Here is a 54,594-nt window from a genome sequence, read left to right on the forward strand (position 1 = left end):
ACACCCCCCCCAATCACGTCTTTTATTCTGTGGGGTGGGCTGGTTTTTTTTTATAATCCCACGGGGCGGGCCCCCAACACGCGGGCGCCCCACACGCCGTTCGAAGGCGCGGCACTGCTTGTGGAACGTCTTGGCGAAGGATGGCTTGCAGATGCGCTTTATGAGCGTCTCCGGGTCGCCGTGCAGGACGAGGCCGGAGGTGAACTGGATGGAGTCGCGCGCCACCGAAAGCAGCGCCAGCGGATTGGCCACGCCGTGGATCTGCCGCGGGATTCCCGTGATGTGGATGCGATCAGCCGGCGGCAGCACGGCGCGGACCGCCGCCCAGACGGCGTCGGCACCCGGCCTGGTCCACGCTCTCGCATCCGCCAGAAGCGGCACCGAATAGTCGCACACGCGACAGCTCAGCCACTCGATCACATGATGGCCGAAGGCCCGGCGCCGCATCAGAGGCAGCAGCAGGATCGGCGCGCTCGTAGCAGCGTCGCTCACCTCGACGATAAGCAGGTCCGCGTCTTTGGGCATCAGCCGCGCGGCGATTCCATCGACCCAGGCATAGTGCTGATGGGCGGTGCAGACACCATTCGCCTGAAATTGCAGCCAGAGCGGCTTGACGGCCTCAAAGCTGGTGTGCAGCCGCGCCGTATAGCACGTGCCGGCACCGGCGCAGGCGGCAATCGGGGAAACCGGCCCATCGTCCGTCATCGCAACCACTTGCATTGTCCGGCTTGCCACGTGCTTTTCCTGTCATTCCGGTCCCCCACGCAAGCGCCGCAAACCCCGCATCAGTCCCTGGATCGTCTTGAGCAGCCGAGGTTTGGAGCGCACGAACACCTCGATATGGTTGCGGACCTCGAGGGCGGTGGTCACGGCATTGCCCCGCACCGTAATCCCGTGGCAAAGTTCGCGCAGGCTCGAACCCGTGGCGCCCATATGCTCCTTGTAGCTCTGGTTGCCCACCGACAGGTCGAAATAGTCGAAACCCTTCTCGCGCGCCCAGCCCATCAACTTGCCCATGATCAGAAGTCCCGGTGACACGTTGGGCACCGCGCCCTGATCGATTGATATCAGAAGAGCATGAACGGTGACTTGATGGATCAGTAGGTATTGGACCGCGATCAGAGCCTCACCGACGCGCAGCCCGAAGAGCCGCACCGATCCATCCGACAGCCCCTCGAGGGCGGCGTTTCGATAGAAGTCGACAGCCGCCCCCTGCGTCAGCAGGTCGAAACGGCCCAATTCGCGAAAGCGGCTGAGCCGCATGCGGACCAGGCTGCCGAAAATGAGTTCCACCAGGGCCGGTGTGTTGGCCTCGACCAGTTCCACGCCGCCGAGCCGTTCGAGCCGGCGCCAATCCTTGTTAAAGGCCTTGACGAACGAAGGCCTGCATAGGCGCTTGAGGACGGTTTCCGGGTCGCCGTCGATAGCGAGGCCGAAGCTGGTATGAAGGGAATCGCGCGTAGCCGCGAGCAAGGCCAGCGGGTTGGCGACGCCGCTGATCCTTTGCGGAATTCCCGTGATGTGGATGCGGTCCACCGGCGGCAGCACGGAACGCACCGCCGCCCACGCGGCCTGTGCGGATTGCCTCGTCCACGGGCTCGCATCGGCCAGAAGCGGTGCCGAATAGTCGCAAACGCCGCAGCTCAGCCATTCGATCACCCGATGGCCGGGAGCCGATCGCCGCATCAGCGGCACCAGCATCCGGGGCGCGCCGGTCGCGGCGTCGTTCACCTCCACGATGAGCACGTCCGGGCCTTTCGGCATCAGTCGTGCGACGATTCCCTCGGCCCACGCATAGTGCTGGTGGGCGGTGCACACGCCGTCCGCCTGGTAGCGCAGCCAGAGCGGCCTGGCCGCTTCCAGGCTGGTGTGCAATCGCGCCGTGTAGGCATCGTTGGCGACGATGGTTACGGGACTGGATGCCTGCCCTTCGGACAAGCCGGTCGCCGCAGCACTTTGCACTGCCTGGCCTGCCATATCTTCTCCTATCGTTTTGCCGTTGCGAACGGGACTGCCCGCCGCCACGAGCCCAATCGGCTGTAGCGCGCCTCATCCGGATGCTCGAGATTCCATATGCGGTGATGCGCGAAATACCATGATGCCGCGAGCACGAAGGTCTCGGAGACGGCTGAACCCACCAGCGCCCACGGCGGAGACGCAATCGCCAGCAGGATCGCGATCAGCACCAGCCCGACGACCGCACCGCCCGTCGTGGTGAACGCGACGATCCGGAAATCGCCGAGTATCTCAAGCACGATGCGGGGCATGATGTAGAGCATGATCGGGACAAAATTCGCGATCACGAAAAATCCGATGAAGCCGACCGAGGCATCCTGGAGGGCCTGGGATTTTATTGTCGGCAGCACGAACATGATCGCGCACCCATAGACCAGGCCGCCGAGCCCCATGACGAGCGCCCAGATCTTTGCCTGCGCCCAAACACGGCCTGTTTCGTGGTTCCGTATCAGCCTGGCAAGATCCGGCTGCGTCATGTTTACGATAGCAAGGCTGATGATGCGCAGCGGCGCAAACAGCACCAGAACCGCCGCCAGCGGTGCGTAGGCGGCCGGCCCGGCAATGCCCGCGACCAGCAGCGCCAGACATTGACCCTGGATGTTGGTTGTGGTCGCGCTGAATGCCGACCAGCGCAGCTGGTGCCAGAGCCTGATATAACGTCGCCGCGTCGGCATACGGAAGCTGACGCGAAGTGTGCGCCGAGCCAGCCGAACCAGGACGAAAATGCCGAACACATTTGCCGCGGCAAGTGCGTAGAACACGATCTGCAGCGGGTCTTGGGCCAGCCAGATCGTCAGCCCGGTCAAGACGGTGCCAACGATCGTAAAAGCGACATCGCTGATGGAAACGACCACCTGCTGGCGACGCGCGAAGAAAGCCGTGCGCATATGGCTTCGCAGCGACCAGGCGCCGACGAAGCAACCGGCGGCAATCCCGCTTGGATCGCCAAGCAGATGCATCAAGATCGCCGTGCCGACGGCCATCAGCAACGCCACGATCAGCGCCGCCGTTCCGAAGGCGACATCATGGGCATCGACGCCGGCACTGTTGGTGCTTTTGCTCATCCATATGCTGGCGGGAACGGCGGTGAGCGACCTGATGTAGGACAAGCCGACGCCACCCATCACCATGGCGATGGCGAAGAGGCCGTAGCCTTGCGCCGACAGCATGTGCAACAGCGCGATGTTGAGGGCAAAATGAAAGCCGCTCTGCATCGCCTCGCCGCCGATCATCAGCACCAAGCGTCGAACCAGATGGCTCGGGAACGCAAACCTCACGGCCGTGTCTCCGCTTCGCGGGCGGCCCGCGCCCTGCCCGGGCGCGCCATGGTCATCTTCAGCTTGTCGGCGGCGATCTCCGCGATCGCGGCGGCCGCGACCGGCTCGGAGAAGATTGCCTCGTAGCGCGCGCGCCCGGCAGCGACAAAACCGCGCCAGGCCTTGGGCCGCAGGATAATCTCCTGCAATTTCGCGGCAAGAGCTGCCGCGTCGCCGGGCGGAACATGCCAGCCGGTCTCGCCGTCGCTGACCACTTCCACCAGCCCGCCAATCGCCGACACCAGCGGCGGGCGGCCATAGGCCATCGCCTCGATGGCGACGCGCCCGAGCGATTCCGGACGCCGCGACGGCACAGTGACGATATCGGCCCAGCGGTAGTGCTCCGAAGGGTCAGACACGAAGGGCAAGACGCTGACGCGCCCGGAGAGACCCATGGTCTCGACCAGTTCGGCCAAAGCGCGCTCACGCTCGGTGCTTTCGAAGGCGCCGCCGACCAGCCGCACCTCGATCCTCGCCTGCAGCTCCGGCGGCATCGAGGCGATCGCCTCCAGCAGGACCTCCTGCCCCTTGATCCGGTTGATGCGGCCGAGCAGCAGCACCCGCAACGGACGCTTGCCGTCATAGGTCGTCGGTTCGACAGTCGCCGGCCCGGCAACGCCGTTGTAGACGACATGCGTGCGCGCGGCCTTGGGATCGCCGAACGCGGCGCGCGTCGCGCGCGAGTTGAAGATGAGATCCGCATGGCTCCAGTGCATCAGGCCAACGAGTATCCTGCGCATGGCGCCTTCGGGAATCTCGTGGATGTGCAGGACGGCCTTGTGGGGAAGAAGGCGCGCGGCCAGCGCATAGTCGGCCACGATCGAGGTGTTGACGTAAACGAGGTCGCAATCCCTGAGACGCCGCCACGCCCTGAAAACGGCAACCGGCAATCGCGCTATCTCGACCGTTGCAAGGCGCGCGATGGCCTGGCGCCTCAGCACCCAGAGCGGTTCGAAGACAATCCGGCTGGCATGGGCTTCCAAAATCTGCACGATAGGTCCGCCGCGCGGCAGAACCACCTCGATGTCGGCCGACGGAAACGCGGCGCGCAACGCAGCAACGCTCTCCGCGAAGCTGCGGTCGGAACCATAGAGTTCATAGCCCTGATGAACGCAGGCAATCCGCATCTTTGTATCCCGCCAGGTGCTACAACCATCGCGCTGGGCGATAATGTGCAGCGGCATTGCCGCAAGAATCATGCCGGATTCAGTAGGCCGACTACCGGCCGCACGACCTTGGCACTGCTTCGTTTCGATACAGCTACGCACAGAAGGGTTGACCGAGAATGAAACAACCACCGGGTTCAACACCGTTTTTTTACAACCCCGCGCGATGATCGCTGCCAAGAACGCTGAAACAGGGAGATGGCACGGAAGTTGCCACTTGCTTCCCCTGAATTCAGCAATCACTAATATATCCGAGATCACGTGAAAGTTCCGCCGCCCATGAAACCAGAGACGCCTGCCATTCTGATCCTGGGGACCCGCGGCATACCCGCGGCCCATGGCGGCTTTGAAACCTTTGCCGAAAGACTGGCGCTGTTTCTTGTCGGGCGAGGCTGGAAGGTCGCCGTCTATTGCCAGGATGAGGTCGAGCGGATCGACCGGCGGGTGCGCAGCGAAACCTGGCGCGGCATCGAGCTCATTCACATCCAGGTTGCCTCCAAAGGGCCGCGTGCGACACTGGAATTCGACTGGCAATGCGTCCGCGACGCCGCCAGGCGACCGGGCGTCTGCCTGGTGCTCGGCTACAACGGCGCGGTCTTCCTGACCTGGCTCAGGCTGAAGCGGCGCAAGATCTTCACCAACATGGACGGCATCGAGTGGCGTCGCCCCAAATGGGGTTTCGCGGCGCGCACCTGGTTCTGGCTCAACGAATGGATCGGCGCCTGGGCCTCGCATCGGCTGGTCGCCGATCATCCCGCAATCGCAGATCACCTGGCGACGCGCCGGCCACGCAGCGCCATCGCCACCATCGCCTATGGCGCCGATCCGGTGACATCGGCACCGGAGGCGCCGATCCGGGCGCTCGGCCTCGAGCCCGGGCGCTATCTGGTCTCGATCGCGCGCATCGAACCCGACAACAACATCCTGACGATCGTCGAAGCCTTTTGCTCCGCCAAGCGCGACATGAAGCTGGTGGTGCTGGGAACGCTGTCCGACGACATCCCGTATCATGCCGCCATCCGCAAGGCGGCGAACGGCTCGGTGGTCCTGCCGGGCGCCATTTACGACCAGGCAACGGTGAAGGCGTTGCGCTTCCACGCACGCGCCTATCTGCATGGCCACACGGTGGGCGGCACCAACCCGTCGCTGGTCGAAGCGCTGGCGGCCGGCAACATGGTGATTGCGCACGACAATCCCTACAACAGGTGGACCGCCGGTGCGGCGGCGATCTACTTCACCGACAAGGACAGTTGCGCCGAGCGGATGCGGCAGGCGCTGGACGATGACGAACTTGTCCGCAACTGCGGCAATGCGGCGAGGGCGCGCGCCCGCGAAGCCTTCCGCTGGGACGATGTCCTGACTGCCTATGAAAATGAAGCCTATCGGCTTCTCGGTGTCAGCCCCGCCGAAGCCCTCGCGACCAATCGCGCATCAGCCGGCACCGCATGACAGGTTGGTCGCGCCGGCGGGTGCTGCGGACGGCGCTGTCCACGGCGGCGGCCCTTGGCCCTCTCTCGATCGCACCGATCGCCCGCGCCACCGAACCGCGGTTTCGGCGCGGCGTCAACGCCTGGCCGTGGTTCTCGCTGACGCGCGAATTTCCCGCACCCCGTACCGACTATGACTGGCCTCCTTTCCAGTCGCAACGCCCGGTGCCGACCCCAAACGATCTTGGTCGGCTACGCCAGACCGGGCTCGATTTCATCCGTCTGCCCGTCGATCCCGGTCCTTTCCTGGCCGCCGACGCCAAGACGCGCGGTCAGTTGCTGGACATGGTGGACGCGGCCGTCACCGTCACGCTCGACAGCGATCTCGGTATCATCGTCAACGTCCAGGCCAATGGCGCCACCCATTACTGGAACCCCGACCGCATGATCTCCAGCACCGCCGCGCCCGCCTTCGATCTCTATCGCGGGCTGGTCGGCGAGCTTGCAGGCAGGTTGGAGCGGTTCCAGCCCGGCAGGATAGCGCTGGAACCGGTCAACGAGCCGGCGCAGGCCTGCGCATCAAATGTCTGGTCGCAAATCCAGCTTGCACTTCTGACAGCGGCAAGGGCGTCGGCCGCAACCCTGCCGCTGGTCGTCACCGGAGGCTGCGGCTCGATGGTGAGCGGATTGACCGCGCTCGATCCGGAGCCGCTCTCGCCGTTCGAGCCGATCCTGTTCAGCTTCCACTTCTACGAGCCCTACCTGTTCAGCCATCAGGGCGCGCCGTGGATGCGCGAGCCCGTCTACCGGTCGCTCAACAATGTGCCGTGGCCGGCATCCGCCGGCTCGTTGGAACAGACGCTGGCGTCGGTCAGGGCGCGCATGGCGCAGGACACCGAAACCCCTGAAGACGCCAAGCAGGCCGCTTATGCCGAAACCGAGCGCGTGCTGAAAGTCTATTTCGACGCCCGGCCCGACCGCTGGTTTGTCGACAAGTATCTTGGCGAGGTTCGCGCCTGGGCCGACGTCCACGGCCTTGCGCCGGAACGCATCGTCATGGGCGAGTTCGGCGCGCTGCGCACCGACGCGCGCTATGTCGCCGCGCCCAATCCGGATCGGGCGCGCTACATCGCCGATGTCAGGCGGAGCGCCGAGGCGTTTGGCTTCCCCTGGGCGTTCTGGGATCTCTTCGACGGCATGGGCATGATGGACGACACCACGCGGGCGCTGGACCCTGATATCATCGCTGCGCTTGGCCTGGCCATGCCTGCGGACTGACCGGTCTCAACACCGCCCGCGCCGGCCGGTACAGCACCAGGGCCATCACCACGAACTTGGTCAGCAGCGTCGTCTTCGACGCGACGCTTTCGGAGGTGTTGATCAGGATGATCCAGCTCAGCATCGGCAGCCAGATGCCGGAATGGCAGCGGCGCGCCACCTCAAACAAGAACAGCACGAAGCCGAATGTCAGCAAAAGGGTGAAGAAGGCGCCCTGATAGACGATCGTGCGGATGATCGGGTTCTCGATGCCCTGTTCGAGACCGTTGATACGGCGCAGGCTGTCGATCAGATCGACATCCGGCCCCACGATCAGATCGCGCACCTCCAGGTACTTGAAGAGCTCGAACATCTCGACGCGGGCATTGGCGCTGCCGCTGTCCGACACGAAGCGCTCCAGCAGTGCGTCGAAGAAGCCGTAGGATGCCGCCACGGCGATGACGACCGGCAGCAGCGCGGCAAGCATGAAGCCGAGCGCCGCGCCCAGCAGGTTGACCCGTCCCCGGCGCAATTTGGTGATGCCCTGAGAAAGCAGGTAGCAGCCGCCGAGCACGATCGTCGTCACCATCGCGGAGCGACCGCCGAAGGCGACGAGTGCCGCCAATTGCAGGCCGATCAACCCAATGCGCACAGGCGTCGACAGGGATCTGGCGCCAGAGAACAGCGCGAGCACATAGATCGCTGTCACCATGGCATTGGCAAGCGGATGCCCCTGCAACGCGCTTGAGCGCAGATCGGTGGTAAACGCCACGCCGTCGAGGCGATAGGGGAAAATCAACGTCTTGGTGGCGAACTCGAAAAGGGCAAGCAACGCATTCGCAGTCATGACCACGTGAACTACGGTCTGCAGCCCGGCGAATGTTCGTTCGTCGTCCTCGCTGAGCATCAGCACCAGAAGTGCCGCGGCCACGAACGTATCGATCATGCCGGCCATGCCGGGACGCTGCCTGGCGATGACGACGAACAGGAGCACGATCGAGATGGCGGCCATCAGCGCGCTGGCCGGCCGCCTGTCGGCGACATGGACGATATAGCCGACCGGATTGCCGAAGGTGCAGGAGCGCCAGGCAAGCAAGAGCACGATGAGATAGGTGGACGGGTGGATCTTGGTCGCCGGGTTGCCGAACAGGCCGTCGTAATTGTAGCCCACCAGCCACAGCATGCCGCCCGAGACGCTAAACAGAATCGCCACCGCCGCGACCAATCCGTGGCGCGTCAGCGCATCGACCGACGTGCCGGCGCGTCGCGCGGCGGCACCATGGTTCGAAGCGCTTCCGCTCCAACTGGTAGCCCAAGGGGTGGCCATGTCAGGCCGCCTCGTCGACCAGCAAGGCGGCTGTTGGCAACCGCCCCATGACGGAAACAGCTTGCGACGTCGCGGTAACGTCGCGTATCGGCGTGGCGTTCAGCGTGGCGACGAGCACAATCTCGTCGACCATGGCAACCAGCGGCGAGGCATTGAGATTGTCAGCCAGCGCGCCGCCATCGATGACGACGAGTTCGAAGCTCCGGCTGGCGTGGGCCAGCATTTGCTGCGCGTAGTAGATGCCATGCGCTTCTTGGAAGACCGCCTTTGAGCGGCCCGTACCGAGCACCGCAACGTTGCTGCCGGCCGCGTAGTGGCTGACGGCCTCGAACGCATACTCGCCGCGCAGCACGTCGAGGATTCCCGGCTGGGCGTCCTTCTGGCCACCACCGCTGGCATTGGCATCGATGAAAAGGACACGGCTGCCCCTGGATGCTGCTGTATTGGCCAGCAAGCGTGCCACCCGGCTGCGCTGCGCGCCCTCGCCCGGCGACGATGTCACCAGGATGGATGGCACCAGCGGCCAATCCGGCGGACGCTGGCCCGAACTGAACATGCGCCTCAGCGCAAGGCCGACGACGGCATCGGTCTTCTGGCTGGAGGCGGCGGCCGCACTCCCGCCGAACGGCCACCAGCGGCGGACAGTGCCTGACTTTGCCGGCACCACGCCCAGCACCGGCGCCTCGATGGCCGACTGCATCTGGGCGCTGGAAAGCACCGTCGGCGAGGAATATTCGGCGATCAGCGCCAGACCGGTGCCGAGCCCCAGGCCGCCGAAGATCGCGCCGAACAACAGTAACGAAAACGGCGGCCAGCTCTTCTTCAGGGCCGGCATGGCGTTGGAGATGATGCGCGCATTGGTGCTGTCGACATTGATCTGCTCGCGCGTCTCCTGGGCACGCTGGAGATAGTTCGCGTAGACGGAGCGCACCGCCTCGAGATCGCGCTGCAGTTCGCGCAGCCGCACGGAGGCCTGGTCGGTGTCGAGCGACTTGCTCTTCATACCGGCGACCTTGGCTTCCAGCGCCTGCTGGTTGGCGAGCGCCCGCTCGTAGTCGGTCTCGGTGGCGGTGGCGATGCGGCCGAGCTCGCGTGCGATGAGCTGGCGCGTGTCGCGCAGCTGCTGCTGGGCCGCGATCAGCGACGGATGACGCGGCCCCAGTTCCGTGCCGAGCTGCGAGACCTGGTCAACGAGCGTCGCCTCCTGTGCCCGCAGGCTTGAAATCACCGCGGAGCGCATCGCTTCCGAGGTTGCATCCGCCGTGCCGCTCTTGCGGCGCATCTGGTCGACCTGCGCCTTCAGCGCCGCCGTGCGGCTCTGCGCCGCCGAAAGCTGCGTGTTGATCTCGGTCAGCTCTTGGTCGCTGACCAGATTGCCTGCCGCCATCACCATATTGTTGGCCGACTTGTAGGCCTCGACGGCGTTTTCGGCTTGCTGGACGCGTTTGCGCTGCTCGTCCAGCCGCGCGGTGATGGATTCGGAAGCGTCCTTGGCCATCTTCGCGCGCGCACTCGCCTGGTCGACCAGATAGGCCTGCGCGATGGCGTTGGCCAGAAGGGCGGCCTTGTCGGCGCTCTTGGCGGTGACGATGACGTCGAGGACCAGGACCTTGTCGGCCCGCTTCACCGCCAGGCGTCGGCGCAGCGCGTCGAGCGTCTGCCCCGACCTGTCGCCTTCGGCCGATCCCGAACCGAGCAGGCGCGACAGCAAGCCCTGCCCGTTGAATTCGGGATCCTGCGTCAGGTTTGTCGCCGCGATCGCCCGCATAAGCACGCCTGTCGACTGGACCACGCTGACCTGGCTCTCGACCTGCGTGATGCCGCCGTCGGGTGAGATACGGCTCGGATTGACGTCGTTGGTGACCACCTGAAGGTCTTGCGGATCGATGAGGATTTCCGCCGCCGAGCTGTAGAGCGCGGGCGTGAAAAGACCGTAGAGCAAGGTGACCAGCGTCAGCAGCGCGACGGTGCCGAAGATCCAGAACCGGCGGCGCACCAGGATGCGCTTCAGATCGCCCAGTTCGACAGTCGAAGCCGCGTATGATCCCGCATCCGGAGAGTGTTGCTGAGCAACCATTGGCAGGGATGATTGCATGGCTGCCTCCGACAATATTCCATATGCCGGCAAGATCAGATTGCGGCACTAACCTAGCTATTCCTCCAACTGTTAAAAGATTGTTAATTATGTTGAGAGGTCATGTGAATTTTGGCACGCGGTTTGCTTAAAAATATACATACCGAGGTGCTGGGTGCGCGGCGAGCGGAGACGTATGCGGATGGGGCTACAATTTGACCGGATCGGCCTAGTCGGCAGGGGCCGGATACCGCCTTTTCGGGTCTCCAACATGCGGATAAGCCTGCGCCTGGACGGCGACTGCGTCCGCGCCTTTCATGTCGCGCTGCTGGAACGCCTCGCAGCACTTGATGATGTCGAGCTGTCCGTCGACGCTAGGTCCGCGGGCAGCGGCATCCCGCGCAGCGCCGCGGCCCTGTTTCAACTCGAAACGGCGATACACGGCCTGTCCCATGATGGGCTGGCGAAGCGTGTGCCGCTTTCAGCACTCGCTCCCTACCGGACGCAATCGCCCGCTTCGCCCGACCTGGTGGTCGACCTCTGCGGCGATGTCGAGCTGGAAGGCACGCGGGTTTGGCGCGTCAGCTATGATGGCGCCAGCGGCGAAGCGGCCTTGCTGGCCTTGATCCTCGCCGGCCGCATACCGCTTGCCCGCATCGAGGAAAGCGGTGTTGCGATTGCCGCCGGGCGCCTGGGCACCGAATATGGCGGCATCGCGCTCGCTTCCTTCCAGGACATGCTGGCGCGCACGGCCAGCCTGATCGTCGCGGCGATGACCGGCTCGGCCAGATCCGTGCCTGATCTGCCCGAGCCGGCGCAACCCACTGCCCCGCCAATGCCCTCGGCCGGCAAGCTTGGCGTAAGAGCCGGCAAGGCGCTGGCGCGGCGCATCGTCCAGAAGATCTACCACCTTTGCTACAACGCGCCGCACTGGAAGGTCGGCTGGCGGCAAACCAACGGCCGCGATCTGTTCGACCTGCGCGATCATCCGGCATCGGGCTGGCAAGAGCTGCCGGACGACGGCAGCCGCTTCTACGCCGACCCGTTCCCGATCGTTTACCAAGGCCAGCTAACCCTGTTCGTCGAGGACTATATCCATCGGCTGGGCCGGGCCATCATCTCCGCCGTGCCCTTCGGCCCGGCCGGCCCGCTCGGCCGCCCCGAGCCGGTGCTGGAGCTGCCCTACCATCTCTCCTACCCTTTCGTCTTCGAGCGTGACGGCGAGGTCTGGATGGTCCCGGAAAGCTGCGCCAACGGCACGGTCGATCTCTACCGGGCCACCGCCTTTCCCGGCGGATGGGTCAAGGAGGCGACGCTTCTATCCGGCGTCGTCGCCAGCGACGCCACGCTGGTCGAGCATGGCGGCGCCTGGTGGCTGTTCGCCACCATCCGCGACGGCGGAGGAGCCTTCTCAGACGCGCTGCATCTATGGTCGGCGCCGGATTTTCGCGGCCCCTGGACGCCGCACCCGAACAATCCCGTGCTGATCGATATCGCCTCGGCGCGGCCGGCCGGCCGCATGGTCAAGCGCGGCGACGACCTGCTGCGCCCGGTGCAGGACTGCCGCGGGAGCTATGGCGCGGCTCTCGGCATCGCTCGCATTTCTCACCTTGATTTGATCGGCATGGAGCAGGTCGTTGAAACCATCTTAAATCCAGGTGCGCTATGGAGCGGACGCAAACTTCACACACTCAACGAGGCGGGCGGGTTTGAATTCATCGATGGCTCGGCGATCGCACCGCGCTGGAAACGACGGGTCCGCGACTAACCTAAACATTGTTTCTACCAGACACGCGCTCCGGTTGCTTGAGGTTGAATTGGGTCCGGCGGATTTCTGGAAGTTGCTATCAGAAAGGACAGCGAAATGAGTATTGCAGAGGCTGGCCAAACCGAAGTCGAAGTGGCGATCGTTGGCGCCGGACTGGCCGGCACCACCTTGGCAACCGTGCTGGGCAAGGCCGGGCGCAAAATGGCGTTGATCGATCCGCACCGCGTTCATCACGACGAGTTCCGGGCCGAGAAAACCCGTTTCGAACAGATGCAATTATTCGACAAGATCGGCCTCGGTCCCGTCATCAGGCCCCTCGTCACTCCGACGACCGACATCCAAGTCTTCCGCTTCGGACAGTTCTTCAAGCGCAAGCAGGACTCGGAGTTCGGATTTTCCTACGGCCCGCTGGTAAATGGCCTGCGCGAGGCCCTGCCGCCGGAAGTGCCGCTGACGGTCGGCAAGGTCGCCGAGGTCTCGACTGGACCGGACCGGCAGCGCCTTGTGCTCACCAACGGCACCGTCATTGACGCCAGGCTGCTGGTTGTGGCCACTGGCTACAGCGAAGCGGTGCGGCGCGCCATCGGGGTGGAGCGCGTTGAGCAGTCGAAGGCGCATTCGCTGTCGATCGGATTCGACCTGGCGATCTCGCCGCAGGAATTCGGTTCTCGTTCCCTCACCTTCTACCCCAGACGCATTGGGCACCGCATTGCCTTTCTTACCGTCTTCCGGATCGGCAATCGGATGCGGGCAAACATGTTTGTCTACCGGACCGTTGCCGAGGCGTGGACGCAGGCGTTTCGCGCGGATCCGCAACAAATGCTTCTGCAACTGATGCCCGAGATATCAGCGCAATGCGGCAACTTCGCCGTCGCCAGCCCGGTCGAATTGAGACAGGTGAGCCTGACAACCACCAGTGGCCACCGCCGGAGCGGCGTCGTCTTCATAGGCGACGCGTTCTCAACGACATGCCCAGCGCAAGGTGACGGCATCCGCCGGGTGGCTACCGATGTCGATCGCCTGTCGACCCACATCCCCGCTTGGCTGGAAACGCCTGGCATGGGCGTCGACAAGATCTGTGCCTTCTACGACGACCCGATCAAGATCGCCGCCGACGCTACCGCCATGCGCTCCAGCCTCTACGCCAAGGCAATCACCACCGACACCGGATTGGAATGGCGTATCCGCCGGCTGCGCAACAACACCGCCCGTCGCCTGATTATAGTCGGCCGCAAGATCAGACACTTTTCGCCGAGGCGGACGCTCGAGCCTATTCCGGAGAAACGAGCCTAGACGTCCGCCCTCCGCTCGACAGCATCTAGAAAGGCGTTGGCGCTTCGACATCTTCGATAAACTGAAGAAACAGTGCTGCCCCTCCCTGACTGGAAAACCTGTCAGTGAGCGGCGGGCTGAAACAGCACCCATCACGTTTCCGGAACTCCCCCACGTGACGCGCGTCCACCATTTGGACGGCATCCAATAACTCGACAGCATCCAGCAGGAGTCAGCGCCAGGCGGCCTCATTCTTTTGTTCGTAGTCACTGAAGGCCTTTTTCAGGCCGCCGAGGACTTCTGCCGCGGTTTCGAACATCGCCTTGAACTTGGGCTCGTCCACCTTGCCGATGTCCTCGCGAAGATGATCTATGGTGTCCTGCAGGCGTGCCTGCATCTTCTGGGTATGGTGCAGTGGATCGCGGTCGGCTTCGCTGGCCATGACTCTCTCCTTCGTTCTGCTGAATCCACCCGCCGAGTCCGATCGGCGAATTGCCATTTCAACGAACAAGGCTGAAGTCCGTTCCCGACATCGACACCCGACGCCCGCTTCGAGGGCGTCATGCAACTGAGGCTCGTCGTACGTCGTCGCGAGCCGGCCTCGAAACTCTTCTCCTCGATGTGCATGTGATAGGTGTCGAGATGGATGAAGATGTTGTCGGCGCCGCCGGACCGCGCAATCACAAGGTTTGCAGCCCCAAGATATTCATCAGCTCTGGGCTCTTTGTGCGTGCGTCGCTGCGCTGATGTCGCCGCCGACGATGGATGGCCGACGAATTCGTTCATGTCGGTTTTGGCTGTGACAAGCTTGCCGAGCCAACGGATTCCCGCATCAAAACCTTACAAGGCTCGAGCCGCGCGATCGGCGGCCCCTCCCCACCTCCGATCCTGGCAAACAAGGCCTCCATGGCGTGGCCGGCGATCTGGCGCACCGGCTGCACCACGGCGGCGATGGCCGGCCATGTCACCTGCATCCATTCGGCGTCATCGAAGCCGACCAGCGAAATGTCGTTGGGGCAGTGCCAGCCGCGCCGGCGGAATTCGGAGAGCGCCACCAGCGTACCCTTGAGGAACAGCGAGTAGACCGCTGTCGGCCGCTCTCCCTTTGCAAAATAGTCGCGCAACTGCGCCCTGAGCGGTTCGACATCGGTTTCGGCAAGCACGACGTCGATGCGCACATCCGGCACCAGCGCCCGTGCGGTGGCGCGAAAGCCCTCGAGGCGGGCGCGCATCGTGGCCGCCTGTTCGCCGAGGCCGACCACCAGGATGTGGCGGTGGCCCTTGCCGATCAGTTCGCGCGCCACCTCGGCGCTCGCGGAAGCACTGTCGGCCGATACGGTGTCGAAGGCGTCGTCGGACAGCACGCGGTCGATCAGCACGCCGGTCATGCCGTTGGCCTTCATGAACGCGGCCGCCGGGCCATGCTCGTTGCGCACCGGCGCCAGCACGACACCGGCAACACGCCAGTCATGCATGCGCGACAGGATCTCCTTTTCGCGTGCCTCGGATTCACGGCTCGATGCCGCCACCAGCGTGTAGCCGCGCTGCTCGGCGAGGCTTTCGAGCTGGGTGATCATCTGGCCGAAGAACTCGCTTTCGAACTCGGGCATGATGGCGCCGATGATGCGGCGCTTGGCCCGGCGCATGTCGGAAGCCAGCGGATCGATGCGGTAGCCCAACAGCTCGACGGCGTCGAGGACGCGCTGCGCGTTCTCGGGCTTCACCGTGGTGACGCCGGCCATGACCTTGGAGACTGTGGCGGCCGACACGCCGGCACGGCTTGCCACGTCGTGGATCGACGGACGCCGCTGCTGGGCCTGCCTATGCGCCATTGGTCCTCCTCCCGAGGCGCGGACGTCAGTATTCTTGTCCGCCACCGATGTGAGTAAATCGATTTTTCGTGGTTGTAAATCGTTTAATCCGAGGTAATTAATGCCCCGAGAAAGCGTGATGCGGATCGCGCCGGGAGGAATCATCATGTCGAACAATGCCTTGCCGCTGGTCATCAGCGCGCCGGAGCCACGCACGCTCGACCTCATCTTCACACCGCCGCAACTGGCGCGTCTCAAGTCAAAATACCGTGTCGTCGAGACCACCGCCGACGGCGTTGCAAAACTGCCGGCCGATGTGCTGGGAGAGGCCCGCTACATCGTCGGCCAGCCGCCGATCTCGCCGCGGACGCTGGAAGCGATGAAAGCGCTGCGCTGCGTCTTCAATGTCGAGACCAATTTGATCAACAACATGCCCTACGAAACGCTGTTTCAACGCGGCATCCATGTCGTCACCACCGGCCTCGTCTTTGCCGAACCGGTGGCCGAGCTTGGCCTGGCCATGGCGCTCAACCTCGCCCGTAACATCGTCGATGCCGACCTCGCCTTCCGGAACGGCAAGGAGTTGTGGGGCGGCGATGGCAACCAGACGGCGCGGCTCTTGTCCGGCGCCGATGTCGGCATCATCGGCTTCGGCGATCTCGGCCGCGCGCTGAACCGGCTGCTGTCGGGCTTCCGCACCCGCACCAAAGTCTTCGATCCCTGGCTACCGCCATCGATCCTCATCGACAATGGCGTCGAGCCGGCCTCGCTCGACGATGTGCTGTCGACCAGCGACTTCGTCTTCGTCGTCGCCTCGGTGACCAGCGAGAACCAGGGCTTTCTCGGCACCGAGGCCTTCGCCAGCATGCGCAAGGGCGCCGCCTTCATCCTGCTCAGCCGCGCCGGCGTCGTCGATTTTCCGGCGCTGATGGCGGCGGTGAAGAGCGGCCATATCGTCGCCGCCAGCGACGTCTTTCCGGAAGAACCGCTGGCGCCGGATCACCCGGTGCGCGCCCTGCCCGGCTTCCTGCGCTCGGCCCACCGCGCCGGCGCGCTCGACATCGCCTTCAAGCGCATGGGCGACATGGTGCTGGAGGACATGGACCTGATCGACCGCGGCCTGCCGCCGCTGCGCTCCAAGCGCGCCGAGCGCGAGACGGTGTCGCGCATGCGCTCCAAGCCGGCCGACAGGAACTGAGCCAGGTTTTCGGCGCTGGCGGCTGGGGACATGCCTGCCCGCCTTGCCCACCCTTGACGTCTTGACAAGAAGGAGGCCGGCGACGACGCTGCCGCGATCGAACTTTGCGGAGGGAAGCCATGAAGAAGACCTATGAAAAGCCGGTGCTGGTCAAACGGCAGAAGCTGTCGGCCATGACGGCGCAGCAAATCCCGTCATCGGGGTCGGCGGACTGACGCCGACCAGAGCGGTCCCGCGACGAACTTCAGCGCCAGAGCGCGACTCCAAGGCCATGCCGGCGCTGGAACCTTTGCGCGGCGTTTGCGTGTTTCACCCGGATCGTTTCTCATTCGATCCGGAATTCCTCCAATCAAATACCCCATCAGGCTCCGGCCGGCGGGGTTTTTCATTACGCACGGCCAGTAGCATCATGTGTCCGTGGCCTCGTCCTTGACCGGATCCCGGCCGGTCCGAAATATCCGCCTGAGGATGTCGCGCGCTATCTCGGCCCGATGCTTGTCCTGGCCTTGCAACTCGGCGCCGCCCAGCCTTGCCGGAGCGCCGCTCTTGTAGTCCCACACCATCCAGCTGCCAGATGTTTCCTGCAGGCACTCAAATCTGTCTCTTGGCATCAGACGAGTCTGTCTCTCGGCATCAAGCGTCCTCGTTCACATGGGCCCGGCGATCGAGGCACCTTTATCGCTGGCCGACGCAGGGTCAGGTTGGGCGGGGGGCCGGATCCCGCGTCGGCCAAGGCGCTCCTGAGATCCGCCGCGCTGGAAACCTAGCGAGTTACCGCCAGGCGAACAATTGCGCGGGTCTCTGGGTACGCTTTCGGACAGTTTGCGAAACCATACCCTGCCGAGACAATTGCTTCAGGTGGCGGTGGAGCATCGCGCTTCCCTCAAGCTGATGGTGCTGATCACTCCGCCAATTCGTCGCCACGCCCTCCAGGGAAAAGATGCAAGCAAGCAGCGGTTCTCAAGCAGCGTTTCTAATGACTCGCTAACCGATTGTCGGAAGCGTACAGTGTTTCTGTCGCTGGCCACTGAACGGGCGCTGGCGCTTGAGAGTGTCGATCGTACTCCCGCCCTGCGGGAGTTACACTTTGAACTGCGAAATTCCAAAATCGACTGCCACTGGCCAGGCACCGGCTTGTGAGACCTCCTCTCAGTCAAGATTCCGAAATGAATTGCTGCGGAGGATGACCGCCGAGGACCTTGCGCTGCTTGAGCCGAGTTTGCACCGGGTAGCCCTGCCGCTGAGAATGTCCCTCGTGACGCCCGACGTGCCTATTGAAGCCGTTTATTTCATAGAGCGCGGAATTGCGTCGGTCGTCGCGCGCACGTCCAGCGGACGCGAGGCCGAGATCGGGTTCATCGGCTTTGAGGGGATGGCTGGGTATTCGCTGGTGATGGCCGACGACCGCGCACCGCAAGCCTGCTTCGTGCAACTCGAAGGCGAAGCAATGCGCATTGACGCAGGCAGCTTCAATGCGGCTTTAACGACCAGTCCCACGTTGCGATTGTTCCTGTTGCGCTTCGTCAATTCTTTACAGACCCAGACCGGATGTACTGCGCTTGTCAACGCGCGGCTGAAGTTGGCGGACCGCCTGGCTCGGTGGCTGCTGATGTGCGATGACCGCGTGGTGGGGGTGCGATTTTCCATCACCCACGAGTTCCTCGCCACGATGCTGGGCGTAAGACGGCCAGGCGTCACCATCGCCCTTCAAGAATTGGAAGGTCTTGCTCTGATCCGGTCGCGCCGGGGTGAGGTCGTCATACTGGACCGCCCTGGACTGATTGCGCTGGCCAATGGCGGATATGGGGAGCCGGAAACTGAATATATCAGGCTTTTGGGAGAGACTGGTTCGGGGGACTGAAGACCGAGACAGAGCCCGTTGCCCTTGGTCGGCCTAACCCGTTTCGTGGCCGGCGCCCCCCTCGCGGCTATGCGCATGCGCTCAATGACAAATGAGATCGGACCGGGATGATATTTTTTCCGTCCTGGACGACTTGTCGCCGGAACATTTCCTCTCGGCCGGCATTTTGAGTGCCACCGAAAGGGGAGAACTTCCTTGACCCGACTGCCTCAGGATAAAGACCGGATCGAACGTGCCACCCGCGAGGCGCAATCGATCATCGCCATCGAGCGCCAGGCGCGTGAGGCAAAGACGGCGCGGCTGCGAGAACTGCGGCTTTCCTCGGAGGCGCCGGCTTCGACCGGAGCGGCAAAGCGCAAGCCCGGCGCGCGAAAGACGACACGCAAAACGATCGACGTGAGGTGAGCTTGTCTCAACGTATTCGAACACCCCTCGCTTCGTGGACCACCCTGAACCAGCGGTTCTGGAGGGCACGCGCCTAAATGGCCTTGCCCGTGATTTTCTGCGGCGCCTCATGTGCCGTCCATCACAGGCAGGCCAACGAGAGGACGCTGACCAGCAGCAAAATTCCGGACGAATTGCTCTTACTCGAACAGACGCCGTGTGATTTTACCGTCCTCGACGATCTGGACGGCCCACTGGCAATCGATACGCTCGATGGAAACGGCGGTCGGCCTCGGCACATCTTCAGCATTCATGGCTGCTTTTTCGACCTGCGCGCGACCGCTTCCATAAAGGAGCGCGCGGCAGCGTCGCAAGCCATTCTAGACGGTCCATTTGCGAACAGCACGACCTTCGCGGCTTTCTCCGACATGCCGTATTTCTTTGCGAAGACCGCGGCGTCGTAAGGCTCGTTTTCAACCCCGGGCGTCGAGGACGTGACCCTGACCTTGGTCATTGGCGTGTTCGCCTGAAACTGTCGAGCAATTCGGTTTCATTGCTGCAGCCATCCTCGAAAAGAGCAAACACCGTGGCTGCCAGCTCCTGCACGTCCGGCTCCAGCGACATCCGGTCAAGTTTGCGTTCGAAGCAGACCTGATCGAAGACGCGTTGGCACAGCTGCAGGTCGGAAGGATGAAAGCAGGGATGGCGCTTGTTAAGGCTCGACATGAGAAACCCCCACTCCGAGCAGCGCCCCACTTGCCAGACGCTGTGGTGGAAAATCTAATTTGCCTGCGGGGAGAGTCAATATTGGCGTAGTCACTGTATGGATCGTACAATTCTCCCCCGGCAAACTGTGCCGTTGGCTGGCTTTCGAAGGGTTTGCAGGACCGGATATCAGATGGCGCCTTTGTCGTTAGCCGGCGGATTTTATTGGCCCCGCCCCGCGATCCGCGTCCCAGACAACGTGATCCGCCTTTCTCGGACAATATGTCGGTTTTGTACCAAGCGGCGCTTGGTACGTTTCCGACACTAACGTTTGGGTCGATCTTTTCGTATGCGAGCGGCGTTGGGGGGCGCCGTGAATCGAATTCCTAGATTTTTTTGTCCAAAGCCCCTATACACAGGTGATCGTCCGCACGTTTTTACGGGCGCGGACGGCTGGGAGATCGGATGGCTCTTGCCCTGCATTGGGCTGTGCCATGACTAATTCGGATAAGCCGGATTCCAGCAAAAACCATCAACACCGGAATGAGCTGTTGAGGCGGATGAGTGCGGATGACCTCGCGCTGCTCCAGCCGCATATGCAGCGCTGCGATTTGCCGTTGCGTAAGATGCTGGCGACTCCCAATGTCCCGATCGAAGCCGTCTACTTCATCGAACAGGGCATTGGCTCGGTGGTCGCCAGGACGACGAGCGGCCACGAGGCCGAAGTGGGCTTCATCGGCTTCGAAGGCATGACCGGATCTTGCCTGGTGATGGGCGACGACCGCTCCGCGCATGCCTGCTTTGTGCAGCTCGAAGGCGAAGCGATCCGCATCGAAGCCGGCCCTTTCAAAGCGGCATTGGCGGCAAGCGCGACCTTGCGCATGTTCCTGCTGCGCTTCGTCAACACGCTCCAGACCCAGACCGGCTGCACCGCGCTCGTCAACGCACGGCTAAAGCTGGAGGAGCGGTTGGCGCGGTGGCTGCTCATGTGCGACGACCGGGTTCCCGGCGAACACCTCACCATCACACACGAATTCCTGGCCATCATGCTTGGCGTCAGGCGGCCAGGCGTCACCGTCGCCCTCCAGCTGCTCGAAGGTCGCGCGCTGATCCGGGCGCGCCGGGGCGAGATCATCATTCGCGACCGCGCCGGGCTGATCGAGCTGGCCAATGGCAGTTACGGCGACCCCGAGGCCGAATACGTCAGGCTGATCGGCGAGATCGGCGCAGCCTGACATATCAAGTTTCGTTGTCAGGCTTTAGGGCCTGCAGCCTCTCGACAGTCGCGGCGCAACCGGTGCCGCGGTCGATATTATCCGTCGCTTGGATGACCAGCGGCAGAGGCAACGAGTAAGGTGGCATCTGGTGCCAAAGCCCTTCGAACTCGTCCGTTGTGCCCGGATGCTCGAAGAAGGGCTGAGAAAAGGCTCAAGACGCGCGCCTGGCCCGCGGTTTCGGGCTCCCCGTGGCCGGCTTGCCCAACGGCATGATCTCGTCGGTCCGTGCCTCCCCACATGCATCCCACGCGCCGTGCCGGCCAACCGGCATCCCGGCGTGTTCAAGGCTCGCGAGCTTGCATCTGGTCTGTTCTGCCGCCGCGCCGAGAAGACAATCGATGGCGAACATGGTGTCGGCGTGGCCGCTTGCCGCGAGCACCTGGCGTATCGTGCTCAATTGAGCGTGCGTGTAGTCCAGAAGCTTGAGCAGATCGATATGATCCAAACCGCCCTCCATCGCATGATGTCGAGAGGCCGATCCGAGGTCGCTCTTGCCACCGGCAATACGCCCATTCGCGCGGCTTGGATAGCCGGATTGTACGAATCGTACAATTTCCCTATTGTCCAGACCGGTAAATACAGGGGGCCCCCTTGGGCATGACCACCGCGCAATCCTAATTGCGCGGCAAATGATTCCTGTCATGGAATCCCGCTTTGGCCGAAACGAGCAAAATCCGAAAAAGTTTCAATTTCTTTCCGATTGTATTTTACCCGAGATGGCCTGAATCTTGGAACTTTCATCCGAACCTGTCGTTTTTCAGGACGATCGTTACTCTACGATCTCAAAGCAACAGGAGGATGACACCATGAAAATCAAGATGATCTGTTTCGGCGCGATGACGCTTTCGATGGTTGCCGGCTCGGCTCTGGCTGCCGGCGACACTGGCACGTCGGCTCTCGACGATCCGGCCAAGATGCAGCCCTTCTACACCGACTCCAGCATGAAGACGATGGTCAGCAATGACGCCTTCGCAACAGCCTGGAAGGCGCTGACGCCGGACGACCAGACGGCGATGATGAAGGCCTGCGAGGACGAGTCCAAGAACGCCAACCCCACCAACACCCATCCGGAATTCTGCAGCAACGCGAAAGCGATCGGTGGCAGCAAGTAGGCGCCCACTGGATCGATGAGGGCCAGCGCTGCCCCTCATCCGCCTGCCGATACCTTCTTCCCGTATGGTGACGGGGAGAAGGTGACTCGCCGCAACCTGGGCTCTTCTTCCGCGACGCAGGCAAATCAGCGGAGCCATCGATGACTGCCCTTCTCCTCGTCATTATACGGGGAGAAGTGCCCGGCGGGCGATGAGGGGCGGCGCTGACTTTGCCAACATGAAGGCACCACGGTCGTCAATTGACGCCGGCTCACCCTGGTTCCTTACCGTCTCGCGGCAACCGGCGCATTCCGTGTCGCCTCCCTATTCCGCCATGTTGCACTGCGATAGATTTGTTGCATTGCGATATCAGCCCGATTGATCCACACTGCCAAGGGCTGGGCTGGGCTTGCACGAAGGATTTATCGTGGCAGCTGCGTTCCGGCCGGACATACAAGGATTGCGCGCCCTCGCCGTCGGCGGCGTCGTCGCCTATCATTTCGGCCTCATCGCGCTGCCCGGCGGCTTTGCCGGCGTCGATATCTTCTTCGTCATTTCCGGCTGGCTGATATCAACCCACCTCATGCGGGAGATCGCCGAGACCGGCCGGCTCGACCTCTGGCGCTTCTATGCCAGGCGCGCGCGGCGGCTTCTGCCGGCAGCCCTGTTCGTCATCCTGGCCACGCTCGCCGCCGGCTACTTCATCCTGGCGCCGCAAGAGCAGGCGCTCTACTCGCGCGGCGCCATGTTTGCCTCCGCCTACACCATCAATTTATGGCTGCTGCGCTGGTCGTTCGATTATTTCGCCGCCGATGCCGCCAGCAATCCCTTCATCCATTTCTGGTCGCTGTCGGTGGAGGAGCAGTTCTACCTGGCCTGGCCGGCACTGCTTCTGCTGGCAGCATGGCTGCGTCCTGGCCGGCGAACGGCTGCGGCGTTAATCGGCGTCGCCGGCCTCGCCTCGTTCGCCGCCTGCCTGTGGCTGACCAGCGCAGCACCTGCCTGGGCGTTCTATTTCTCGCCGCTGCGCGCCTGGGAGTTTGCCGTCGGCGGCCTGGCGACGCTGGCGCCGGTGGCTTTCCTGCGGTGCCGCGCAGGGCTGCTGCCTGCACTGGGCTGGCTCGGCCTGGTGCTGATCGCGGCGGCGTATCTCTTGTTGAGCGAGAACCTGCCCTTCCCCGGCTGGCGTGCCTTGCTGCCGGTTGCCGGCACCGTGCTGGTGCTGCTGAGCGGCGCCGGCGCGGAACAGACCGGCAGGCAGGCCGAACAGCGGACCGGCTGGCAGGCTTTTGCGCCGGCCACCGCTCTGTCGCTGCCGCCTTTGCAAAGGATCGGCACGCTCTCCTATTCACTCTACCTGTGGCACTGGCCGGTCATCGTCTATGCCGGCATGCTGGTGCCGGACCTATCCGTCCAGCAGCGACTGGGCTGCGGCGTGCTGGCGCTGTCGCTGTCGGTGCTCACCTATCATCTGATCGAGAACCCCGCCCGGCGTGGCGCTTGGCTGGCGGCGGGCGCCCGGGCGCTGATCCCGGCCGTTGCCCTCACCGGTGCCGGCGTGGCGGTCGCCTATGCCAATGCGCACCTGGCCGCGCGCAACATCGACACTGCGCAGCGCGGCATCGAGCAGGCGGCCGAAAAACCTTCCATCGTGCGCGCCACCGACAAGAGCTGCCTGCTCGACTTCCACACGGTGACGCCAAAACCTTGCGTGTTCGGCGCGGCGGACGCCACCCACACCATCGTGCTGTTCGGCGATTCGCATGCCGATCACTGGTCGACCCCGCTGATCGAAGCGGCGAAGCGCAACGACACCAAGGTGATCACCTATCTCAAATCCTCGTGCCGCGCCTCGCGGCTCTCCACCTTCAATGCCGTGCTGAAGCGCGACTACACGGAATGCGACGCTTGGCGCGAGCAGGCGATATCAGACATCATCCGCCTCAAGCCGCGCTTGGTGGTGATCTCCGAATTCTCGATCGGCAATTTGATCCGCGACATGCCCGCCACCAGCCGCGCAGCCGAAACAGCGCGCTGGCAGGCCGGCCTGCGCTCGACCTTGCAGGCATTCAGCCGGGCCGGCGTCGAGACGGCTGTCATTCGCGACACGCCGATCAACGCCAGCTTCGCCGATTCCTGCGTGGCGCGCGCTTTGTGGTGGCGCGAAGCACCCTCGCCGCACTGCGACACGCCCAGGATCGAGGCCGCCAACGACAGCGCCGCGGCCGCCGAGCGCGCCGTCGTGAACAGCGTGCCTGACACGCGCTACATCGACCTCACCGACCGCTTCTGCGGCCCGACCGCCTGCCATGTCGTCATATCGGGCCAACTCGCGTTTCGTGACCGGCATCATCTGGCAACAGCCTTTGCCGAGACGCTGGAGGGACCGTTGGAGCAGGCGCTGTTTTGAGAGTGGGGTGAGAAGCGGCTCGCGCAGCGAAAGCCAATTGTTTGGCTTTTCTCGGACGCCCTGAGCCTGCGAAAGGCCGGGTGGCAGGCACATGAGGGGTGGACCCGGCCCTGCCAATCAATGCATGCCGGAAAATTTCTTTTGATGGCGCGCCAGGAACACCGACCGCAGCGGTCCAGGGCTCTCGCGCGCCGGTATCCGTATCCTTTGTCTTACGAATCCGTGGAACGCGGCCGCGTCTCGGGGGTTATATTAGGTCAACCTTGAAAAGGAGGTAGCTATGAAGAAGCTCCTGCTTGTTTCGGTTATCGCCATTGCTTCGGCGGCGGCGATGATTGCCCCCGCTGATGCCCGCAGTCGTATCACTATCGGCATCGGTGGCTATGCCGACAACTATTACGACGACTATTACGGTGACTACGGCGATCGCTATGTGTATCGTCCTTATTACCAGTACGACACTTACGACAACGGCTACAGGCCGCGTTATTACCACCGACACCACCGACACCACCGTTGCCACATCGAACTGGTGAGGCACTGGCGCCACCATCACAGGATCATCGAGGAGATTCGCGTCTGCGGATAACCTGATCTTGTGAAAACCGATCCGGCCGGCATTGCCGGTCGGATCGCCTCTTGCCCCATTTACCGCCTCCCCATCATCATCCCATAGTGCACCGCCAGCAGATCCAGCCCGACCTTCAGCAGCTTCGTCACCACATCCCGGCCCTCGCCGGTCTGCTCCGCCACCCCCTTGATGGACCCACCGGCGCAGCAGACCTTCTGGACCACGGCGGCCACCTCCCAGTGGCCCAGCGCCCTGGTGGCGGCGGCGTGGGCACGGCCGGCGTCGAGCACGCTGTCGGCGATGCCACCGCCGTGGTGGCCGCCATCGACGCGCTCGGTCCAGCGCATCGGCTTGACGCTTGCCTGCTGGCTGCAGCGGAAATCCTCGCGGTAGCGCAGCCCGGCCTCGCGCTGCTGGCGCGACAGCGAGGTGATGCCGATCAGCGGATCGATAGTGCGCATCCGCACGATGCCGCCGGTGGATGTGAAGCCGTCGTTCGACACCTCGTAGACGCGCCTTGCCTCCAGCGTGCCGGCGGCCAGCCGCTTGCGGCCGAAGGCGTCATCCCTGAGCGCGAAATCATGGCCGACCTCGCGGCGAATGCGCACCTGCTCGGCCTCGCCCTTCGGCAGTTTCGGCGCCTGCGGTTTGGCGGCTTTGGTTTTCCTGGGCATGGCTGAGGTCCTCGGTTAGGGTGTTGGGAATGGAACTGGCGGTCCTTTGCGCGCCCCTCTGCCCTGCCGGGCCATTCTCTCCCCTCGTGGGAAGATGGCCGGCAGGCCAGGGCTGTCCCGCCGACCTATCATCGCCAACAAGAGCAGCATGTAGGCGCCGACCCGATCGGTGGAGAGTAGCAACATGTCGCCGATGAAATTGGAGACATAAAGCTGCATGAAGGGCCGTTCGCTGGATGGCAGCGCCTCCATGCCGACATCCGGGCTAATGGAACCAGCGCGAATTTTCGACGTTATGCCGCGTCTACGGGAGAGATGCCGATGACAGCCTTCATGCCGGTTACCCTGCGCTTTTGCGACAACACAACCATGCTGGTCGGCTCGGTGGCCGAGGCCGCCGGGGCGCTCAGGCAGAAATGGCCCGACAAGACAGCACCTGGCTATGTCGAGGCGGCCCGGCTCGTTGCGCTCGCCGTCGACGGCACCTGCTGCCAGCGCATCGCCTTCAACGCCCTCACCAAGGCGGCCAGGCAACAGAACATACTGGTGACCAAGCCGAAAAGCCGCGCCCATGACTGGCTGGACGCCGTGACCAGCCCGTGAGAGGCGCGCACGGGCCGAAAAATTGATGCAACCGCCCGCCGGCGCGGCGCGTTTACGAGCGCGGTAGGTGAAGCCGCGCGCAGAGCGAAGGTGAACGCCGTGGGTACCATGAAGACAGGAGTGCCGCTCAAGGTGCGGATGGACGGGGAGATCGAAGAGATCGACAGCGTCAGCGAAGCCGCCGATTTCCTGCAGCGCTGGCCGCTTGAGCGGCGCGGTCATGTGTACCGCAGCGCCCTCAACGCCTGCGGCGCGGCAATCGCCGCGCAGATTTCCGAAGCCGACGCCATGAAAGTGTTCACCGGCTTTGCCCGGGTGGCCAACATACTGGTGGCCGAAGGTGGGCCAGCCATGACGCTCGAGGCCAAGACCATGCAAGGCCGCATGCCCAAACAGGGTCGGCAGGTGCCTAAATAGGGTTGCGGCGGCTTTTCCGCCTCTTTCTCCCCGTTTACGAGGCGTGGTCCGCGCAGGGGACGAAAAGCCAATTGCTTGGCTTTTCGAACAACGAACGCCCGGCAGGGCAATTGGGGGCGGCGCCAGCGCTTCGCAATTGGCATCGGACGCTTGAAGTTCATATCCGCTCTCAATCCGCCACGTCAGCGCGCCGTCCCTCATCCGCCTGCCGGCACTTCTCCCCGTGAACGGAAAAGGGATGCTCATCCCGCCACAAACACGCGGCGCTGGAAGCGCGCCTGGTGGTAGGTGCAGTAGCTTTTCAGCGCCCCAGTCCGCATGCCGCAGCACAGCATGTCGGCGTCCGGCCGGCCGCCCGGCACGTCGTTATCGGGGTCCTCTTGCAGCGCCAGGTCCAGCGGCGCGCGGCAGCGGGAAAACAGGCAGTCGATGAAACGCATCGCCACGCCATGCGGCTGGCGGCCGACGGGCGCACGCGGCGGCACCGGCACCTTGAAACGGTAGGTCTCACCGTCGGCGATCAGCACGCCCACCTCGCGCACGAACAGGCGCGGCGGCAGCCACGCAGGCGAAGGGTCGCGCTTGGGCCGGGCGGCCGTCTTGCACACGCCGGGACCGCTGGTGGCGGCGTCGATCATGCCGGCGGCCGGCTTGGCGCTCGCCATGCCCTGCGCCGGCATGCCATTTGCCAGCTTGCTTCCAGCATACTTGCCCGCGGCCCGCTTGGCCCCGACCGGCGGCCCCTTGCCATTGGCAAAGCCGATCGCGTCCAGCATGGCGTTGCGGTGCACGATGCCGATGATGGCATTGCGCGACACGCGCGCGCCGCGCAGCGCGCTGAATGCCGTCGCGATCCTGGAGGCGCAAAGCCCGTCCTTCAGCCAGCGGGCGATCTCGTGCAATTCCGCGTCGGTATAGCTTGCCATTTCCAGACTCCATCCAAGATTCTGCTTTCGGCCGCGCGCCGCCAGGCAGGCGGTCGGGCCCGGTTGGCCGGATCGCGGTAAGGGGTTGTGGTTCGAGGGCCGGCGGGCGCTGGCTCAGCCGGACCGGCTTCGCGGCCCGGCCGGTTCGACGAGGCGCGAAAGCCGCGCCTCGGCGGTTTTTCTGTCGGGGGCGGAAACCGCCCTGCCCGTCAGCCTGTCGATCAGGATGACGGTGCCGTCTTGGGTGCGGATGCACGACCGGGCGGGCAAGCCAGCGCCATACCGGTCGAATTGGGGGCCGGAGCCGAGGGGAGCGGCGGCTCCGGCCGTTCCGGTCGCCGTTGACGGGCCGACCGGGCCCGGGGCTAGTGCCTTGAAGCACCGAGCCTCGGGCTTCGCCCCGGCCGGGGAGGAGGACGGCCAGGACGGAAGGGTGCCGGCGACAGGCGCCAGATGCGCCTCATGTGAGGCAGGCGCCTCGGCGCCATGAAAGCTGGACAGGTTTTGCATGGCCAGATATAAGCATAACTCAAAAATAGATGCAAGCCATTCTTTCATAGACTAGAGCCGCTTTCATCGCTCACATGGGTGCCATGGCAAAAACGGAACTGTCGATCAAGGTCGGGGCGGCGATCCGCAAGGCGCGCAAGCAGCGCGGCCTGGTCATGCGCCACATTGCCGAGCACAACGACACCGATGTCGCCGCCGTCGGCAACTGGGAAACCGGCCGCAACCTGCCCAAGACCGAGAACCTCTTGAAGACCGCCGCCTTCCTGCGCGTCGATCCGGTAGCACTCGGCAGGGGCGAGGTCGTCTTCCTCGACGATGCCGGCCCGGTCGCCGACGCCGAAATCGTCACCGATGCCGCACCCCTGCCCGCCGGGTCGATGGATATCGAGGTGCTGGGCGCGGCCGTCGGCGGCGACGATGGCGATTTCACCTTCAACGGTGAGCCAGCCGGTTACGTCCAGCGCCCGCCGGGCGTCCGCAACCTGCCGAAAGTGTTCGCGCTGCACGTGCTGAGCGATTCCATGGTGCCGCGCTACGAGCCCGGCGACCTGATCTATTGCGGCGGCCGCGACGCCGTGCCCGGCGACCACGTGGTGATCGAGACGTTTCCGGAAGAAAACGAGCGCAATGGCAAGGCCTTCATCAAGAAGCTGGTCAAGCGCACCGCGGGTGAGCTGATGGTCGAGCAGTACAATCCGCCAAAGACGCTAACCTTCAACCGCTACGCCATAAAGCACGTCTGGCGCGTGATTCCGCTGAAGGAGTTGCTGGGGTATTGAAGGTGGGGCGCCTCTTCCTTCTCCCACAAGGGGAGAAGGCAGAACCAGCGCCCTTCTCAAGCCCGCCGCGACCCCTCCAGCGGCACCTCCCGGTCGCTCAGCATCCGCGCTTCGCTGCGCACCCGCTGGCGTTCGTCGATGAACGCCGCCTGGATCGTAACGGTCGCTCCCGGCAGCCCGTCGGCGCGGCAGGCCGAGCAGACGATGCGGCCCGACAAGGCGGCCAGCGGCGTATTGCCCGTCACTCCGAATCGCTTCAACTGATCGGGCCGCCACCAACGGTTGCGGCCGCAATCGGCGCACTCGACCGAGATCGAGGCGACATGCGCGATTGTTGGTTCCCTGCCCGGCAATGCCATCGCCCCTCCCTCGTCTTTTGTTCCTGATTTGTTCGCATATTCCTGCGTTTTGCGCCAGGAGTCGAGTCGCTGTTTTCAAACATTCCTAAAAGTTTTCCTTCTACATATTTTTGAGTTATGCTTATATCTACTAGAAAATATGAGTCGGGACATGAACCACCCGCCGCATCGAATCCGGGAGTGACGATGGACGCCGCCGATTTCGCCCGCGCCTGCGGTTACTCCGGCGACAGCCCAGCCCTGCTCGAAGCCTTCGAAGCCATCCGCCGCGACGGTATTGCCCACGCCCGCCAGGATCACATCAGGCGCAAGGCGATGATCGACGAGCTGAAACAGTCGGAGATATTGTTCCTGGCCGCGGTCGGCCCGGCGCTATCGGCTGGGGAAGCCATCGAGGATGCCGCCCCGCTTCATCGCCTGCTGGCGCAACATGCCGCGCTGGCGCCAGGAACGGCGCCTGCCCGACCTGATCAGGGCCAAGCAGCAGCGGCTCGTGGCGCGCTTCTTCCGGCGGTACAGCCAGCGGCTCTGGGCGCGCGAGGCGGCGTGAGGACTGGACCAGCCATTTGCGGTTCCATCAGCTATTTTTTCTTTCCAGACTGCACCCGGGTGGCGATCGTTCGACGGGCATGATTTGGAATGTTCAAGACTGCCCGCCCAACAGTTCAGACCTGGATAAGGGCCGGCGCGGAACCATCGCCGCTTTGTTCGTCGCCGGGCCTGATGGGTGTCTTCGGCGCCCTGCCCCGCCCAGGCCCCGCACCTCGGTCACGTCGGCGAAGCGCTCGCGATCCAAGGAAATGGCTACAAAGCCGTTGCCGGCGAGATGCAAGGTCACCTGCTCGTTGGTGATCGTCACACGTTCGACCAATCTGGCATGGTGATCCGCCAGACGTGCGGACACTTCGGTATTTACAGTGATCCCCGCCTCATCGGAAAAGCTTATGCCAATTCCGTATCCGGGCTCGCCGCTGTCAATGCTCTTGATCGACTTTCCTACCAACCTTTCGGCTAAGGGCCCTCATGACTTCCTGCTCACCTTGGACGAATGCCTCTCCGGCGGCGTAGCCGCCCGTCCCGCCTCTCTCACCGTCTCACCCGCGACTTCAGCCATCGGTCAAACGCCACCGCCAGGATCAGGATCAGCCCGATGACGATACTCTGCGTGTAGGAGGAGACGTTGTTGAACTGCAGCCCGTTCTGCAGCACGCCGATTAGCGCAGCACCCACCACCGTGCCACCGACCGAGCCGATGCCGCCGAACAGCGAGGTGCCGCCGATGACGACGGCCGAAATGACCGTCAACTCGTAGCCGATGCCGGCGACCGCCTCGGATGAGTTGAGCCGCGCCGACAGCACGAAGGCGGCGAGCCCGGCGAAGAAGCCGACGATGACGTAAACCGAGATCAGGATGCGGTCGACGCGCAGGCCCGACAGCCTTGCCGCCTCGGCATTGCCGCCGACGGCATAGACGGCGCGGCCGTAGCGCGTGTAGCGCAGCACGATGTGGCACAGGATCGCGGCCGCCGCGAAGATGAGCGCCGGCACCGGCACGGGGCCGATCAGCCCGGTGCCGAAACAGCGCATCGAGGCGTCGAAGCCCGAGATCGGGCCGCCATTGGAGATGGTCAGCGTCAGCCCGCGAAACACCGTCAGCCCGCCCAGCGTGACGACGAAGGGCGGCACTTTCAGCCTGGTGATGACTAGCCCTTGCACGCCGCCTGCCGCCGCCCCCACAACGACGGCGGCGAGCAGCGCGGCGAACCAGCCATAGCCTTGCGTGCCGGAGGTCGACAGCGACAGCGTGTTGGCAGTGCCACCCTTGGCGACCACGGCGGCGACCATGCCGCAGAAGGCGAGCAGCGAGCCGACCGACAGATCGATGCCGGCGGTGAGGATGACGAAGGTCATGCCAAGCGCGATCAGCCCGGTGATCGAGATCTGCCGCGTGATGTTGAACAGGTTGATCGGGTCCATGAAGCTCGGCTTCAGCACGGTGAAGACGACGATCAAAGCCACCAGGAACAGCAGCGGCCCGAAACTCATCAAAAGCCGCGCGAAATTGATGCCGCCGCGCTGTTCCTCCGCCACGCTCATGGTGTCTCCTTGCGGTCGAGTGCCATCAGTTCCATCAGTCTTTCCTCGTTTGCCTCGACGCCCGGCATCTCGCCGGTGATGCGTCCCCGGCGCATGGTCACGATGCGGTCCGAAACCGCCAGCACCTCGGGCAGTTCGGACGAGATCATCATCACCGCGATGCCGCGCGCCGCAAGCCGCACCAGGATCTGGTGCACTTCCGTCTTGGCGCCGACATCGACGCCGCGCGTCGGCTCGTCGACGATCAGCACCTTGGGATCGCGCGCCAGCCAGCGCGCCAGGACCACCTTCTGCTGGTTGCCGCCCGACAGGCCCTCGATCGCCTGCTCGGCAGAAGCCATGCGGATCGACAGCATCTTCCTGAAGCCGGCGAGCGCATCGCGCTCGCGCCGCTCGGCCATGAAGCCGAAGCCGTTGCTGAAGCTGCCCAGCGAGGCGACGGAAAAGTTCGGCAGGATGCCGAGTGCGGCAAAGATCGCCTGGTGCTTGCGGTCTTCCGGCACCAGGCCGATGCCGAGCGCGATCGCATCGGCGGGTGATGCCGGCGCTATTTGCTTGCCGTCGAGCGTGATCGTACCCGCCGCGATGCGGTCGGCGCCGAAAATGGCGCGCGCCAGCTCCGTGCGGCCCGAGCCGACAAGGCCGGCGACGCCGAGGATTTCGCCAGCCTTGAGCTCGATGTCGACACCGTCGAGCACGATGGCGTGCGGCGCCTCGGGATCGCGCACGGTGCGCAGGCCGCGCACCGACAGCACGACATCGCCGGCGACCGCGCGCTGCGCCGGCCGCGCATAGAGCTCCGATGCCGCCCGGCCGACCATCTTTTCGATGATCCTGGGCAGCGCGATTGGCCCACCCTCGCGGTTAAGATGCCCGGCCAGCCTGCCGTCGCGCAGCACCGTCATGCGATCGCAGATGGCGGAGGCCTCCTCCAGCCGGTGGGTGACGAACATGATGGCGACCTTGTCCTTGCGCAGCCGATCCATGATCGACAGCAGGCGCTGCACCTCGGTCTCGGTCAGCGCCGATGTCGGCTCGTCCATGATGATCAGCCGGCTTTTCAGCGACAGCGCACGGGCAATCTCGACCAGCTGCTGTTCGGCCACCGACAGCGCTGAAACCGGTGTCGTCGGATCGATGGACAGGCCGACGCGGGCGATGATGTCGCGGGAGTCTCGCTCCATGCGTCGCCAGCTGACCAGTCCGAGCGGACCGAGCGGCGCGCGGCCGATAAAAATGTTCTCCGCCACCGTCAGCGTCGGGATCAGGCTGAGCTCCTGATAGATGGTGACGATGCCGAGCCGCTTGGCATCCTGCGGGCTCGATGGCTGATAGTCGGCGCCGTCGAAAATGATATGTCCGCTGGAGGGCGGCATGACGCCCGACAGGATCTTCAGCAGCGTCGACTTGCCGGCGCCGTTTTCACCAAGCAGCCCCAGGATTTCGCCGGGGCGGATGTCGAGCGAGACATCGCTCAGCGCGGTCACGCCGGAAAAGTGCTTGGTAATGCCCTCGACGGCGAGCAGGATGGGCGATGGGGCGGTGGCTTCAGCTGGCGGCAATGGTTGCTCCCGGATTGCGGTTCATACCAGCCCCTGTCAGCGCTTGAACACCCCCCTCTGTCCTGCCGGACATCTCCCCCGCAAGGGGGGAGATTGGCAGCGTCATTTGTGGCGCTCTTCCTTGCAGCGTTGAAGATTTGGCGAAAGCAGAACAAACAGCCGATCTCCCCCCTTGCGGGGGAGATGTCCGGCAGGACAGAGGGGGGTGCTGTCCCGCCGGCTTTGCGAATCGGCCGATCCCCGCCAAGTTCTACTTCGTCTCGCCAATCCGCTCCGCCTTGTCGAGATTGTCCTTGCCGATGACGATCGGCGTCAGCAGCACCAGCTTCTCCTTGGGCTCGGTCTTGTCCTTGGCGAACGCCACCGCGATGCGGACCGCCGTGCGCGACTGCTCGCCGGGGAATTGCTCGACGGTGCCGGCAAGCTTGCCGTCACGCACCGCGACCAGCGCCTCGGGAAGCGCATCGAAGCCGTAGATCTTGACGTCGGTGAAGTTGCGCGCCGCGCAGGCCTCCATGGCGCCCAGCGCCATATCGTCATTGGCGCAGACGATGGCGTCCGGCTTGCCGTTGGCGGCGAGCCCCGCCTCGGTCACCGACAGCGCCTCGGCGCGGGCGAAATTGGCGGTCTGCTCGAAGACGATCTGGTACTTGTCCTTCAGGGGATCGAGCACATTGTGCACGCCCTTGTTGCGGTCGATCGCCGGGCCGGCACCCGGCTGGCCCTGCAGATGGAAGATCTTGGCGCCGTTGGGGAACGCCGCCACCATAGCCTGGGCTTCGGCCTCGCCGCCCTTGACGTTGTCGGCGCCAACATGGGCCAGAATACCCTCGACACCGTCGACGCGGCGGTCGATCGTCACCACGGGAACGCCGGCCTTGACCGCTTCCTCGATCGCCGGCGCCAGCGCGTTGACATCGAGCGGCGAGATGACGATGGCGTTGACCTTCTGCACCAGGGCGGCCTCGATGTCGGCGGTCTGCTTGGTGGCCGAGTTCTGGCCGTCGCTTTCGGTCAAATTGACGCCCTGCGCGGCGGCTTCCGCCTTGATCTCGTTCAGCATGTGCACGAAGAACGGAAAGCCGAGATTGGGCACGGAGCCCAGGATGGTAAGCTTGTCCTGCGCAAACACCGAGGGTGCGGCAAGCATCATGGCGCCAAAGGCCGCGGACGACAGCAGGAATTCGCGTCTGTTCATGGGATCCTCCTCCACAAGAACGCACGACCCCGAAAACCGGGATCGGTTTCAGGAAGGATCATGCGTCGGCTCAAAGTGTTGGAGCATCCTCCCTGCGCCCGAAAACGCATGCCGCTCCAGCTGGCCGCCGCTGTAAAAAAGAGCCTCCCACCGACGCCTGCGCGGGGATGCTAGCCCAGGGTCAATCATTTGTGCAACATCGATATACAGAGCTGCTGGGCAACTTATCGGAATTGTCGGATTTTTGAATTGCGGGCTTCCTGCCCTTCGCCGATCGGCTCCGGTGCGCTGCCCCAACACCGCGTGGCGCCCGTCTCGCATGATCGGCGCGCCTGGCTTCCATTCCTTGGGTCCGGCACTATTTCTGGACAATGCGGATCGCCCAGTAGTGGCACCGGTTTTGGGAGAACGATATGCACGACAACACGGCCTGAACTTTCGAAGCCCACGAATTGGAGAATTGCATGAAGCCGCAAATCGTCTGCCATATGCTGGCATCCCTCGACGGCAGCCTCCACCCGAGCCGCTACACCAAGAGCCCCGACGGCACCTTGGCCGAATGGTCGAGCCTCTATGAGCATATCCACAATGACCTCGCGGGCGACGCCTGGATCGTCGGCCGCGTCACCATGGCCGAGATGAGCAAGGCCGTCGCGCATCCGCCGGCCAATGCCGGCAAGGTCGACCGGCCCTATCATTTCGCGCGGGCCGGTGCGGGCATTTATGCCGTGGCGCTCGATACCTCGGGCAGGCTTCACTTTTCCAAACCCGACATCGGCGGCGACCATGTCGTGGTGTTGCTCGGGCGTGACGTTGCCGACAGCCATCTGGCCGAGCTCGCCGCCGACGGCGTGTCCTATGTCGTGGCGGAAACCGCCGACATCGATCTCTCGGCGATGGTCGAGGTTCTCGGCCGCGAATTCGGCATCCGCAGGCTGCTGCTCGAGGGCGGTGCCGGCATCAATGGTTCTTTCCTCGCGGCAGGGCTCGTCGATGAGTTGAGCCTTCTCGTCGCCCCGGCGCTCGACGGGCGCGCGGCAAACCAGGGTTTCGTCGAGTTCGGCGAGAGCGGCCTGGCGGGCAAGACGCAGTTGTCCCTGAAGAGCTGCGAGGCGCTGACGCATGGGCTCGTCCATCTGCGCTACGCCGTCACGCCTGGCTGAGCTCTCGCAAAACGGCCCGTAACCTGACTGTTGCCGGCCGTATCTCGCCAGCCTTGTCGCCGAGGCTTCAGCCCGTCAGGCGGCGTATTGCATGGCCTCGAGGTCGGCGATCAGCGTCGGGCCGGTCGGATGCCAGCCGAGCCGAGCCTGGGTCAGCTGGCTGGAGGCCGGCAGATCCATGGGCGCGAACATCCCCATCCAGCCGAAATGCTCCGCCGCCTTTTCCGGCGGTATCGAAACGACCGGCAAATTCAGGCCCCGGCCAACCGCCGCGGCGATCTCGCGCACCTCGACGCCTTCCTCGCCGACGGCGTGATAGCGCGCGCCGGGCTGCCGCTTTTCCACGGCGAGACGATAGAGGCGCGCCGCGTCGAGGAGATGGCCCGCGGAGAAGCGATTGCGGCCTTCGCCGACATAGGCCGAGACGCCCTTCTGACGCGCGATCTCGATAAGCGGCGAGATGAGGCCCTGCTTGACCGGGTTGTGGACCTGCGGCAGCCGCACCACCGACACATTGACGCCTGCCTCCAGCAAGGCATTGCCGGCCAGTTCCGACGCGATGCGCGGATTGGGATGGCTGGCGTTGAAGACGTCCTCGCTGGCCAACTGGCCGTGTCCGGGGCTGCCCATGCCGACGCCGGAGGTGATCACCAGCGGCCGGTCGGATCCGGCGAGCGCGGCGCCGAGTGCCGCGATGACGCGCTTGTCCTTTTCGCAGTTGTCGGCAAACCGCGAAAAATCATGATCGAACGCCGTATGGATCACGGCCTCCGCCTTGGCCGCGCCGTCACGCAAGCCCTCGGGATCCTCGAGGGTTCCGCGATGCACTTCGGCGCCGGCTGCGGCAAGCGCCTCGGCGCCGGCGTCGGAGCGAGTCACGCCGACCACCTGGTGGCCCGCCTTGATGAGTTCGGGAACAATCGCCGACCCGATGAAACCGGTCGCGCCGGTGAGAAAGATACGCATGCAAAAATCTCCTGCATAGTTGCCTGCGTAATATTGCTGGTCTATTATTCTATTAAAGTAGTGACGTTATCATGGTATAATGGCTAACAGGATGCCCTCCAATTCCGCCGGCTCACTGGCAGCGTTCCTGAAAGACCGGCGCACCCGGCTCGATCCGGCGTCCTTCGGCTTCTCGGGGCGCCGACGCACGCCGGGGCTGCGCCGCGAAGAGGTCGCCCAGCGCGCCAACATCAGCCCGACCTGGTACACCTGACTGGAACAGGGCCGAGGCGGTGCGCCCTCGGCCGATGTCCTCAACCGCATCGCCAAGGGCCTGCTGCTGACCGAGGCGGAACGCGAACATCTTTTCATGCTCGGGCTGGGGCGCCCGCCCGAGGTCCGCTACAGGGGCGTCGAGGGCGTCAGCCCCCGGCTGCAGCGCCTCATCGACACGCTCGATGCCAGCCCCGCTTTGATCAAGACCGCCACCTGGGACGTCGTTGCCTGGAACCGCGCCGCGCAGGTCGTGCTGACCGACTACAGCGCCCTGCCCGCCGGCCAGCGCAACATCCTGCGCTTCATGTTCCGCAGCCCTGTCATCCGTGCCAAGCAGCACGATTGGGAAGGCCTCGCCCGTTTCGTGGTGGGAGCGTTCCGCGCCGATGCGGCCCGCGCCGGCGCGGTCTCAGAGGTCGCCCAGCTCGTTGACGAGCTTTGCAGCGTCAGCCCCGAGTTTGCCGCGCTGTGGCGCGAAAACGACGTGCTCAGCCACGGCGACGGGACAAAGCGCCTGAAGCACCCGGAACTCGGCGATATCGAGCTGGAATATTCGGGGTTCGCGGTCGACGGCCGGCCGGATTTGAGCCTGACCGTCTACAACCCGGTCGACAGCGCCGTCGCCGACCGTATTCGCGCGCTGGCTCTCGCCCGACACCCCAAAGAGTAAGGGCAGGATGACCCATCCGCCGCGATGACGCCCGCCGCCCTCAAGCGCGCTCGCAGACCGCCTTCAGGATCTGCAAGGTCGGCCCCCAGTAGAGATTGGCATGCCAGACGCTGGCCGGCGCGGCGGCGATGACGATTGTCTTGATGATCGGCGCGGCAGACTCACTCATGCGGTGCAGACTATCGCGGGAGCGGCGGCGACAATATCGCCGCTCCAGGCGGTGCGGATGCCGTCACCTGCTTCATGCCCTGCGCACGAAGGCAGCAGCACGGCTTGCGAAGCCATCGCGGCCCGTGGCATCTGTCGGCTCCACCAACACAGACGGCACCATGACACCACGGCGGACACCACCAAGCGGCAGGCAGGCGGCGTCCGGCGTCAGCCTAAACCGCGCGCTGTCGAAGCTCGGCCTGTGCTCGCGCACGCAGGCCGAGGTGCTGATCGCGGAAGGCCGCGTGCGCGTCGGCGGCAAGGTGGTGCGCAATGCCTCACTGCGCGTCGACCTCAACCGCGACCGCATCGTCGTCGACGGTGAGCAAATTGTTGCCGAGCGCAAGGTCTATCTCATCCTCAACAAGCCGCGCGGGCTGGTCACCACCCGCGACGACCCGCAACAGCGAGACACCGTCTATGCCTGCCTCGAAGGGCTCGATTTACCCTTCGTCTCGCCGGTCGGCCGCCTCGACAAGGCCAGCGAAGGCCTGCTGTTGATGACCAACGACACACAATTTGCGAACCGGCTGATGGATCCGGCCTCGCATTTGCCTAAGACCTACCACGTGCAGATCGGCACGGTGCCGGATGAGGCGATGCTGGACAAGTTCCGCGCGGGCGTGACCGTCGACGGCGAGACCCTGACCGCCAGTTCGATCGAGCTTTTGCGCAGCGGTGGCCGCACCGCCTGGCTGGAGATCGTGCTCGACGAAGGCCGCAACCGCCACATCCGCCGCCTGCTCGCGGCGCATGGCATCGAGGTGCTGCGCCTGATCCGCATCGCCATCGGCCGGCTGCAGCTTGGCGACCTCGCCAAGGGGAGCGCGCGGCATCTAACGCCGGAGGAACTCGCGCTGCTGAGCGGGTAAGCGAACGGGCTCAAGGTAGCGTTCTGTGGCGGTGGGTTCTTGAGAGCGCCGCAGAAAAAACTTTTGCACCTCACCGATGATTCCCACCCACCTCCGCTGTCTTCACCTACAGGCACCGGAATCCTCCGGGCCGCAAAAGCGAGGTGATCCATGGGATCGTTACAAGGTCAGAATGTCGTTGTTGTTGGAGGCAGCCGGGGTGTCGGCCGCGCCATCGTCGAAACGGTGTTGAGCGAGGGCGCGACCGTGCTCGCCGTCGCCCGTGGCACGGAACCCCTTCAGGAACTGTCCTGGGAGCACCCCAGGGTGAAGACGCTTGCCGCCGACGCCACGCAGGACACGGCGCCCGAGGCGGTGTTCGCAGCGCTGCAGCCTGACGTGCTGGTGATCTGCGCCGGCGCGCTGGCCCCATCAGCGCCTATCCCGGAACAAAACTGGGAGGACTTTTCCGCCAACTGGGACATGGACGTCAAGGCATCCTTCCTGTTCTGCAAGGCGGCACTCCAGGGCAGGCTGAAGCCGGGCAGCCGCGTAGTGCTGATTTCCAGCGGCGCCGCGCTCAGCGGCGGGCCGCCGAATTCCGGCGGCTATTCCGGCGCCAAGCGCATGCAGATGTTCCTTGCCGCCCACAGCCAGAGGGAGGCCGACCGGCTGGGCCTCGGCCTGCGCTTCATGGCGCTGGTGCCGATGCGCATCATGGCCGGCACCGGCGTCGGACAACACGGCATTACAGGCGTTTCGGCCTATCTCGGGATCAGCCCGGCGGATTTTCTGGCCAGCATGACCGATGTGCAGACGCCGGCCGATGTCGGGCGCGCCGTGGTCACGCTCGCCGGCGGCAGGCTGCAAGGCGTCTCCTTCACGGTGAGCGGCAGCGGCCTTGCGGCGGCGGCATGAGGCGCGCAGGATGCCGGCCGAAATCAGCACCGCAGGCTCGCTATGACAGATGCTCCCGGCCCGCTTGAGCCGCTGGGCCAGCCGATCCTCGATCGGCTGGCCTTCGAGCGCCTGACAACGGCCCACCGTCGCGAACTCAAGCTGCACTGCTACCGGATGATGGGTTCGCTGCACGAGGCAGACGACCTCGTCCAGGAGACGTTCCTGAAAGCCTGGCGCGGCCGCTCGCAATTCGACGGGCGCGGTTCGCCGCGCGGCTGGCTCTACACGATCGCTACCAACAGTTGCCTCAACGCCATCAAGGCAAGATCCACGGCGTATCGCATTCTCGAACCGCCCGGACGGCCGCCGACCGAGGGGCGCGCCGCTGGCGGACCCGCCGCCGAGCTCGCATGGCTGGAGCCCTACCCGGACGTCGAGCTGCCCGATCTCGTCGACGGCGAACCCGGTCCGGAAGCGCGCTACGAGACCCGCGAAGCCGTGCAGCTTGCCTTCGTCGCCGCGATCCAGCTTTTGCCGCCCAGGCAGCGCGCCGCCCTTTTGCTCTGCGATGTCCTGGGCTGGTCGGCGCTCGAGACGGCGCAATTGCTGGGCGGCTCAACCACCTCGATCAACAGCGCCCTGCAGCGTGCCCGCGCAACGCTGGTGACGCGCTATCCCCAAGGACGACCCCTACAGCGCGATCGGCCCAACCGCGAGGAGCGCCTGCTGCTCGAGCGCTACATGCAGGCCTGGCAGGCCGCCAATCTCGACGACTTCGTCGAATTGCTGCGCGAGGACGCCACCTACCACATGCCGCCATGGCTGGACTGGTACCGGGGACGCCGGGCGATCCGAACTTTCTTCGAGACTGTCTGGGCCAATTTCGCCGGCTACCATGCGGTCGCCACCAGGGCCAACGGCCAGCCCTCCATCGCGATCTATGCGCGGCGCCACCAGGATCCCGAGTGGCGCGCGCAGTCACTGCATGTCATCGAGCCGGCCGACGGCCAGATCACCTCGCTGACTGTTTATGTTGGTCCGCTCGGTCCCGACCTGTTCGCCGCCTTCGGCCTACCGCCCGTCTGGCCCGAGCCGAACAAATGATCATCGCATCCATCTCCTGACAGAAAGCTGCCGAGGCGATCAGGAAGTTCGACAAGTAGAGACATTTGGAATTGGCCGAAGCATCCCCCAACCACGGGGCGGAGCAGGAGCGAAGATCCGTCGCGAAGACCCGTGAAATGCAGCGGACACAATTCTGCACCGTAGCAACGCTTTGAAGTCGCGGCATGGATCCCCGGGTCTGCGCTGCGTCGCTGCGCTCCTTGCTTCGCCCGAGGATGACGAAGCGACGGCGTGTTGCGCCGAGCCGGCGTTACTGCCGCCCTACTTCTGGTTCCATTTCCGAATGACCGGTTCGCCCAGATCGTGCTCGTAGCCGAGCACGCTGATGCTGGCCGTGTCGAGCACGAACAGCGCGCCGCCTTCGGGCGGCAAGCCGAGCCAACGTGCTGTCAGCACGCGCAAAAAATGTGCGCTGGAAAACACCAGAATCGAGCCGCCAGCTTCACGAAGCTGTCTGACGATCGCATTCGCCCGCGCGCCGACATCGGCCGCGCTCTCGCCCTTCGGGCAACCATCGCGAAATACGGTCCAGCCGGGCCGCTCGGCTTGGATCTGTTTTGTCGTCAGCCCCTCATAGGCGCCGTAGTCCCATTCCTGCAGATCGTCCTTCTTGACGCTCTCGGCACCGAAGCCGGCCAGCACGCTGGTGTTGTAGGCGCGCTGCGACGGGCTCGACCACACGGCTGAGAACGACAGACCCCTCAGCCGATCCGCGACACCGCGCGCGGCGGCCTCGCCGGCGGGCGTCAACGGCATGTCGGTGCGGCCGGTATGCCGCCCCGAAAGGCTCCACGCCGTCTCGCCATGCCGGACCAGATGGATTTGGGGAAACGCGCTGCCCATGAGATGCCTTTCGATGTCGCGAGCACCTTAGGGGACGATATGGGAAAGGGGAATTCGGTTGGTACAAAGTGCGTGGTCGCCTGGCCTTGATCCGCGTCAGGCTGGACCTGTGAGGAGCCCTATACCGCAACTATATCAGGGGTAGCCGCATCAAGGCTCCCGCCATCCAAGGGCATCGGCCCTTGCTCAACAGGTCGAGATCATCATGTACAAACATCTGCTCATTGCCACCGACGGATCGGAACTGGCCGACAGGGGCGTTGCCCACGGCCTGGCGCTGGCCAGCGGCATTGGTGCCGCCGTCACTTTCATCACCGTCTCCGAACAATTCCCGGTCTTCGCCTGGGGCGGCGCCATGGCCGGCTTTGCCGCGGGCGATGAACTGGCCGCCTACCAGGAAGAGGCGCGCAAGTATGGCAAGGAGGTTCTCGACAAATGCAAGGCATCGGCGGACGCGGCCGGCGTCTCCGCAGAGGTCGTGCATGTCGAGGACAAGAGGCCCGCCGAGGCGATCCTGGAGCTGTCGCAGGCTCGAGGCTGCGACTTGATCGTGATGGCCTCGCACGGGCGTCGCGGACTGGGCAAGCTGCTTCTGGGAAGCCAAACGGCGGAAGTGCTGTCCTACACCGAAATCCCGGTGCTGGTGGTGCGCTAAACCTGTCCGCAAATCTCAACCGCGCGACTGTAATGACAATGTCATTACAGTCTGCTATGGTCTGGACGAAGAAGGGAGCTATTCATGCCACCGTCACATCATCCGCTGCCGAAGAGCGTTCCGCTCAATATCCGCGTCAAGCCGGAAGTTCGTAATCTGATCGACCGTGCAGCGGAACTGCTCGGCAAGAATCGCACCGACTTCATGCTTGAAGCGTCGCAACGGGCCGCAGAGGACGCGTTGCTCAACCGGCTCGTGTTCACCGTCGAGCCGGATGTCTACGCTGCGTTTCTGACCCGTCTCGACGCGCCGCCGCAATCAAACGATCGGTTGCGCCGCACCATGACGACAAACGCTCCATGGGACGCTGCGTGACGCTGTCGGCCCCGGTTCCGCTCGCGGAACATCACGAACTCAGCGAATTTTTATCGGGCATACCCTCACTCGACGATTGGTTGAAAAAACGTGCCCGGACCAATCAGGCGGGCGGTGCATCCCGTACCTATGTGACCTGCGATGGCAACCGTGTCGTTGGCTACTACGCCATTGCCAGCGGCGGCGTGAAGATGGTCGAAGCTCCTGGTCGCTTCCGGCGCAATATGCCCGATCCGATCCCGGTTGCGGTGCTGGGCAGGTTGGCGGTCGACAAGGCACATCATGGCCGAGGCATCGGTCGTGCGCTCGTGAGGGATGCCGGTCTACGGATACTCCAGGCCGCTGAGATACTGGGAATCAGAGGTATATTGGTGCACGCCATATCCGAAGACGCCCGAGCCTTCTATCTGGCTGTCGGATTCGAGCCTTCTCTGGTCGAGCCATTGACGCTGATGGTCACGCTCGCCGATCTCAATGCGAGTCTCAGCTGACGATCGCGGGCTGCAAAGCGTCCGCTAGCGCAGAGCCTCGCCCACAAGATATACCCCCAGCGCCAGCAGCCCGACGAAGAACATCTTGCGGAAGGTCTCGACGCTCATCTTCTGGCGCAGCGCCTGGCCGGCGAACATGCCGGCCAGAGCCGGCGCCAGCGCTAGGATCGACCCCGCCAGTTGAGCCGTCGGCGATGCCAGAGCGCCGGTCCTGAACAGCCCGATGGCGAGCGCTGCCGTCGACACGGTGAAGGACAGGCCAAGCGCCTGGATCAGGTCTTCCCTCCCCAGCCGCAGCGATTGCAGATAGGGCACCGCCGGGATGACGAAGACGCCGGTGGCGCCGGTGACCAACCCGGTCGCCACGCCGACCAGCGGCGACGCCCACACTTCGTGGTGCACCGGCGTGATGAAGCCTGCCTTGGCGAGGCCGACAAGCGCATAAAGCACCAGCGCCGCGCCCAGCCCCGCCGAGGCCACGCCCGTATGCGTGCCGGTCAACAGGCCGGCACCGGCTACGGTGCCGAGCACAATTCCGGCCGTCATCGTCCATAGCCGCTTGCACAGGCCGCCAAAGGATGGCCCAGTCAGCAATTGCCAGAGATTGGTGACCAGCGACGGGATCAAAAGCAAAGCGGCGGCCTGCGCCGGCGGCATCGTCACCGCCAGCAATCCCATCGCCACGGTCGGCAGCCCCATGCCGACGACGCCCTTGACGAAGCCGGCCGCCAGGAAGACGGCGCCGGTCCAGGCGAGGATGCCGGCGCTCAGCATGGTGGCATCTTCAGGGCGGGATCAGTCATGCAGCAGCATGTCCGTGGCGTCGGCATCCGGGCTGGCGGCCTCGGGTGTGGCTTTTGCCGGCGCGGCATCACGGCTGACAGGAGTCGTCGCCGCGCATCTCTGCAAGCCGGGCTCCGCCCGCGCCATGGCAAAGCAGGCCACCGCAATTGCCAGCGCAATCGCCGCGTCTTCAAGAAGGCCGAACCGGCCTGATGCTCGTTCGCTCATCACAGACCTCTACGCAAAACTGTTTGACGAAGATCTCGGCCGATCACAATGTGGAAGTTGCGCTGCCGGCCTTCGGCCAGAACGAAGGCTGGCGCAAGGAACCGACCGCCTCCCCCGGGGCGCCGGACCGTTTGCAGGAGCAAAAAAATGCGCTTCGATCTGGTCGATCTCCGGCTGTTCCTGATGGTAGCCGAGCGTGGCAGCATCACCCATGGCGCCGAACTTGCCGGGCTGGCCCTGGCGTCGGCCAGCGCCCGCATCAAAGGGCATGGAGCAGCGGCTCGGCGCGCCGCTGCTGGAGCGCCGCCGCCGTGGCGTGGTGCCGACGGCAGCCGGACAGGCGCTGCTGCACCATGCAAGGGCGGTGCAGAACCAGATCGAGGCGATGGCCGGCGACCTCGCCGCCTATGCCACGGGTCTCCGCGCCCGCGTGCGGTTGATGGCCAACACCGCCGCCACAGCCGAGTTGCTGCGCGACATCCTGCCTGCCTTCCTTGCCGCGCACGCCGGGATCGACATCGATCTCGACGAGCGCCCCAGCCACGAGATCGCGCAAGCCGTGGCCAGCGGCACGGCCGATCTCGGCATCGCCGCAACCTGGGCCGGTCTGTCGCATCTCGAGCAGAAACCGTTCTTCATCGATCGGCTGATGGTGATCGCCGCGCGGAACTGGCCTGGCCTTCCAGGCTTGCGTGCAGCCAGTCTCAGCGACGTGCTCGGCGAACCCTTCGTTGGCCTCAGCACCGGCCATGCACTGCAGGAGCACATCGCCCGCCAGGCCGCCCGCCTTGGCGGCCATCTGCATTTTCGCGTCCGCGTGCCTGGCCTCGACAATGTCTGCCGGCTGGTCGCGCAAGGTGCGGGCATCGCCATCGTGCCGGAAAGTGCGGCGCGCCGTTCGGCGCGGACGCTGCGCACATTGCGGCTGACCGACGACTGGGCGACGCGCCAGCTCAACCTCTGCGCCCGCCGCTTCGACGATTTAACGCCGCAGGCAAAAATGCTGGCGGCAACGCTGGTCTGAGGTCGGACCAGTGACCGCACACAGCGGCGCCGCCATCCCCATCAACACTGAATCATTGCCTTGCATTTCAAAAATTCGTGACGTAGCTTGTTTGCACATTGGCAAAAAAATTGCCGAAGTTTTTTCCTTTTATGAAAGACGGGGACTTTGCGGGAACATCTCGATCTGACCGATCGGCGGCTGGTCAAACAGCTGTCGCAGGACGCACAGCCGGGCATCAACCGCATCGCCGAGATTTTGGCGATTTCGGTGCCGACGGTGCGCACGCGTCTGCGCAATCTGCTCGACCGCAACCTGCTCAAGATCGTCGGCCTCTTGAATCTGACCGAGCGCCCCGAACTGATCTCGGCCATTGTCGGCATCAACGCCCAGGGGCGCGGCCGGGCCCGCGAGCTGGCGCAGCGCATCTCCGAACTGCCCTTCGTCAACTCGGCCTCGGTGGTCACCGGGCGCTTCGACATCATCGTCGATGTGACGGTGGCCGGCGACGTCGCCGACCTCTACCGCGTCACCAGCGAGCTGATCCCGGGCGCCGGCGAACCGGGCGAAGTCGTGCGCAGCGAGACCTTCGTCGTCATGGCGTCCTGCAACAAATGGGTCAGCCTGCCGGAAGGCTGCTGGTCGGACGACCGCAAGGAGCCGGCATGAAGATCGCGGTACTCGGCGGCCTCGGCCTGCAAGGCCGCGCGGCGATCGCCGACCTCGTCGCCTGCGACGGCGTCGAGGAAATCGTCTGCGTCGACACCGCAGCGGACGGCCCGGCCCGGCTTGCCGGCCTGACCGATCTTGCCCGCGTACGCTTCGTCGTGCCTGAAGGCGCGATCGGCCCGGCGCTGGCCAATGTACTTGATGATGTCGACGCCGTCATCGACCTGTTGCCGCAGCCATTGATGCGCGAGGCGGTTCAGGCCGCGATCGCCACCCGCACGCCCTTGGTTACCACAAATTACGCCAAGTCGATCGCCGACCTGGCGCCGGCCGCCGAACAGGCCGGCGTCTCGATCATGACCGAATGCGGGCTCGACCCCGGCATCGACCTCGTGCTCTACGCGCGCGCCGCCAGGCAGTTCGACTCTATCACAGCAATCGATTCCTATTGCGGCGGTATCCCCGAGCCGAAGGCGATGGCCAAACCACTGTGCTACAAGGTGAGCTGGAATTTCGACATGGTCCTGGTCAGCCAGAACCGCGACAGCGTGATGATCGAGGATGGCGAACGCGTCGCGGTGCCGGCCGGCCAGCAGCACGCCAATCCCTTCATCCATGAGATCGAGGTCGCGGGCCTCGGCCGGCTGGAAGCCTTCCCCAACGGCGATGCGCTGCATTATGTCGAGATGCTGGACGCAGCCAAGCGGCTGCGCCGCTCAGGCCGCTACACGCTGCGCTGGCCGGGATGGTCGGCCTTCTGGGCGCCGCTGAAGGAACTCGGCTTCCTCTCCGAAGACAAGGTGCCCGGCACCTCCAACAGTCCGCGCGAATTCCTCGGCCGGCTCCTCGGGCCCCAATTGCAATATGGCCCCGGCGAAAAGGATCTGTGCGTGATGCGCAATGTCTTTTCCGGGCTCGAAGACGGCCGCGCCAAGACGGTGACGTCGGACCTGATCATCGAGCGCGACCTGGCTTCGGGCCTGTTCGGCATGAGCCTCGGCGTCGGCTATCCCGCCAGCATCGTGGCGCAGATGCTGGCGCGTGGCGAGATCACCAGACCCGGCTTGCTCAATCCGCTGCTCGATGTGCCTGACGAGCCCTTCTTCGACGAGCTTGCCAGACGCGGCATCAAGGTCACCGAAACGGTGGCCTGGGACTGAGGATTTTCGAACGGTGGCTGCCGCCGGCAACGGCGCCGCCGCTCAAAAAGCACCCCCAAAGGGTGAAAAACAACGAAGACGTGGAACAATAAAACAAGGAGGACTACCAAAATGAAGATTGCCAGACTTTTCATCGCCGGACTTGCGCTCGCTGGGCTCACCACTGCCGCCACAGCCGGAACACTGGACGACATCACCAAGCGCGGCGAACTGCGCGTCGCCGTGCAGACCCAGGGACCTCCCTTCTCACTGGTCGGCGCCAATGGCGAACGGACCGGCAGTTCAGTTGAACTCGCCGAATTGATGGCCAAGGAAATGGGCGTCAAGATTACCTTCCTCGACTTCGACTGGGACGGGCTGATCCCGGCGCTGCTTTCGGGCAAGGCCGATCTGCTAGTCGCCGACATGACGCCGACGCTGGCGCGCGGCATGAAGGTCGCCTTCACCACGCCTTACATGTATACGGGCAGCACCGTCTTCACCAAGGCCGACAGCAAGTTCAAGACCACCGAGGATTGCAAGGCCAAGGGCACCAAGATCGCCGTGCTGCTGGGTGCCACGGGCGAAAAGGAAGCCAAGACCGCCTTCCCCGATGCCGACATCAAGAGTTACAAGGGCGGCGGTCCGCTGCTGCTCGACGCCGTCAACAACGGCCAGGCCGATTGCGGCGTCAACGACATCTCGGCGGTCAAGGGCCAGTCGACCGCTTATCCGGCCGGCTCCTTCACCATCATGCCGGACCTTTTGTCGAAGGAACCGCTTGCCTTCGCCACTCGCTATGACGAGCCGGAACTGCTGGTCTGGATGAACCTGTTCCTCAACCAGGTCAGCATCGACGGCCGCCTGCAGAAGAACCTCGACTACTGGGTCAATTCCGACGCCTGGAAGAAAGATCACTGAGGAATTGGCGAGTAGGGAGTAGGGACTAGGGAGTAGCGAATAGGGAGTAGCGAGTAGGGAATGGCCGTTCCGGCCATGCTCTGCTGCTCCCTACTCCCCTATTCGCTACTCCCTATTCGCTACTCGCTATTCGCTATTCGCCCTTCCCTCTTCACCGCCGCGCGCCCATGCTCGAAAATTTCAGCTTCCGCACCATCGTCGAATATCTGCCTCTGTTTGGGCAGGGTCTGATCACGACCGTCTGGCTGTCGGCGCTGTCCTTTGTCGGCGCGCTCATTGTCGGCATCGTGCTGTGCGCCATGAACCTGCAGCGCGGCTGGCTGTTTCGCGTGCCGGCCAAGGCCTATATCGACGCGGTGCGCGCCACGCCCTTGCTGGCGCAGCTCTATTTCCTCTATTTCGGCTTGCCCCGGCTCGGCTTCGTCCTGCCCGAACTGGTCGTCGGCATCCTGGCGCTATCGCTCAACAGCGGCGCCTATATCGCTGAAATCATTCGCGCCGGCATCCTGTCGATCCCGCGCGGCCAGGTGGAAGCCAGCGTCGCCTCGGGCATGACCTATGTCCAGCGCATGCGCCTGGTCGTCCTGCCGCAAGCCTTCAAGGTGACGATCCCGCCGCTGCTCGGCCAGGCGATCGTGCTGGTCAAGGATTCCGCACTGCTGTCACTGATTTCGGTTTCCGAACTGACGCGCGCCGGCCAGCTGCTCGCCTCGGACCGCTTCATGCCGGCGGAAGGTTTTCTCACCATCGCCGCCTTCTACCTGCTGCTCTATTACGGACTGAAGGGACTGGCTGGCCTCTCCAGCCGCTGGCTCGGCACCGCGGGGGCGCGGACATGATCTGGCAACAGTTGCAAAGCCTCGCCGGCTCCTATCCACTGGCCCTGCGCGGCCTCGGCATGACCGTGGTGCTGTCGCTGATCAGCCTGGTGCTCGGCACCTCGCTCGGCTTCGGCCTCGGCATCCTGCGCACCGGCGGCAACCGGTTGATATCAGGCGCCATCGGCGCCTGGGTCGATCTGATCCGCGGCACGCCGTTCCTGGTGCAGATCTTCCTGATCTTCTTCATCCTGCCCGAACTCGGCATCGAGCTCGATGCCTTCACTGCCGGCATCATCGCGCTGACCAATCTGGCCGCCTGCTTCATCTGCGAGATCGTCGCCGCGGGCATCCGCTCGGTACCGACCGGCCAGGTCGAGGCGGCACTCGCGTCCGGCCTGTCGCGCTGGCAGCGCATGCGCCAGGTGGTGCTGCCGCAGGCGATGCGTATCGTGCTGCCGCCGCTGGTCGGGCAGTATGTGCTGCTGATCAAGGATTCTTCCGTCGTCTCGGCGATCGGCCTCACCGACCTCACCCGCGTCGGCTGGCTGGTGGTGCAGCGTGTGCCGAACGGCCTCTTGGTCTTCTTCCTCGTCGGCGTCGGCTATTTCATCGTCTGCTATCCCCTGATCATGCTTGCCCGCCGGCTGGAGCGCCGCATGGGTGCGGCGCATGGCGAGGTGCAGCTGTGACAGCGAATTCCAAAGGGCCAACAGCCATGAGCAAACCAAGCCTGACAAAAACCGGCATGATCGACTTTCGCGGCGTCAACAAATGGTTCGGCTCGCTCAACGTGCTGAAGGACATTACGCTGAGCGTCGAGCCGCGCGAGGTGGTCGTCGTTTGCGGCCCGAGCGGCTCGGGCAAGAGCACGCTGATCCGCTGCGTCAACGGCCTGGAGGCGATCAAGGACGGCGACCTCGTAGTCGACGGCCAGCGCCTCGGCGATCCCGCCACCAACATGACGCAGCTGCGCACCGAGATCGGCTTCGTCTTTCAGGCGTTCAACCTCTACCCGCACAAGACCGCGCTCGAAAACGTGACGCTGGCCCCCATCCATGTCCGCAAGATCCCGCGCGCCGAGGCCGAAAAGGCCGGCCGCGAATTACTGGCCAAGGTCGGGCTGGCCGACAAGGTCAATGCCTATCCGGCGCAGCTCTCCGGCGGCCAGCAGCAGCGCGTGGCGATCGCGCGCTGCCTCGGCATGCGGCCCAAGATCATGCTGTTCGACGAGCCGACCTCCGCACTCGATCCCGAGATGATTTCCGAAGTGCTCGACGTCATGGTGGCGGTCGCCGAGGAAGGCATGACCATGATGGTGGTGACGCACGAGATGGGCTTTGCCCGCAAGGTCGCCCAGCGCGTGGTGTTCATGGACGCCGGCGCCATTGTCGAAAGCGGCACGCCCGACGAGTTCTTCTCCCACCCCAAGACCGACCGCAGCCGGGCTTTTCTCAGCAAGATTCTCAGGCATTAAGGCGCGGTGTGGAGGCCTGTCAGTCGATGGCTCTCTCTCGGGCGGCCGGTAACGATCCCACTGTTATCGTTGCTGAAAAGGCCAATATCCAGGGTGCGATTCGCTACCATTCCCGCCAAATCGCACGGATCTTGGTAGCAAACGCACTTCGCCCGTCACAGATGTCGTTCGATGTCCATTCGTTGATGCAGGATGCGGATGACATCTAGGATCATTTCGGATTGACGGAAGAAAACGAAGTGTTGACCGACGGGATATTTGAAATAGTTCTCGCGCACTTCGGTGCGGCGGCCGGTTTTGACGCCGCTGGCCAAGGCCTCGATAGCACCGATCAAATCGTGGTGATACCGATCCGCTCGTTCAAGCGACCAGTGTTTGAACGTGTAGAGCCAGATATCTTCCAGGTCAGCTTCGGCGAGCGGTGAGAGTCGATATTGGCGGCTCTCATTTGGCATGCTTGGCCCGCATCTTCCTCAGGAATGCAGTGCTATCGAAGGCAACGGGTGCGCCAGATTCCTCGCCGGCAATGAGTGCGTTTTGCAAGGCGCGGACCTTGGCCTCATGCTCTTCGAGCAACCGCAGGCCTGCACGCACGACATCACTCGCCGAACCGTAACGGCCTGTCTGAACCTGCGTATCGATAAAGCCGGCGAAATGGTCGCCAAGGGAAACAGAGGTATTTCGGGACATGAGCTTCACCCTGAGGTAACGATGCAAACATATACCAAAAATTGGTATATGTCCATGTTCTGGCGCCCAGAAGGGGTAAGGTCCCGGTCGGTCGACGGACTCCAAATGGCAAGGGCGCGCCCGCGCCCTTAGAGTTCCCTAGTGGGATCGGCGCCGGCCGCGCCCCCAAAAAATGTCAAACACTACTCGGCCGCCTCATACCCAGCGATGCCCTTGATCTCCAAAAAATCATCGAGCCCGTATTCGGCGTATTCGCGGCCATTGCCCGACTGCTTGTAGCCGCCGAACGGCAGGCCGGCATCCCACTCGGGATAGTTGATGTAGACATTGCCGGTGCGCATGCGCGCCGCCACTTCACGCGCCTTCTTCATGTCCTTGGCCTGGATGTAGGAGGCGAGGCCATAGACGGTGTCGTTGGCGGTGGCGATCACCTCGTCGACGCTGTCATAGGGCATGATCGTCAGCACCGGCCCGAAGATCTCCTCGCGGGCGATGCGCATGTCATGGGTGACGTCGGCGAACACCGTCGGCCTGACATAGTAGCCGCGGTTGAGTTCGGCCGGACGGCCGGGGCCACCGGCGACCAGCGTCGCACCCTCATCGATGCCGGCTTGGATCAGGTCCTGGATCTTGTCGAATTGGATCTGGCTGACCACCGGGCCGAGCTTGGTGCCCGCCGCATCGGCGGGGCCGACGGTGAATTTTTCCGCAGCCGCCTTGGCATAGCCGGCAGCCTCGTCATGGCGGTCGCGCGGCACGAACATGCGCGTCGGCGCGTTGCAGGACTGACCGCTGTTGCTGAAGCAGCCGGCGACGCCCTTGGTGACGGCGCTTGCGAGATCGACATCTCCGAACAGGATGTTGGCCGACTTGCCGCCAAGCTCCTGATGCACGCGTTTGACCGTGTCGGCGGCGGCCTTGGCCACCAGGATGCCGGCGCGGGTCGAACCGGTGAACGACATCATGTCGATGTCGGGATGGCTGGACAGCGCCTGGCCGACGCCCGGACCGTCGCCATTGACGAGGTTGAACACGCCCTTCGGTACGCCGGCCTCGTCGAGGATCTCGGCGAAGATGATGGCGTCGAGCGGCGCGATCTCGGATGGCTTCAGCACCATGGTGCAGCCGGCGGCGAGTGCGGGACCGACCTTGCAGGTGATCTGGTTGAGCGGCCAGTTCCACGGCGTGATCAGACCGACGACGCCGATCGGTTCCTTGACCACCAGATGGTGGCCCTTCACGTGGCGAAATTCGAACGTCTTCAGCACGTCCGCCATCTTCTGCAAATGCGCAAGGCCGATGCCGACCTGGCTGTCCAACGCCATCTGGCGCGGCGCACCCATCTCACGCGACACGGCAATCGCCAGATCGCCACTGCGCTTCTTGTAGACCGTGATGATGCGGTTCAAGAGTTCGAGCCGCTCGCCAACCTCGGTGAAGCCAAATGTATTGAAGGCGCGCCTGGCGGCGGCCACCGCCTTGTCGACATCGGCCTTGGAGCCGAGCGAGATTTGCGCGAAGGCATCCTCATTCGACGGATCGATGACGTCGACCGTGTTGGGCACAACAGGATCGACCCACGCGCCATCGATATAGAACCGCAGATTGTGTGACATGGTTTCTCCTTGGGATGCACCGCATGGCCGTGCCAGCCGTCATATGTGGCTGGAGATAACGATGCACAAACGCCGCTGTCAAACGCAACCCGGAAGTCGTTGAGCCAGTGCGTCAGTCGTTGAGCCAGGACCAGCGGCAATCTGGCTGTTTGCGTCAGCCCGCCAATCGTTTGCTCATATAGACCGTCACGCCGTTCATGAACGGCTCTTCGCGGTCGATCGTATAGCCATGCTTTTTGTAGAGCGAGACATTGGCCTCGAACGCACCATTGGTCAGCAGGCGAAGCTCGAGGCGACCCGCTTCGACTGCCTTCTGCTCGGCCCGCTCGAGCAGCAGCCGGCCGATCCCCCTGCCCTGCTCATCCGGTGCGACGCAGACATTCTCGATCCAGAGGTGATCGTCGGTCAGGATGGTTTCGATCATCCCGACAATGCCGCCATCCTCGACAGCGAGATCGAATGGATGCTCGGCAACGGCCTTGTCGTAGTCGGTGCGCATCGGCAGCGGCTCGCGGCCGATCACCGGCACCCATTTGGCATAGGCGGCCCGCACGATACCCCTGATCGAAGCTGCGTCAGCGGGCTCGGCCGGCCGAAACCGGATGGAAGAAACGAGGCTCATGAAAGTGCTCCAGACATGAAAACCCCGCCGGCTTATGTCGCGGGCGGGGCTGGAAACGAACGAACCGGATCTATTCCGCCGGCCTTTGTCGTCGCGCAATCAGCTTGCCGTTCCGCATGGTGCGGGGGCGGCGTCGCTTGTCGGTGGCGGGCGCGAGAACGAGCATGGCGTCAAGCTGAAGCAGGAAGCGCGGCGCTGTCAAGACGGCTGCTCGATCGATAGCGCTTCTCGCATCGGCAAAACGCGGTTCTGGTCCTCGCGCCTGTTGGGCATGGAATCGCTATATACTTTGCGCCAACGGCAATTTGATCGATGGAAAAATATGACCGGGACGCTGAACAAGACGGTGCGGATGGTTGCCATCCTGAACGCGAGTTCGCACAAGGCCAAATTTCAAACTGAGACGCACCCGCCCGACACAAGCCTTGCGTCCTCAATACTTCCGCGCCGTCGGCCTAAAAGGATCTCGTTGATGTCGACCTCGTCAGGCTGGCTCATGGCGAACACCACCGTCCTGGCGAAGGAATTGGCCGGGATGGCGACGCGGTCGTAGAGCGCGTGCACGCTCGCGGCGACATCGGCCTCGACCTATGGTGGGCTCTATGCCTGGAAAAGACCCGTCGCATGAATCCATGCGAACGCGACGCGCTTTAGGAGTCGGCCCCCGTGGCACCAGCAGCGCAATCCATCTGGATTGAATCCGCCGTCGTTCTATCTTCCTGCTCGACCGAGACCTTTCCAAGGACGCCAGCACCGGAGCAATGCCGTGACCGACACCGACCTCGCCGACGCCTATCGCGGCTACATCGCTTGCCTCAACAATCAGGATTGGGCGCGGCTGCATCGCTTCGTCCATGACGAGGTACACTATAATGGCGACCGGGTCGGGCTGGCGGGTTACCAAGAGATGCTGGAGCGGGATTTCCGGGAAATTCCGGACCTCTATTTCGACATCCAACTGCTGATCTCGGATACGCCCTTCATAGCCAGCCGGCTCCAATTCAACTGCACGCCGATCGGAAACTTCCTCGGCCTGCCCGTCAACGGCAGGAAAGTCTCGTTCAGCGAGAACGTCTTCTACGAATTTCTGGATGACAGGATCAGGCACGTCTGGTCGATGATCGACAAGGCGGCCATCGAAGCGCAGCTTTAGTCAAAGCTATCGTTCGCAAAAACCGATCGTTCTAACGAAAATAATTCGTTGGAAAGATCGATAAAGGAATGGCATTCCTCCGGCATACCCCGCCCGGAGTATTGCATTGTCTTCCTTTACTCACATCACGAACGATATTCCGAAAAGCTTGATTTCCGCCGAACTCGCCCAAGGACGAAAATCCCTCGGCGGGAATGGCGTCGTCCCCGGAATCGTCTTGGTCGCGATGATTACAGCCCTCGCCTTCTCGGCCCGCAATGTCTCCGGCTTCGCTTTGTTCAGCCCGATGATAACAGCCGTCGTCGCCGGCATGATCTATTCCAACGTGCTCGGCACGCCCGCCCATGCCAAGGCCGGCATCGCGTTTTCGCAGCGCCGGCTCCTGCGCTTCGCCATCGTCCTGCTCGGCTTCCAGCTGACGCTTGGCCAGGTGGTGTCGATCGGCGCCGGCGGCGTCGGCATCGTCGCCGCCACGCTCGGTGCCACCTTCGTTTTCACCATCACGCTCGGCCGGCTGATCGGCGTCGACGCCAAGCTGGCGCGGCTGATCGCCGCCGGCACTTCGATCTGCGGCGCCTCGGCCATCGTCGCCACCAACATCGTCACCGATGCGCGCGACGAGGACGTCACCTACGCCGTCGCCTCGATCACTTTGTTCGGCACAATCGCCATGCTCGGCTTCCCGCTCATGGCGCCCATGCTCGGCCTCGACCAGCACGCTTTCGGCCTGTGGGCGGGCGCCTCAATCCATGAGGTGGCGCAAGTCATCGGCGCCGGCTTCCAGAACGGCACCCAGTCGGGCGAGATCGCCACCGTCGCCAAGCTGACCCGCGTCGCCATGCTGGCGCCGATGGTCATCGCGCTCGGCCTGATGGCCCGCCGCAAAAGCAGCGGTCAGTCGGCCGCGCGGCCGCC

Annotated in this window: 60 protein-coding genes and 3 pseudogenes (1 of these 63 only partly in view); 35 read left to right on the forward strand and 28 right to left on the reverse strand. The window is 64.1% G+C overall.

The features are described 5' to 3' along the window. From NKH03_RS23080 to NKH03_RS23095, 4 genes are all read right to left on the reverse strand, one after another. The coding region (locus NKH03_RS23080) for a GNAT family N-acetyltransferase (protein WP_502913549.1) at positions 1–720 on the reverse strand (720 nt) is incomplete at its 3' end. Between the two features lie 27 nt (positions 721–747). Further along, the gene (locus NKH03_RS23085; RefSeq protein WP_352970706.1) at positions 748–1,977 is read right to left on the reverse strand and encodes a GNAT family N-acetyltransferase; all 1,230 of its coding nucleotides are present in this window, start codon (positions 1,975–1,977) and stop codon (positions 748–750) included. 8 nt (positions 1,978–1,985) lie between these two features. Beyond that, the gene (locus NKH03_RS23090) at positions 1,986–3,293 is read right to left on the reverse strand and encodes a polysaccharide biosynthesis protein (RefSeq protein WP_352970708.1); all 1,308 of its coding nucleotides are present in this window, start codon (positions 3,291–3,293) and stop codon (positions 1,986–1,988) included. Further along, a complete protein-coding gene (locus tag NKH03_RS23095; RefSeq protein WP_352970710.1) occupies positions 3,290–4,459 on the reverse strand; it encodes a glycosyltransferase in 1,170 nt (389 codons plus the stop codon). Before NKH03_RS23095 ends, NKH03_RS23090 begins: the two co-directional genes overlap by 4 nt. A 318-nt stretch (positions 4,460–4,777) precedes the next feature. Between NKH03_RS23095 and NKH03_RS23100 the strand changes: the two genes are divergently transcribed. Next, positions 4,778–5,947 (forward strand): DUF1972 domain-containing protein, encoded by a 1,170-nt coding sequence (locus NKH03_RS23100; protein ID WP_352970712.1) that lies wholly within the window; start codon positions 4,778–4,780, stop codon positions 5,945–5,947. Beyond that, positions 5,944–7,203, forward strand: coding sequence for a glycoside hydrolase family 5 protein (locus NKH03_RS23105; RefSeq protein ID WP_352970714.1), 1,260 nt, complete (start codon positions 5,944–5,946; stop codon positions 7,201–7,203). Before NKH03_RS23100 ends, NKH03_RS23105 begins: the two co-directional genes overlap by 4 nt. Here NKH03_RS23105 and NKH03_RS23110 read toward each other — a convergent pair. After that, positions 7,166–8,509, reverse strand: a complete 1,344-nt coding sequence (locus tag NKH03_RS23110) for a VpsF family polysaccharide biosynthesis protein (RefSeq protein ID WP_352970716.1) — start codon at positions 8,507–8,509, stop codon at positions 7,166–7,168. The two genes, NKH03_RS23105 and NKH03_RS23110, sit on opposite strands and share 38 nt — an antisense overlap. A gap of 1 nt (position 8,510) precedes the next feature. Beyond that, a complete protein-coding gene (locus NKH03_RS23115) occupies positions 8,511–10,604 on the reverse strand; it encodes a GumC family protein (RefSeq protein ID WP_352871478.1) in 2,094 nt (697 codons plus the stop codon). 250 nt (positions 10,605–10,854) lie between these two features. Between NKH03_RS23115 and NKH03_RS23120 the strand changes: the two genes are divergently transcribed. After that, entirely contained in the window at positions 10,855–12,351 is a 1,497-nt protein-coding gene (locus tag NKH03_RS23120; protein WP_352970779.1) for a glucosamine inositolphosphorylceramide transferase family protein, read from the forward strand. 96 nt (positions 12,352–12,447) lie between these two features. After that, positions 12,448–13,644, forward strand: a complete 1,197-nt coding sequence (locus tag NKH03_RS23125) for an FAD-dependent oxidoreductase (RefSeq protein ID WP_352970718.1) — start codon at positions 12,448–12,450, stop codon at positions 13,642–13,644. Positions 13,645–13,855: 211 nt separating this feature from the next. Here NKH03_RS23125 and NKH03_RS23130 read toward each other — a convergent pair whose 3' ends face one another. Together NKH03_RS23130 and NKH03_RS23135 are read right to left on the reverse strand one after the other, a co-directional pair. After that, positions 13,856–14,065, reverse strand: a complete 210-nt coding sequence (locus tag NKH03_RS23130; protein ID WP_352608685.1) for a hypothetical protein — start codon at positions 14,063–14,065, stop codon at positions 13,856–13,858. Positions 14,066–14,405: 340 nt separating this feature from the next. Further along, entirely contained in the window at positions 14,406–15,455 is a 1,050-nt protein-coding gene (locus NKH03_RS23135; RefSeq protein ID WP_352871474.1) for a LacI family DNA-binding transcriptional regulator, read from the reverse strand. 145 nt (positions 15,456–15,600) lie between these two features. Between NKH03_RS23135 and NKH03_RS23140 the strand changes: the two genes are divergently transcribed. Further along, positions 15,601–16,632: a hydroxyacid dehydrogenase gene (locus tag NKH03_RS23140; RefSeq protein WP_352970720.1), complete on the forward strand. Its 1,032-nt coding sequence runs from the start codon at positions 15,601–15,603 to the stop codon at positions 16,630–16,632. Between the two features lie 407 nt (positions 16,633–17,039). Here the strand turns inward: NKH03_RS23140 and NKH03_RS23150 are convergent, their stop codons facing one another. Next, complete coding sequence (locus NKH03_RS23150) at positions 17,040–17,243, reverse strand: hypothetical protein (RefSeq protein WP_352871469.1); 204 nt, start codon at positions 17,241–17,243, stop codon at positions 17,040–17,042. Positions 17,244–17,421: 178 nt separating this feature from the next. Between NKH03_RS23150 and NKH03_RS23155 the strand changes: the two genes are divergently transcribed. The 4 genes from NKH03_RS23155 to NKH03_RS23170 all read left to right on the forward strand — a co-directional run bounded on the left by NKH03_RS23155 (position 17,422) and on the right by NKH03_RS23170 (position 19,341). After that, entirely contained in the window at positions 17,422–17,772 is a 351-nt protein-coding gene (locus NKH03_RS23155; protein WP_352970721.1) for a hypothetical protein, read from the forward strand. Between the two features lie 43 nt (positions 17,773–17,815). Then, a complete protein-coding gene (locus tag NKH03_RS23160; RefSeq protein WP_352871467.1) occupies positions 17,816–18,493 on the forward strand; it encodes a Crp/Fnr family transcriptional regulator in 678 nt (225 codons plus the stop codon). Between the two features lie 195 nt (positions 18,494–18,688). Beyond that, complete coding sequence (locus tag NKH03_RS23165; protein WP_352871465.1) at positions 18,689–18,898, forward strand: hypothetical protein; 210 nt, start codon at positions 18,689–18,691, stop codon at positions 18,896–18,898. 77 nt (positions 18,899–18,975) lie between these two features. Then, the gene (locus NKH03_RS23170; protein ID WP_352871464.1) at positions 18,976–19,341 is read left to right on the forward strand and encodes a hypothetical protein; all 366 of its coding nucleotides are present in this window, start codon (positions 18,976–18,978) and stop codon (positions 19,339–19,341) included. A gap of 46 nt (positions 19,342–19,387) precedes the next feature. Here NKH03_RS23170 and NKH03_RS23175 read toward each other — a convergent pair whose 3' ends face one another. After that, positions 19,388–19,603 carry a hypothetical protein gene (locus NKH03_RS23175; protein ID WP_352871462.1) on the reverse strand — a complete coding sequence of 72 codons (216 nt, stop codon included), beginning with the start codon at positions 19,601–19,603 and terminating at the stop codon, positions 19,388–19,390. Between the two features lie 539 nt (positions 19,604–20,142). On the opposite strand from NKH03_RS23175, the gene NKH03_RS23180 reads away from it, so the two are divergent. Further along, complete coding sequence (locus NKH03_RS23180) at positions 20,143–20,817, forward strand: Crp/Fnr family transcriptional regulator (RefSeq protein ID WP_352871461.1); 675 nt, start codon at positions 20,143–20,145, stop codon at positions 20,815–20,817. Between the two features lie 193 nt (positions 20,818–21,010). Here the strand turns inward: NKH03_RS23180 and NKH03_RS23185 are convergent, their stop codons facing one another. Next, positions 21,011–21,304, reverse strand: coding sequence for a hypothetical protein (locus NKH03_RS23185; protein ID WP_352970723.1), 294 nt, complete (start codon positions 21,302–21,304; stop codon positions 21,011–21,013). Between the two features lie 361 nt (positions 21,305–21,665). Between NKH03_RS23185 and NKH03_RS23190 the strand changes: the two genes are divergently transcribed. From NKH03_RS23190 to NKH03_RS23200, 3 genes are all read left to right on the forward strand, one after another. Then, on the forward strand, positions 21,666–21,971 hold the full coding sequence (locus NKH03_RS23190; RefSeq protein ID WP_352871458.1) for a hypothetical protein: 306 nt from the start codon (positions 21,666–21,668) through the stop codon (positions 21,969–21,971). A 406-nt stretch (positions 21,972–22,377) separates the two neighbouring features. Beyond that, a complete protein-coding gene (locus NKH03_RS23195) occupies positions 22,378–24,360 on the forward strand; it encodes an acyltransferase family protein (protein ID WP_352970725.1) in 1,983 nt (660 codons plus the stop codon). 280 nt (positions 24,361–24,640) lie between these two features. Next, positions 24,641–24,949, forward strand: coding sequence for a hypothetical protein (locus NKH03_RS23200; RefSeq protein WP_352871454.1), 309 nt, complete (start codon positions 24,641–24,643; stop codon positions 24,947–24,949). 59 nt (positions 24,950–25,008) lie between these two features. Here the strand turns inward: NKH03_RS23200 and NKH03_RS23205 are convergent, their stop codons facing one another. Further along, positions 25,009–25,605 carry a DUF6456 domain-containing protein gene (locus NKH03_RS23205; RefSeq protein WP_352871453.1) on the reverse strand — a complete coding sequence of 199 codons (597 nt, stop codon included), beginning with the start codon at positions 25,603–25,605 and terminating at the stop codon, positions 25,009–25,011. A gap of 321 nt (positions 25,606–25,926) precedes the next feature. Between NKH03_RS23205 and NKH03_RS23210 the strand changes: the two genes are divergently transcribed. Both NKH03_RS23210 and NKH03_RS23215 read left to right on the forward strand, forming a co-directional pair. Next, positions 25,927–26,208 carry a DUF982 domain-containing protein gene (locus NKH03_RS23210; protein WP_352871452.1) on the forward strand — a complete coding sequence of 94 codons (282 nt, stop codon included), beginning with the start codon at positions 25,927–25,929 and terminating at the stop codon, positions 26,206–26,208. A 108-nt stretch (positions 26,209–26,316) separates the two neighbouring features. Beyond that, entirely contained in the window at positions 26,317–26,625 is a 309-nt protein-coding gene (locus NKH03_RS23215) for a DUF982 domain-containing protein (protein WP_352871511.1), read from the forward strand. Between the two features lie 242 nt (positions 26,626–26,867). Here the strand turns inward: NKH03_RS23215 and NKH03_RS23220 are convergent, their stop codons facing one another. Further along, a complete protein-coding gene (locus tag NKH03_RS23220) occupies positions 26,868–27,551 on the reverse strand; it encodes a GcrA cell cycle regulator (RefSeq protein ID WP_352970727.1) in 684 nt (227 codons plus the stop codon). A gap of 584 nt (positions 27,552–28,135) precedes the next feature. Between NKH03_RS23220 and NKH03_RS23225 the strand changes: the two genes are divergently transcribed. Continuing rightward, complete coding sequence (locus tag NKH03_RS23225; RefSeq protein WP_352883926.1) at positions 28,136–28,840, forward strand: XRE family transcriptional regulator; 705 nt, start codon at positions 28,136–28,138, stop codon at positions 28,838–28,840. Between the two features lie 56 nt (positions 28,841–28,896). Here NKH03_RS23225 and NKH03_RS23230 read toward each other — a convergent pair whose 3' ends face one another. Further along, on the reverse strand, positions 28,897–29,199 hold the full coding sequence (locus NKH03_RS23230) for a hypothetical protein (RefSeq protein ID WP_352871447.1): 303 nt from the start codon (positions 29,197–29,199) through the stop codon (positions 28,897–28,899). Between the two features lie 186 nt (positions 29,200–29,385). On the opposite strand from NKH03_RS23230, the gene NKH03_RS23235 reads away from it, so the two are divergent. Next, positions 29,386–29,832: a hypothetical protein gene (locus tag NKH03_RS23235; protein ID WP_352970729.1), complete on the forward strand. Its 447-nt coding sequence runs from the start codon at positions 29,386–29,388 to the stop codon at positions 29,830–29,832. Positions 29,833–29,842: 10 nt separating this feature from the next. Here NKH03_RS23235 and NKH03_RS23240 read toward each other — a convergent pair whose 3' ends face one another. From NKH03_RS23240 to NKH03_RS23255, 5 genes and pseudogenes are all read right to left on the reverse strand, one after another. Beyond that, a complete protein-coding gene (locus tag NKH03_RS23240; protein WP_352970731.1) occupies positions 29,843–30,202 on the reverse strand; it encodes a hypothetical protein in 360 nt (119 codons plus the stop codon). Between the two features lie 83 nt (positions 30,203–30,285). Beyond that, positions 30,286–31,296: an ABC transporter permease gene (locus NKH03_RS23245; protein ID WP_352970733.1), complete on the reverse strand. Its 1,011-nt coding sequence runs from the start codon at positions 31,294–31,296 to the stop codon at positions 30,286–30,288. Then, positions 31,293–32,339 carry a sugar ABC transporter ATP-binding protein gene (locus tag NKH03_RS23250; RefSeq protein ID WP_502913550.1) on the reverse strand — a complete coding sequence of 349 codons (1,047 nt, stop codon included), beginning with the start codon at positions 32,337–32,339 and terminating at the stop codon, positions 31,293–31,295. The genes NKH03_RS23245 and NKH03_RS23250 overlap by 4 nt, the downstream gene beginning before the upstream one ends. After that, positions 32,334–32,762 (reverse strand): annotated as a pseudogene (locus NKH03_RS35055) (ATP-binding cassette domain-containing protein); the annotation flags it as partial. The gene NKH03_RS23250 and the pseudogene NKH03_RS35055, both read right to left, overlap by 6 nt. 346 nt (positions 32,763–33,108) lie before the next feature. Continuing rightward, entirely contained in the window at positions 33,109–34,056 is a 948-nt protein-coding gene (locus NKH03_RS23255) for a substrate-binding domain-containing protein (RefSeq protein WP_352871441.1), read from the reverse strand. 464 nt (positions 34,057–34,520) lie between these two features. Here NKH03_RS23255 and NKH03_RS23260 point away from each other — a divergent pair, with 464 nt between their 5' ends. Next, the gene (locus NKH03_RS23260; RefSeq protein ID WP_352970737.1) at positions 34,521–35,219 is read left to right on the forward strand and encodes a RibD family protein; all 699 of its coding nucleotides are present in this window, start codon (positions 34,521–34,523) and stop codon (positions 35,217–35,219) included. A gap of 75 nt (positions 35,220–35,294) precedes the next feature. Here the strand turns inward: NKH03_RS23260 and NKH03_RS23265 are convergent, their stop codons facing one another. Further along, the gene (locus NKH03_RS23265; RefSeq protein WP_352970739.1) at positions 35,295–36,185 is read right to left on the reverse strand and encodes an SDR family oxidoreductase; all 891 of its coding nucleotides are present in this window, start codon (positions 36,183–36,185) and stop codon (positions 35,295–35,297) included. Positions 36,186–36,276: 91 nt separating this feature from the next. Between NKH03_RS23265 and NKH03_RS23275 the strand changes: the two are divergent. Next, positions 36,277–37,110, forward strand: a pseudogene (locus NKH03_RS23275) (helix-turn-helix transcriptional regulator). Positions 37,111–37,150: 40 nt separating this feature from the next. Here the strand turns inward: NKH03_RS23275 and NKH03_RS23280 are convergent. Next, on the reverse strand, positions 37,151–37,279 hold the full coding sequence (locus tag NKH03_RS23280; RefSeq protein ID WP_352970744.1) for a hypothetical protein: 129 nt from the start codon (positions 37,277–37,279) through the stop codon (positions 37,151–37,153). A gap of 160 nt (positions 37,280–37,439) precedes the next feature. Between NKH03_RS23280 and NKH03_RS23285 the strand changes: the two genes are divergently transcribed. The 3 genes from NKH03_RS23285 to NKH03_RS23295 all read left to right on the forward strand — a co-directional run bounded on the left by NKH03_RS23285 (position 37,440) and on the right by NKH03_RS23295 (position 40,175). Then, positions 37,440–38,192, forward strand: coding sequence for a pseudouridine synthase (locus NKH03_RS23285; protein WP_352970784.1), 753 nt, complete (start codon positions 37,440–37,442; stop codon positions 38,190–38,192). A 150-nt stretch (positions 38,193–38,342) separates the two neighbouring features. Continuing rightward, positions 38,343–39,089, forward strand: coding sequence for an SDR family NAD(P)-dependent oxidoreductase (locus tag NKH03_RS23290; RefSeq protein ID WP_352970746.1), 747 nt, complete (start codon positions 38,343–38,345; stop codon positions 39,087–39,089). A 42-nt stretch (positions 39,090–39,131) separates the two neighbouring features. Beyond that, positions 39,132–40,175, forward strand: a complete 1,044-nt coding sequence (locus NKH03_RS23295) for an RNA polymerase subunit sigma-70 (protein WP_352970748.1) — start codon at positions 39,132–39,134, stop codon at positions 40,173–40,175. A 282-nt stretch (positions 40,176–40,457) separates the two neighbouring features. Here the strand turns inward: NKH03_RS23295 and NKH03_RS23300 are convergent, their stop codons facing one another. Further along, entirely contained in the window at positions 40,458–41,039 is a 582-nt protein-coding gene (locus tag NKH03_RS23300; protein WP_352970750.1) for a histidine phosphatase family protein, read from the reverse strand. Between the two features lie 205 nt (positions 41,040–41,244). On the opposite strand from NKH03_RS23300, the gene NKH03_RS23305 reads away from it, so the two are divergent. The 3 genes from NKH03_RS23305 to NKH03_RS23315 all read left to right on the forward strand — a co-directional run bounded on the left by NKH03_RS23305 (position 41,245) and on the right by NKH03_RS23315 (position 42,560). After that, complete coding sequence (locus NKH03_RS23305; protein WP_352970752.1) at positions 41,245–41,694, forward strand: universal stress protein; 450 nt, start codon at positions 41,245–41,247, stop codon at positions 41,692–41,694. Positions 41,695–41,778: 84 nt separating this feature from the next. Next, positions 41,779–42,069, forward strand: coding sequence for a type II toxin-antitoxin system TacA family antitoxin (locus tag NKH03_RS23310; RefSeq protein ID WP_352871431.1), 291 nt, complete (start codon positions 41,779–41,781; stop codon positions 42,067–42,069). Then, positions 42,066–42,560, forward strand: a complete 495-nt coding sequence (locus NKH03_RS23315; RefSeq protein ID WP_352871430.1) for a GNAT family N-acetyltransferase — start codon at positions 42,066–42,068, stop codon at positions 42,558–42,560. The genes NKH03_RS23310 and NKH03_RS23315 overlap by 4 nt, the downstream gene beginning before the upstream one ends. Before the next feature lie 24 nt (positions 42,561–42,584). On the opposite strand, the gene NKH03_RS23320 is transcribed toward NKH03_RS23315, so the two are convergent. Both NKH03_RS23320 and NKH03_RS23325 read right to left on the reverse strand, forming a co-directional pair. Continuing rightward, positions 42,585–43,334: a sulfite exporter TauE/SafE family protein gene (locus tag NKH03_RS23320; RefSeq protein WP_352970753.1), complete on the reverse strand. Its 750-nt coding sequence runs from the start codon at positions 43,332–43,334 to the stop codon at positions 42,585–42,587. Between the two features lie 21 nt (positions 43,335–43,355). Further along, positions 43,356–43,571 carry a hypothetical protein gene (locus NKH03_RS23325; RefSeq protein ID WP_352970755.1) on the reverse strand — a complete coding sequence of 72 codons (216 nt, stop codon included), beginning with the start codon at positions 43,569–43,571 and terminating at the stop codon, positions 43,356–43,358. Positions 43,572–43,718: 147 nt separating this feature from the next. Here NKH03_RS23325 and NKH03_RS23330 point away from each other — a divergent pair. The 7 genes and pseudogenes from NKH03_RS23330 to NKH03_RS23360 all read left to right on the forward strand — a co-directional run bounded on the left by NKH03_RS23330 (position 43,719) and on the right by NKH03_RS23360 (position 49,598). Beyond that, positions 43,719–44,595: pseudogene (locus tag NKH03_RS23330) on the forward strand (LysR substrate-binding domain-containing protein). Between the two features lie 147 nt (positions 44,596–44,742). Continuing rightward, positions 44,743–45,243, forward strand: coding sequence for an Lrp/AsnC family transcriptional regulator (locus NKH03_RS23335; RefSeq protein ID WP_027035297.1), 501 nt, complete (start codon positions 44,743–44,745; stop codon positions 45,241–45,243). Beyond that, positions 45,240–46,403: a saccharopine dehydrogenase family protein gene (locus NKH03_RS23340; protein ID WP_352970758.1), complete on the forward strand. Its 1,164-nt coding sequence runs from the start codon at positions 45,240–45,242 to the stop codon at positions 46,401–46,403. The genes NKH03_RS23335 and NKH03_RS23340 overlap by 4 nt, the downstream gene beginning before the upstream one ends. A gap of 111 nt (positions 46,404–46,514) precedes the next feature. Then, the gene (locus NKH03_RS23345) at positions 46,515–47,303 is read left to right on the forward strand and encodes an ABC transporter substrate-binding protein (RefSeq protein ID WP_352871423.1); all 789 of its coding nucleotides are present in this window, start codon (positions 46,515–46,517) and stop codon (positions 47,301–47,303) included. A 167-nt stretch (positions 47,304–47,470) separates the two neighbouring features. Then, the gene (locus tag NKH03_RS23350; RefSeq protein WP_352970760.1) at positions 47,471–48,142 is read left to right on the forward strand and encodes an amino acid ABC transporter permease; all 672 of its coding nucleotides are present in this window, start codon (positions 47,471–47,473) and stop codon (positions 48,140–48,142) included. Next, positions 48,139–48,813, forward strand: a complete 675-nt coding sequence (locus NKH03_RS23355) for an amino acid ABC transporter permease (RefSeq protein WP_352871421.1) — start codon at positions 48,139–48,141, stop codon at positions 48,811–48,813. The genes NKH03_RS23350 and NKH03_RS23355 overlap by 4 nt, the downstream gene beginning before the upstream one ends. A gap of 26 nt (positions 48,814–48,839) precedes the next feature. Next, complete coding sequence (locus tag NKH03_RS23360; RefSeq protein WP_502913548.1) at positions 48,840–49,598, forward strand: amino acid ABC transporter ATP-binding protein; 759 nt, start codon at positions 48,840–48,842, stop codon at positions 49,596–49,598. A 155-nt stretch (positions 49,599–49,753) separates the two neighbouring features. On the opposite strand, the gene NKH03_RS23365 is transcribed toward NKH03_RS23360, so the two are convergent. The 4 genes from NKH03_RS23365 to NKH03_RS23380 form a co-directional block, all read right to left on the reverse strand. Further along, positions 49,754–50,053 (reverse strand): type II toxin-antitoxin system RelE/ParE family toxin, encoded by a 300-nt coding sequence (locus NKH03_RS23365; protein ID WP_352970761.1) that lies wholly within the window; start codon positions 50,051–50,053, stop codon positions 49,754–49,756. Next, positions 50,043–50,288: a type II toxin-antitoxin system ParD family antitoxin gene (locus NKH03_RS23370; RefSeq protein WP_352970763.1), complete on the reverse strand. Its 246-nt coding sequence runs from the start codon at positions 50,286–50,288 to the stop codon at positions 50,043–50,045. The genes NKH03_RS23365 and NKH03_RS23370 overlap by 11 nt, the downstream gene beginning before the upstream one ends. Before the next feature lie 182 nt (positions 50,289–50,470). Further along, positions 50,471–51,904, reverse strand: coding sequence for an aldehyde dehydrogenase family protein (locus tag NKH03_RS23375; RefSeq protein WP_352970765.1), 1,434 nt, complete (start codon positions 51,902–51,904; stop codon positions 50,471–50,473). Positions 51,905–52,058: 154 nt separating this feature from the next. Then, the gene (locus NKH03_RS23380; RefSeq protein WP_352970767.1) at positions 52,059–52,526 is read right to left on the reverse strand and encodes a GNAT family N-acetyltransferase; all 468 of its coding nucleotides are present in this window, start codon (positions 52,524–52,526) and stop codon (positions 52,059–52,061) included. 34 nt (positions 52,527–52,560) lie between these two features. On the opposite strand from NKH03_RS23380, the gene NKH03_RS23385 reads away from it, so the two are divergent. The 3 genes from NKH03_RS23385 to NKH03_RS23395 all read left to right on the forward strand — a co-directional run. After that, positions 52,561–53,079, forward strand: a complete 519-nt coding sequence (locus NKH03_RS23385; RefSeq protein ID WP_352970769.1) for a hypothetical protein — start codon at positions 52,561–52,563, stop codon at positions 53,077–53,079. Between the two features lie 213 nt (positions 53,080–53,292). Next, positions 53,293–53,679: an ester cyclase gene (locus NKH03_RS23390; protein ID WP_352970771.1), complete on the forward strand. Its 387-nt coding sequence runs from the start codon at positions 53,293–53,295 to the stop codon at positions 53,677–53,679. Positions 53,680–53,785: 106 nt separating this feature from the next. After that, on the forward strand, positions 53,786–54,594 hold the 5' portion of the coding sequence (locus tag NKH03_RS23395; protein ID WP_352970773.1) for a YeiH family protein. Its footprint extends 247 nt past the window's final position; the window shows 809 of its 1,056 coding nt (coding positions 1–809); the start codon lies at positions 53,786–53,788; its stop codon lies beyond the right edge, outside the window.

This window comes from Mesorhizobium sp. M1406, assembly GCF_040317555.1.
Lineage (GTDB): Bacteria > Pseudomonadota > Alphaproteobacteria > Rhizobiales > Rhizobiaceae > Mesorhizobium.

Bases quoted from the DNA above. Each gene is read 5' to 3' on its own strand.
- NKH03_RS23205 (WP_352871453.1), bottom strand. From the start codon at position 25,605: ATGCCCAGGAAAACCAAAGCCGCCAAACCGCAGGCGCCGAAACTGCCG.
- NKH03_RS23235 (WP_352970729.1), top strand. From the start codon at position 29,386: ATGGACGCCGCCGATTTCGCCCGCGCCTGCGGTTACTCCGGCGACAGC.
- NKH03_RS23140 (WP_352970720.1), top strand. From the start codon at position 15,601: ATGTCGAACAATGCCTTGCCGCTGGTCATCAGCGCGCCGGAGCCACGC.
- NKH03_RS23305 (WP_352970752.1), top strand. From the start codon at position 41,245: ATGTACAAACATCTGCTCATTGCCACCGACGGATCGGAACTGGCCGAC.
- NKH03_RS23350 (WP_352970760.1), top strand. From the start codon at position 47,471: ATGCTCGAAAATTTCAGCTTCCGCACCATCGTCGAATATCTGCCTCTG.
- NKH03_RS23130 (WP_352608685.1), bottom strand. From the start codon at position 14,065: ATGGCCAGCGAAGCCGACCGCGATCCACTGCACCATACCCAGAAGATG.
- NKH03_RS23175 (WP_352871462.1), bottom strand. From the start codon at position 19,603: ATGTCGAGCCTTAACAAGCGCCATCCCTGCTTTCATCCTTCCGACCTG.
- NKH03_RS23310 (WP_352871431.1), top strand. From the start codon at position 41,779: ATGCCACCGTCACATCATCCGCTGCCGAAGAGCGTTCCGCTCAATATC.
- NKH03_RS23385 (WP_352970769.1), top strand. From the start codon at position 52,561: ATGTCGCGGGCGGGGCTGGAAACGAACGAACCGGATCTATTCCGCCGG.
- NKH03_RS23200 (WP_352871454.1), top strand. From the start codon at position 24,641: ATGAAGAAGCTCCTGCTTGTTTCGGTTATCGCCATTGCTTCGGCGGCG.
- NKH03_RS23285 (WP_352970784.1), top strand. From the start codon at position 37,440: ATGACACCACGGCGGACACCACCAAGCGGCAGGCAGGCGGCGTCCGGC.
- NKH03_RS23245 (WP_352970733.1), bottom strand. From the start codon at position 31,296: ATGAGCGTGGCGGAGGAACAGCGCGGCGGCATCAATTTCGCGCGGCTT.
- NKH03_RS23370 (WP_352970763.1), bottom strand. From the start codon at position 50,288: ATGTCCCGAAATACCTCTGTTTCCCTTGGCGACCATTTCGCCGGCTTT.
- NKH03_RS23095 (WP_352970710.1), bottom strand. From the start codon at position 4,459: ATGCGGATTGCCTGCGTTCATCAGGGCTATGAACTCTATGGTTCCGAC.
- NKH03_RS23280 (WP_352970744.1), bottom strand. From the start codon at position 37,279: ATGAGTGAGTCTGCCGCGCCGATCATCAAGACAATCGTCATCGCCGCC.
- NKH03_RS23160 (WP_352871467.1), top strand. From the start codon at position 17,816: ATGACCGCCGAGGACCTTGCGCTGCTTGAGCCGAGTTTGCACCGGGTA.
- NKH03_RS23110 (WP_352970716.1), bottom strand. From the start codon at position 8,509: ATGGCCACCCCTTGGGCTACCAGTTGGAGCGGAAGCGCTTCGAACCAT.
- NKH03_RS23375 (WP_352970765.1), bottom strand. From the start codon at position 51,904: ATGTCACACAATCTGCGGTTCTATATCGATGGCGCGTGGGTCGATCCT.
- NKH03_RS23320 (WP_352970753.1), bottom strand. From the start codon at position 43,334: ATGCTGAGCGCCGGCATCCTCGCCTGGACCGGCGCCGTCTTCCTGGCG.
- NKH03_RS23250 (WP_502913550.1), bottom strand. From the start codon at position 32,339: ATGGACGAGCCGACATCGGCGCTGACCGAGACCGAGGTGCAGCGCCTG.
- NKH03_RS23355 (WP_352871421.1), top strand. From the start codon at position 48,139: ATGATCTGGCAACAGTTGCAAAGCCTCGCCGGCTCCTATCCACTGGCC.
- NKH03_RS23265 (WP_352970739.1), bottom strand. From the start codon at position 36,185: ATGCGTATCTTTCTCACCGGCGCGACCGGTTTCATCGGGTCGGCGATT.
- NKH03_RS23220 (WP_352970727.1), bottom strand. From the start codon at position 27,551: ATGGCAAGCTATACCGACGCGGAATTGCACGAGATCGCCCGCTGGCTG.
- NKH03_RS23085 (WP_352970706.1), bottom strand. From the start codon at position 1,977: ATGGCAGGCCAGGCAGTGCAAAGTGCTGCGGCGACCGGCTTGTCCGAA.
- NKH03_RS23135 (WP_352871474.1), bottom strand. From the start codon at position 15,455: ATGGCGCATAGGCAGGCCCAGCAGCGGCGTCCGTCGATCCACGACGTG.
- NKH03_RS23105 (WP_352970714.1), top strand. From the start codon at position 5,944: ATGACAGGTTGGTCGCGCCGGCGGGTGCTGCGGACGGCGCTGTCCACG.
- NKH03_RS23115 (WP_352871478.1), bottom strand. From the start codon at position 10,604: ATGCAATCATCCCTGCCAATGGTTGCTCAGCAACACTCTCCGGATGCG.
- NKH03_RS23100 (WP_352970712.1), top strand. From the start codon at position 4,778: ATGAAACCAGAGACGCCTGCCATTCTGATCCTGGGGACCCGCGGCATA.
- NKH03_RS23380 (WP_352970767.1), bottom strand. From the start codon at position 52,526: ATGAGCCTCGTTTCTTCCATCCGGTTTCGGCCGGCCGAGCCCGCTGAC.
- NKH03_RS23260 (WP_352970737.1), top strand. From the start codon at position 34,521: ATGAAGCCGCAAATCGTCTGCCATATGCTGGCATCCCTCGACGGCAGC.
- NKH03_RS23295 (WP_352970748.1), top strand. From the start codon at position 39,132: ATGACAGATGCTCCCGGCCCGCTTGAGCCGCTGGGCCAGCCGATCCTC.
- NKH03_RS23345 (WP_352871423.1), top strand. From the start codon at position 46,515: ATGAAGATTGCCAGACTTTTCATCGCCGGACTTGCGCTCGCTGGGCTC.
- NKH03_RS23255 (WP_352871441.1), bottom strand. From the start codon at position 34,056: ATGAACAGACGCGAATTCCTGCTGTCGTCCGCGGCCTTTGGCGCCATG.
- NKH03_RS23300 (WP_352970750.1), bottom strand. From the start codon at position 41,039: ATGGGCAGCGCGTTTCCCCAAATCCATCTGGTCCGGCATGGCGAGACG.
- NKH03_RS23325 (WP_352970755.1), bottom strand. From the start codon at position 43,571: ATGAGCGAACGAGCATCAGGCCGGTTCGGCCTTCTTGAAGACGCGGCG.
- NKH03_RS23120 (WP_352970779.1), top strand. From the start codon at position 10,855: ATGCGGATAAGCCTGCGCCTGGACGGCGACTGCGTCCGCGCCTTTCAT.
- NKH03_RS23190 (WP_352871458.1), top strand. From the start codon at position 21,666: ATGAAAATCAAGATGATCTGTTTCGGCGCGATGACGCTTTCGATGGTT.
- NKH03_RS23290 (WP_352970746.1), top strand. From the start codon at position 38,343: ATGGGATCGTTACAAGGTCAGAATGTCGTTGTTGTTGGAGGCAGCCGG.
- NKH03_RS23150 (WP_352871469.1), bottom strand. From the start codon at position 17,243: ATGCCAAGAGACAGATTTGAGTGCCTGCAGGAAACATCTGGCAGCTGG.
- NKH03_RS23230 (WP_352871447.1), bottom strand. From the start codon at position 29,199: ATGGCATTGCCGGGCAGGGAACCAACAATCGCGCATGTCGCCTCGATC.
- NKH03_RS23365 (WP_352970761.1), bottom strand. From the start codon at position 50,053: ATGCCAAATGAGAGCCGCCAATATCGACTCTCACCGCTCGCCGAAGCT.
- NKH03_RS23170 (WP_352871464.1), top strand. From the start codon at position 18,976: ATGGCCTTGCCCGTGATTTTCTGCGGCGCCTCATGTGCCGTCCATCAC.
- NKH03_RS23340 (WP_352970758.1), top strand. From the start codon at position 45,240: ATGAAGATCGCGGTACTCGGCGGCCTCGGCCTGCAAGGCCGCGCGGCG.
- NKH03_RS23360 (WP_502913548.1), top strand. From the start codon at position 48,840: ATGAGCAAACCAAGCCTGACAAAAACCGGCATGATCGACTTTCGCGGC.
- NKH03_RS23125 (WP_352970718.1), top strand. From the start codon at position 12,448: ATGAGTATTGCAGAGGCTGGCCAAACCGAAGTCGAAGTGGCGATCGTT.
- NKH03_RS23180 (WP_352871461.1), top strand. From the start codon at position 20,143: ATGAGTGCGGATGACCTCGCGCTGCTCCAGCCGCATATGCAGCGCTGC.
- NKH03_RS23210 (WP_352871452.1), top strand. From the start codon at position 25,927: ATGACAGCCTTCATGCCGGTTACCCTGCGCTTTTGCGACAACACAACC.
- NKH03_RS23225 (WP_352883926.1), top strand. From the start codon at position 28,136: ATGGGTGCCATGGCAAAAACGGAACTGTCGATCAAGGTCGGGGCGGCG.
- NKH03_RS23215 (WP_352871511.1), top strand. From the start codon at position 26,317: ATGAAGACAGGAGTGCCGCTCAAGGTGCGGATGGACGGGGAGATCGAA.